At 52.8% G+C, this 57,671-nt stretch carries 51 protein-coding genes (1 of these 51 only partly in view); 46 read left to right on the forward strand and 5 right to left on the reverse strand.

From position 1 onward, the window contains the following. The 15 genes from spoIVA to MUB23_RS13530 form a co-directional block, all read left to right on the forward strand. Positions 1-938: the 3' portion of a stage IV sporulation protein A gene (gene spoIVA, locus MUB23_RS13465; RefSeq protein WP_244801112.1), read on the forward strand. The gene continues 538 nt to the left of window position 1, outside the view; 938 of the gene's 1,476 nt are visible here — the last part of the coding sequence; the start codon falls outside the window, past its left edge; it ends in the stop codon at positions 936-938. Between the two features lie 286 nt (positions 939-1,224). Then, on the forward strand, positions 1,225-2,103 hold the full coding sequence (locus MUB23_RS13470) for a YitT family protein (protein WP_244801113.1): 879 nt from the start codon (positions 1,225-1,227) through the stop codon (positions 2,101-2,103). A 62-nt stretch (positions 2,104-2,165) separates the two neighbouring features. Further along, complete coding sequence (gene deoD, locus MUB23_RS13475) at positions 2,166-2,873, forward strand: purine-nucleoside phosphorylase (protein WP_244801114.1); 708 nt, start codon at positions 2,166-2,168, stop codon at positions 2,871-2,873. Positions 2,874-2,885: 12 nt separating this feature from the next. After that, the gene (gene rnhA / locus MUB23_RS13480; RefSeq protein WP_244801115.1) at positions 2,886-3,362 is read left to right on the forward strand and encodes a ribonuclease HI; all 477 of its coding nucleotides are present in this window, start codon (positions 2,886-2,888) and stop codon (positions 3,360-3,362) included. Positions 3,363-3,378: 16 nt separating this feature from the next. Continuing rightward, entirely contained in the window at positions 3,379-4,047 is a 669-nt protein-coding gene (locus tag MUB23_RS13485; protein WP_244801116.1) for an HAD family hydrolase, read from the forward strand. Between the two features lie 25 nt (positions 4,048-4,072). After that, positions 4,073-4,648, forward strand: a complete 576-nt coding sequence (locus MUB23_RS13490) for a hydrolase (protein WP_244801117.1) — start codon at positions 4,073-4,075, stop codon at positions 4,646-4,648. Positions 4,649-4,899: 251 nt separating this feature from the next. Next, positions 4,900-4,980: a VOC family protein gene (locus tag MUB23_RS20145; protein ID WP_442874115.1), complete on the forward strand. Its 81-nt coding sequence runs from the start codon at positions 4,900-4,902 to the stop codon at positions 4,978-4,980. Beyond that, the gene (locus MUB23_RS13495; protein ID WP_244801118.1) at positions 4,977-5,945 is read left to right on the forward strand and encodes a helix-turn-helix transcriptional regulator; all 969 of its coding nucleotides are present in this window, start codon (positions 4,977-4,979) and stop codon (positions 5,943-5,945) included. The genes MUB23_RS20145 and MUB23_RS13495 overlap by 4 nt, the downstream gene beginning before the upstream one ends. Continuing rightward, positions 5,946-6,611 (forward strand): GyrI-like domain-containing protein, encoded by a 666-nt coding sequence (locus MUB23_RS13500; protein ID WP_244801119.1) that lies wholly within the window; start codon positions 5,946-5,948, stop codon positions 6,609-6,611. It begins immediately after the preceding gene. 205 nt (positions 6,612-6,816) lie between these two features. Beyond that, positions 6,817-7,584 (forward strand): MmcQ/YjbR family DNA-binding protein, encoded by a 768-nt coding sequence (locus MUB23_RS13505; protein ID WP_244801120.1) that lies wholly within the window; start codon positions 6,817-6,819, stop codon positions 7,582-7,584. A 216-nt stretch (positions 7,585-7,800) separates the two neighbouring features. Then, positions 7,801-8,286, forward strand: a complete 486-nt coding sequence (locus tag MUB23_RS13510) for a MarR family winged helix-turn-helix transcriptional regulator (RefSeq protein WP_244801121.1) — start codon at positions 7,801-7,803, stop codon at positions 8,284-8,286. 131 nt (positions 8,287-8,417) lie between these two features. Then, positions 8,418-9,593 carry an ArsA family ATPase gene (locus MUB23_RS13515; protein WP_244801122.1) on the forward strand — a complete coding sequence of 392 codons (1,176 nt, stop codon included), beginning with the start codon at positions 8,418-8,420 and terminating at the stop codon, positions 9,591-9,593. Then, positions 9,583-9,795, forward strand: a complete 213-nt coding sequence (locus MUB23_RS13520) for a hypothetical protein (RefSeq protein WP_244801123.1) — start codon at positions 9,583-9,585, stop codon at positions 9,793-9,795. The genes MUB23_RS13515 and MUB23_RS13520 overlap by 11 nt, the downstream gene beginning before the upstream one ends. 9 nt (positions 9,796-9,804) lie before the next feature. Further along, on the forward strand, positions 9,805-10,965 hold the full coding sequence (locus MUB23_RS13525; RefSeq protein ID WP_244801124.1) for an ArsA family ATPase: 1,161 nt from the start codon (positions 9,805-9,807) through the stop codon (positions 10,963-10,965). A gap of 130 nt (positions 10,966-11,095) precedes the next feature. Continuing rightward, complete coding sequence (locus MUB23_RS13530; protein ID WP_244801125.1) at positions 11,096-12,481, forward strand: MATE family efflux transporter; 1,386 nt, start codon at positions 11,096-11,098, stop codon at positions 12,479-12,481. A gap of 93 nt (positions 12,482-12,574) precedes the next feature. Here MUB23_RS13530 and MUB23_RS13535 read toward each other — a convergent pair whose 3' ends face one another. From MUB23_RS13535 to MUB23_RS13550, 4 genes are all read right to left on the reverse strand, one after another. After that, positions 12,575-14,065 carry a carboxylesterase family protein gene (locus MUB23_RS13535; protein ID WP_244801126.1) on the reverse strand — a complete coding sequence of 497 codons (1,491 nt, stop codon included), beginning with the start codon at positions 14,063-14,065 and terminating at the stop codon, positions 12,575-12,577. An 84-nt stretch (positions 14,066-14,149) separates the two neighbouring features. After that, the gene (locus tag MUB23_RS13540; RefSeq protein WP_244801127.1) at positions 14,150-15,460 is read right to left on the reverse strand and encodes an SLC13 family permease; all 1,311 of its coding nucleotides are present in this window, start codon (positions 15,458-15,460) and stop codon (positions 14,150-14,152) included. Between the two features lie 154 nt (positions 15,461-15,614). Beyond that, entirely contained in the window at positions 15,615-17,453 is a 1,839-nt protein-coding gene (locus tag MUB23_RS13545; protein WP_244801128.1) for a CocE/NonD family hydrolase, read from the reverse strand. Between the two features lie 238 nt (positions 17,454-17,691). Continuing rightward, positions 17,692-19,227: a PucR family transcriptional regulator gene (locus MUB23_RS13550; RefSeq protein WP_244801129.1), complete on the reverse strand. Its 1,536-nt coding sequence runs from the start codon at positions 19,225-19,227 to the stop codon at positions 17,692-17,694. Positions 19,228-19,446: 219 nt separating this feature from the next. On the opposite strand from MUB23_RS13550, the gene MUB23_RS13555 reads away from it, so the two are divergent. The 30 genes from MUB23_RS13555 (at position 19,447) to MUB23_RS13705 (ending at position 55,872) form a co-directional block, all read left to right on the forward strand. Continuing rightward, positions 19,447-20,301: an alpha/beta fold hydrolase gene (locus MUB23_RS13555; protein WP_244801130.1), complete on the forward strand. Its 855-nt coding sequence runs from the start codon at positions 19,447-19,449 to the stop codon at positions 20,299-20,301. A gap of 156 nt (positions 20,302-20,457) precedes the next feature. Further along, positions 20,458-21,759: an SLC13 family permease gene (locus tag MUB23_RS13560; protein ID WP_244801131.1), complete on the forward strand. Its 1,302-nt coding sequence runs from the start codon at positions 20,458-20,460 to the stop codon at positions 21,757-21,759. A gap of 255 nt (positions 21,760-22,014) precedes the next feature. Then, positions 22,015-24,633 (forward strand): alanine--tRNA ligase, encoded by a 2,619-nt coding sequence (alaS, locus tag MUB23_RS13565; RefSeq protein WP_244801196.1) that lies wholly within the window; start codon positions 22,015-22,017, stop codon positions 24,631-24,633. Between the two features lie 192 nt (positions 24,634-24,825). After that, positions 24,826-25,002 (forward strand): 30S ribosomal protein S21, encoded by a 177-nt coding sequence (gene rpsU / locus MUB23_RS13570; RefSeq protein WP_244801132.1) that lies wholly within the window; start codon positions 24,826-24,828, stop codon positions 25,000-25,002. A 117-nt stretch (positions 25,003-25,119) separates the two neighbouring features. After that, entirely contained in the window at positions 25,120-25,368 is a 249-nt protein-coding gene (locus MUB23_RS13575; RefSeq protein ID WP_244801133.1) for a YabP/YqfC family sporulation protein, read from the forward strand. Positions 25,369-25,373: 5 nt separating this feature from the next. Then, the gene (locus MUB23_RS13580) at positions 25,374-26,621 is read left to right on the forward strand and encodes a sporulation protein YqfD (protein WP_244801134.1); all 1,248 of its coding nucleotides are present in this window, start codon (positions 25,374-25,376) and stop codon (positions 26,619-26,621) included. Between the two features lie 138 nt (positions 26,622-26,759). Further along, a complete protein-coding gene (locus MUB23_RS13585; RefSeq protein ID WP_244801135.1) occupies positions 26,760-27,119 on the forward strand; it encodes a YccF domain-containing protein in 360 nt (119 codons plus the stop codon). A 158-nt stretch (positions 27,120-27,277) separates the two neighbouring features. After that, positions 27,278-29,170, forward strand: coding sequence for an EAL domain-containing protein (locus tag MUB23_RS13590; protein ID WP_244801136.1), 1,893 nt, complete (start codon positions 27,278-27,280; stop codon positions 29,168-29,170). A gap of 154 nt (positions 29,171-29,324) precedes the next feature. After that, positions 29,325-29,831, forward strand: a complete 507-nt coding sequence (locus MUB23_RS13595) for a MarR family winged helix-turn-helix transcriptional regulator (RefSeq protein WP_244801137.1) — start codon at positions 29,325-29,327, stop codon at positions 29,829-29,831. 4 nt (positions 29,832-29,835) lie between these two features. After that, positions 29,836-31,194, forward strand: coding sequence for an MATE family efflux transporter (locus tag MUB23_RS13600; protein ID WP_244801138.1), 1,359 nt, complete (start codon positions 29,836-29,838; stop codon positions 31,192-31,194). 123 nt (positions 31,195-31,317) lie between these two features. Beyond that, complete coding sequence (locus tag MUB23_RS13605; protein WP_330641892.1) at positions 31,318-32,337, forward strand: PhoH family protein; 1,020 nt, start codon at positions 31,318-31,320, stop codon at positions 32,335-32,337. Between the two features lie 24 nt (positions 32,338-32,361). Next, on the forward strand, positions 32,362-32,862 hold the full coding sequence (gene ybeY / locus MUB23_RS13610; RefSeq protein WP_244801140.1) for an rRNA maturation RNase YbeY: 501 nt from the start codon (positions 32,362-32,364) through the stop codon (positions 32,860-32,862). A 52-nt stretch (positions 32,863-32,914) separates the two neighbouring features. After that, entirely contained in the window at positions 32,915-34,027 is a 1,113-nt protein-coding gene (locus MUB23_RS13615; protein ID WP_244801141.1) for a DUF3048 domain-containing protein, read from the forward strand. 1 nt (position 34,028) lies between these two features. Next, positions 34,029-35,669 carry a putative polysaccharide biosynthesis protein gene (locus MUB23_RS13620; RefSeq protein WP_244801142.1) on the forward strand — a complete coding sequence of 547 codons (1,641 nt, stop codon included), beginning with the start codon at positions 34,029-34,031 and terminating at the stop codon, positions 35,667-35,669. A gap of 51 nt (positions 35,670-35,720) precedes the next feature. Then, the gene (locus tag MUB23_RS13625; protein ID WP_244801143.1) at positions 35,721-36,128 is read left to right on the forward strand and encodes a hypothetical protein; all 408 of its coding nucleotides are present in this window, start codon (positions 35,721-35,723) and stop codon (positions 36,126-36,128) included. Between the two features lie 50 nt (positions 36,129-36,178). Beyond that, positions 36,179-37,414, forward strand: coding sequence for an NAD(P)/FAD-dependent oxidoreductase (locus MUB23_RS13630; protein ID WP_244801144.1), 1,236 nt, complete (start codon positions 36,179-36,181; stop codon positions 37,412-37,414). Further along, positions 37,411-39,021, forward strand: a complete 1,611-nt coding sequence (locus MUB23_RS13635; protein WP_244801145.1) for an NAD(P)/FAD-dependent oxidoreductase — start codon at positions 37,411-37,413, stop codon at positions 39,019-39,021. Before MUB23_RS13630 ends, MUB23_RS13635 begins: the two co-directional genes overlap by 4 nt. Further along, positions 39,012-39,227: a DUF896 domain-containing protein gene (locus MUB23_RS13640; protein WP_244801146.1), complete on the forward strand. Its 216-nt coding sequence runs from the start codon at positions 39,012-39,014 to the stop codon at positions 39,225-39,227. The genes MUB23_RS13635 and MUB23_RS13640 overlap by 10 nt, the downstream gene beginning before the upstream one ends. Before the next feature lie 8 nt (positions 39,228-39,235). Next, positions 39,236-41,188 carry a tRNA (N6-isopentenyl adenosine(37)-C2)-methylthiotransferase MiaB gene (gene miaB / locus MUB23_RS13650; protein ID WP_330641883.1) on the forward strand — a complete coding sequence of 651 codons (1,953 nt, stop codon included), beginning with the start codon at positions 39,236-39,238 and terminating at the stop codon, positions 41,186-41,188. Continuing rightward, positions 41,189-43,837, forward strand: a complete 2,649-nt coding sequence (mutS, locus tag MUB23_RS13655; RefSeq protein ID WP_244801147.1) for a DNA mismatch repair protein MutS — start codon at positions 41,189-41,191, stop codon at positions 43,835-43,837. It abuts the gene before it with no gap. Positions 43,838-44,018: 181 nt separating this feature from the next. Further along, positions 44,019-46,049, forward strand: coding sequence for a DNA mismatch repair endonuclease MutL (gene mutL / locus MUB23_RS13660; protein WP_244801148.1), 2,031 nt, complete (start codon positions 44,019-44,021; stop codon positions 46,047-46,049). Continuing rightward, positions 46,046-47,005: a tRNA (adenosine(37)-N6)-dimethylallyltransferase MiaA gene (miaA, locus tag MUB23_RS13665; protein WP_244801149.1), complete on the forward strand. Its 960-nt coding sequence runs from the start codon at positions 46,046-46,048 to the stop codon at positions 47,003-47,005. Before mutL ends, miaA begins: the two co-directional genes overlap by 4 nt. Then, positions 46,989-48,281: a methionine gamma-lyase family protein gene (locus MUB23_RS13670; RefSeq protein WP_244801150.1), complete on the forward strand. Its 1,293-nt coding sequence runs from the start codon at positions 46,989-46,991 to the stop codon at positions 48,279-48,281. The genes miaA and MUB23_RS13670 overlap by 17 nt, the downstream gene beginning before the upstream one ends. Before the next feature lie 64 nt (positions 48,282-48,345). After that, positions 48,346-49,053 (forward strand): RadC family protein, encoded by a 708-nt coding sequence (gene radC / locus MUB23_RS13675; RefSeq protein WP_244801151.1) that lies wholly within the window; start codon positions 48,346-48,348, stop codon positions 49,051-49,053. Continuing rightward, positions 49,053-49,907, forward strand: coding sequence for a rod shape-determining protein MreC (gene mreC / locus MUB23_RS13680; protein ID WP_280515743.1), 855 nt, complete (start codon positions 49,053-49,055; stop codon positions 49,905-49,907). Before radC ends, mreC begins: the two co-directional genes overlap by 1 nt. Next, positions 49,904-50,428 carry a rod shape-determining protein MreD gene (mreD, locus tag MUB23_RS13685; protein WP_244801153.1) on the forward strand — a complete coding sequence of 175 codons (525 nt, stop codon included), beginning with the start codon at positions 49,904-49,906 and terminating at the stop codon, positions 50,426-50,428. The genes mreC and mreD overlap by 4 nt, the downstream gene beginning before the upstream one ends. Beyond that, a complete protein-coding gene (locus tag MUB23_RS13690; RefSeq protein WP_244801154.1) occupies positions 50,421-53,342 on the forward strand; it encodes a penicillin-binding transpeptidase domain-containing protein in 2,922 nt (973 codons plus the stop codon). The genes mreD and MUB23_RS13690 overlap by 8 nt, the downstream gene beginning before the upstream one ends. A gap of 51 nt (positions 53,343-53,393) precedes the next feature. Next, positions 53,394-54,179: a septum site-determining protein MinD gene (gene minD / locus MUB23_RS13695; RefSeq protein ID WP_244801155.1), complete on the forward strand. Its 786-nt coding sequence runs from the start codon at positions 53,394-53,396 to the stop codon at positions 54,177-54,179. A 14-nt stretch (positions 54,180-54,193) separates the two neighbouring features. Further along, on the forward strand, positions 54,194-55,345 hold the full coding sequence (locus tag MUB23_RS13700; RefSeq protein WP_244801156.1) for an FtsW/RodA/SpoVE family cell cycle protein: 1,152 nt from the start codon (positions 54,194-54,196) through the stop codon (positions 55,343-55,345). Between the two features lie 107 nt (positions 55,346-55,452). Next, positions 55,453-55,872, forward strand: coding sequence for a twitching motility protein PilT (locus MUB23_RS13705; RefSeq protein WP_244801157.1), 420 nt, complete (start codon positions 55,453-55,455; stop codon positions 55,870-55,872). A gap of 117 nt (positions 55,873-55,989) precedes the next feature. Here the strand turns inward: MUB23_RS13705 and MUB23_RS13710 are convergent, their stop codons facing one another. Beyond that, positions 55,990-56,199, reverse strand: a complete 210-nt coding sequence (locus MUB23_RS13710; protein WP_244801158.1) for a DUF378 domain-containing protein — start codon at positions 56,197-56,199, stop codon at positions 55,990-55,992. A 91-nt stretch (positions 56,200-56,290) separates the two neighbouring features. Between MUB23_RS13710 and MUB23_RS13715 the strand changes: the two genes are divergently transcribed. After that, on the forward strand, positions 56,291-57,670 hold the full coding sequence (locus MUB23_RS13715) for an HlyD family efflux transporter periplasmic adaptor subunit (protein ID WP_244801159.1): 1,380 nt from the start codon (positions 56,291-56,293) through the stop codon (positions 57,668-57,670). Position 57,671: the final 1 nt, after the last annotated feature.

The raw sequence follows: 57,671 nt of genomic DNA on the forward strand, positions 1-57,671 counted from the left end.
GGAAGCCTTTCGTGGTGCTGCTCAATTCCTCCAAACCGTTCTCGGAGGAGACCGCCACCATGGCGTCCGCCATGGAAGGAAAATACGGGGTTCCGGTACTTCCGGTCAGCTGTGAACAGCTGAAGGCCGAGGATGTGAAAAAAATCCTGGAAGCCGTCCTCTTAGAGTTCCCGGTGGCCATGCTGGCGTTTCATATCCCGAAATGGATGGAGCTGCTGCCGATTTCCCATTCCCTTAAACAGAAGGTGACCGGCTACTGCCGTCAGATTCTGGATCAGGTGACGGAGATGCGGGATGTGGCCGGATCCTGCCCGGAATTATCCGACGAGGATATCCTCGGCATTTCCGTGAAGGACGTATCCATGGCAGACGGCAGCGTACACTATGAAGTGAAGGCCGAGGAAGGCTGTTATTACCGGATCTTAAGCGAATTTGCCGGTATTCCCATCGATGGGGAGCAGCAGTTGATCCGCACCTTAAAGGATCTTTCCGGAAAGCGGGAAGAATTCGACCGGCTCCAGGGCGCGATGGAAGAGGTACGCTATAAAGGCTATGGAATTGTGATTCCAGGGCGCAGCGAGATCAAGCTGGAGGAACCGGAGATCGTCAAGCAGGGCAATAAATTCGGCGTGCGGATGCGGGCGTCCGCGCCGTCCATCCATATGATCCAGGCGGAGATCCAGACGGAGATTTCTCCTCTCGTCGGAAGCGAGGAACAGGCGGGCGATCTGGTCCAGTACATAAAAGATGCGGAAAATCAGAGTGAAGAGGGGATTTGGGATACCAATATCTTCGGAAAGTCCATCGGGCAGATCGTCGGTGACGGAATTCAGTCAAAGACCTCCGGCATGAGCGAAGACTGCCAGCAAAAATTGCAAAAAGCGCTCCAAAAGATTGTCAATACCAACAGCAACGGTATGATCTGCATTGTGCTGTGATAAGTGGCAGTCCAGGCGAATCATTTGCCGGAAAAAGAAGCCGCGGTCAGGATTCAAACTGTCCGCAGCTTCTTTTTGCCGCCTGCCGGCAATCCCCGGCGCAGGTGATCCGCTTAAGAGGATTTTTAGCCGCGAATCTTTTTTACGCCGGGTTGACATCGGAGCAAGGCATACCTATAATGAAGACAGGCCGCCGAAACGGATGGCGGCAAGGTTCGAAGGATGGGTTGCCGGCGTTAGCTGAGACCGGAATTCTTTCCAAAAAAGACGAAGGAGAGAAAGAAACATGAAGCTGATGAGCACGAAAAACTGGGCCTGGATGGTGATCGGGACCTTGCTCTATGTCGGGGGAATTAACCTGTTCATTGTGCCTTATGGATTTTACACCGGAGGCCTGATGGGCGTCAGCCAGTTGATTCGTACCTTGGTGATCGACGTGTTCCATATTCCCTTTGGCAGCTTTGACTTTGCTGGTATTATTCTTTATTTATTCAATATTCCGATCTATGTTCTGGCCTATCGAAGCATCGGCCGGCGTTTCTTTTTCAGCAGCCTGATCTGTACGACGCTGATGACCGTGCTGTTCTCCGTGGTGCCGATTCCAACCGCTTCGCTCTTTGGCGAGGACGCTTTGGCTTCCTGTATCATCGGAGGATACCTTTCCGGCTACGGCGTCGGCCTGGTGCTCCGCGCCGGCACGTCGGCAGGCGGCTCTGAAATGATCGGTCTGATGGTGATCCGGAAGAAGACGGATTTCAGCGTTGGGCAGATTAATCTGGGGATCAATCTGATTGTATATCTGTGCTGCCTGTTCTTCTTTGATATTAAGGTCGTGCTCTACTCCATTATCGCAGCTGTCGCCAGTTCCCTTGCGATCGATAAGATCCACACGCAGAACATCGATGTGGAAGTGCATGTGATCACGAAGAGCTTCAAAAAGGAAATGAAGGACGAAATCATGCGGACCATGGGCCGCGGCATCACGGTGATGCCGGCGGAGGGTGCTTACACCGGAAAGAAAGCCGAAGTGCTCTATATTTTAATCTCCAAATATGAAGTCAATCAGCTCCACCAGATCGTGTCCCGCTACGATCCGGAGGCCTTTTTCGTGGTCAACGAGCGGGTACAAATTCATGGGAATTACAGAAAAAAGCTGGACGGCTGAATGTTGTTGAACCTGCCGTCCGCTTATGGTAAACTGGTTAGGATAAGCAAAGGAGGATATCAATGGCTACACCAACCCCTCATAATGCTGCCTCTTCCGGCAGCATTGCAAAAACCGTGCTGATGCCGGGCGATCCGCTCCGGGCAAAGTTTATTGCAGAGACTTACCTGGAAAATCCCGTGCAGTTCAACACGGTCCGCAACATGTTCGGCTATACCGGCACATATCAGGGAACGCCGGTCTCCGTCATGGGAAGCGGCATGGGAATGCCGTCCATCGGCATTTATTCTTACGAACTCTATCATTTTTACGGCGTTGACAATATCATCCGCATCGGCTCCGCCGGAGGGCTCTCAGATACCGTCAAGCTGCGGGATGTGGTGATCGGCATGGGCGCCTGCACCAATTCCAACTATGCGGCCCAGTACCATCTGCCGGGGACATTCGCCCCGATTGCCGACTACGGTCTTCTTAGGAAAGCTGTGGATGCGGCCGAGGCCCAGGGCACCCATGTGGTGGTGGGAAATATCCTTTCCTCCGACACCTTTTACACGGCGGACGATGGCTTCAATGATGCGTGGAAGCGGATGGGCGTCACCTGCATTGAGATGGAAGCCGCCGCGCTCTACATGAATGCGGCCTACGCTGGAAAAAAAGCTCTCTGTATCCTGACAATCTCCGATCACCTCTACACCGGGGAGTCCTTATCCGCCGAGGAGCGTCAGACCACGTTCCGGGAGATGATGGAAATTGCCCTGGCCCTGGCTTAAGGAGAAACATTGATGTATGTAAAAATATTTACCGACGGGGCTGCCAGGGGAAATCCTGACGGCCCCGGCGGTTATGGCGCGGTCATTCAGTACACCAATGCGGCCGGTCAGATGTTTGAAAGAGAGCTCTCCGGAGGATATGTCCGGACCACCAATAACCGGATGGAGCTGATGGCTGCAATCGCAGCCCTGGAGGCCCTGAACCGTCCCTGCTCCATCGACTTGTACTCCGATTCTTCGTATCTTGTCAATGCGTTTAACAAGCACTGGATCGATGGCTGGAAAAAAGCCAACTGGAGAAGGGGCCGGAACAATGAAGTAAAAAATATTGATCTCTGGGAACGGCTTTTAGCCGCGGCGGCCCCTCACCGGATTACCTGGAACTGGGTGAAGGGACACGCGGGACATCCGGAGAATGAACGGTGCGACCGATTGGCCACCGGAGCCGCCGACCATGGGCCGCTTCAGGTGGATCCCGGCGTATTATGACAGGAGGATTCATTCGATGAAACGAGCCGTAATCTTTGATTTGGACGGGACGCTTTTAAACTCTCTGGAAGATCTGGCCGCCGCAGCCAATTTTGCGCTGAGGAACCGGAATTTTCCAGAACGCACAGTGGAAGAGGTGCGGCGTTTTATCGGAAACGGCGTGCCGCTTTTGATTAAGCGGGCGGTTCCCGCCGGTACGCCTGCGGAAGTGGAGGCCGCCTGCCTGGCGGACTTCCGGGCCTATTATTCCGCGCATATGCTGGATCGGACGGTCCCTTATCCCGGCATCCCCGCTCTGCTGGAACATCTGAAGGAGCAGGGATATCGCCTGGCCGTAGTCTCCAATAAATTTGAGACGGCGGTTCAGGCCTTGTGCCGCCATGCGTTCGGCACGCTTTTCCATGAGGCAATCGGAGACCGGGAAGGCTATCGGAAAAAGCCGGCCCCGGACAATCTGCTGCGCTGTATGGAGCGGTTAGGGGTAAGCCGGGAAGAAGTTCTCTATATCGGGGATTCCCCCACCGACATCGAAACGGCCGGGAATGCGGGGGTAGACTTTATCGGCGTCCTCTGGGGATTCCGCGACGAGGCCGAGATGCGCGGGCACACAAAGGCGCCGCTGGCCCGGACGGCGGAGGAGCTGGAATCTTTGATTCAGGCAGCCGATCAAAATAAAAAAAGCTAAAAAAGAAAAAAATACAGGAGGAACCATGAAGACAAGCATGACCAGGGAGCAGGCATGGGATCTGCTCACGAAATACAACAAGGATGAATTTCATTTAAAGCACGCCCAGGTAGTGGAAGCCGTGATGCGTTACTGGGCGGAGGATATGGGATATGACGAGGCTGAGGTGGATTTCTGGGGTATCGTCGGCCTGCTCCATGACCTGGATTTTGAGATGTATCCGGACGAGCACTGCGTAAAGTCCCAGGAAATCATGAGAGAAGCAGGCGTGGACGAAGAGATCATCCACGCGACCGCCTGCCACGGCTATGGCCTGACCGTGGACATCAAGCCGGAACATCCGATGGAGAAAGTGCTTTTCGCCGTGGACGAGCTGACCGGCCTGATCGGGGCTGTGGCCATCATGCGGCCTTCCAAGAGCATGATGGATCTGGAGGTAAAATCCGTCAAGAAGAAATTCAAGACGCCCAGTTTTGCGGCCGGCTGTTCCCGTGAGGTGATCACCAAGGGGGTAGAGATGATGGGAGCCACGCTGGAGGATGTGATCCAGAAAACCATCCTGGCGCTCAGGCAGCTGGAGCAGGAAAAGGGAATCGTATAAAAATGCGGAAACAAGTGGTGCAGGAAGGCCTGGAAATCAGGAAATACTTTCCTGCGCCTTTTTATTTCAACCATGACAGACTAGTGTCGTGTTCCCTGTGATACAAATAGATTACCGCGGTAACCGGAACGGCTGAATCAAATAAAACACCAGAATCCGGATAGCCCGTCCTGATCACAGCGGCATAGACAGGTTGAATACGCAGGCAAACCGAATGCAATCCCGCCTGATAGGAAAAATGGAGGTAAGACATGAAAACGAAGAATCCACTCTTTGTAGTGAGGGACATGGAGAAGGCGAAAACCTTTTACCGGGAAGTGCTGGGCCAATGAAAATTGACCGTCTGATCGGGATCTTATCGATCCTGCTCCAGAAAGAGAAAGTGACCGCCCCCTATCTGGCAGATAAGTTTGAGGTATCCCGGCGGACCATCAATCGGGATATCGAGGCTCTCTGTAAGGCCGGGATTCCGATTGTCACCTCCCAGGGGCAAAACGGAGGGATCTGGATTATGGAAGGCTACCGGGTCGACCGGACCTTGCTAACGTCCTCGGAGTTACAGGCAATCCTGGCCGGACTGAAAAGCCTGGACAGCGTCAGCGGGACCAACCGGTACCAGCAGCTGATGGAAAAACTGTCGGCCGGAACCTCCTCAACGCTCTCCCCCGGCGGGCATATTTTGATCGACCTGTCTTCCTGGTATAAAGATTCCCTGGCCCCTAAAATCGCACAGATTCAAGAAGCCATCGAAGCGCGCAGGAAAATCCGGTTTTTTTATGTCTCCCCCCAGGGCCAGGGCGAACGGCAGATCGAGCCTTATCTGCTGGTTTTCCAGTGGACCTCCTGGTATGTCTGGGGCTACTGCGACGCCAGGCAGGACTACCGGCTGTTTAAGCTAAACCGGATTTTAGACCTGGAAAAAACCAGTGAAACCTATGAGATGCGGGAGGTTCCGGTTCCGGATTTTACAAGCGAGAGGATTTTCCCCACCAATCTGGACGTTACGATCTTGTTTGAATCACAGGCAAAATGGCGGCTGATCGAAGAATTCGGCGTCGACAGCTTTAAAGAGCAGCCAGATGGAAAATTGCTGTTCCATTTTGGTTTTACGGACCGGGAAAATCTGTTTAGCTGGCTTCTTGGCTTTGGCAATCAGGCGGAACTCCTGGAACCTAGCTGCCTGAGAGCGGAATTGAAAGCCCTTGTGGAGCAGGTTGGGGCGAAGTACCGGGAGGATGGAAGCGAAGAAGACAAAGAAGAGCAGGAGAGGAACGAATACGGAGAGAGGGGAGAATAAATGGAAGAAAAAAAGTGTGTGAAGCGGGATTTTAAGAAAGAAGACCGGGCGCTCTATCAGCCGGGGACGGAACCTAGGATCCTGGATGTTCCGGATCTGCTGTTTTTGATGGTGGATGGAACCGGGGATCCCAACACCAGCGCTGCCTACCAGGAGGCGATTGAAATGCTCTACGGCCTGTCTTATGAAATCAAGATGAGTCCGAAAAAAGGGGCTGCGCCCCAAGGATACTATGACTACGTCGTCCCTCCTTTGGAAGGCCTGTGGACAACAGAAGAAGCACCCCAGGATGACCATATTTTGAATAAAAGCCAGTTTTCCTGGACCTCCCTGATCCGGCAGCCGGAATTTGTGACGCGAAAGGTACTGGATGCGGCCAAGGAGAGATTGGACAAGAAAAAGCCGGAGCTGGATCTGTCAAAAGTCCGCCTGGAGCAGTATCGGGAGGGCCTCTGCTGCCAGGCTCTGCATATCGGCTCCTTTGACAGCGAGTCGGACACCATCCGGCAAATCGACCGGTATCTGACGGAGGCTGGGTATGAAGCCGACATCAAAGGGGAACGCCGTCACCATGAAATCTATTTGACGGATGCCAGAAAGACGGAACCGGCCAAGAAGAAAACCGTGATCCGAATCCCGATCCGCCGATCCGCCGGATCCCGGTAATCCGTGGATCCCTTCTGGATCCTTCCCGCCTAATCTTCCAGCCGGAAGCAGAGTAATTGACTTTTTTCCTTATCTTTACTATACTGACACCAGAATGCCATCCCAGTCAAACGCGGCCGTGCCAGATTTTTACCTTAAAGGTCCGGCGCGGATGTACAGGGGACGAAAGCGTCAGGAAGAAAAAGAAAGGAAGGAAACGTCCGACATGATTTCATTTCGCAGCGACGTATTAGAGCAAGCGCATAAACAATATAAAACCGAGCCGGAATACCTTTGGATGAAATATCCCGGCTATGCGATTCTCCGCCACGCGGATAATCAAAAATGGTACGGTATCCTGATGGATATTCCAAGGGACCGTCTGGGTTTGCCTGGGGACGGTTATGTGGATATTCTCGACATAAAAGTGGATCCGGATCTGGCCGGTTCCCTGTTGCTGGAGGAAGGTATTTTCCCTGGCTATCATATGAATAAGGGACACTGGATCACAGTGCTCTTGGATGGAACCGTAGATCTGGAACTGATCTTTTCCCTGCTTGACATGAGCTTTCAGCTGACTGGAAGAAAAGTCAAAGGAAAACAAACCGGTCCCCGCAATACCAAGTGGATTGTTCCGGCAAATCCCAGCTACTTTGACATTGAGGCTGTGATCGCAAAAGGCGCCGGCACACAATTCCTCTGGAAACAGAGCAATCATATCGCGGTGGGCGACACGGTTTATCTCTATGTCGCTGCGCCGGTTTCCGCTATCCGCTGCAAGTGCAAGGCCGTGGAAGTGGACATTCCCCATACGTCCAAGAACCCGAATGTCAGGATGAGCCGTGCCATGCGTTTGCAGTTGGCGGAACGGTATGATCAAACACCGGTCGGACTGGATGTGCTGAAAAGGCACGGCGTCTCCTCCGTTCGCGGTCCCCGCAGTATTCCCGCCGGTTTAATCCGGGAAATCGAGTCCCTGTATCCGGAGCAGTAACACGCTTCGTGATATGCAGAAGCGATAAAAAGCATCGTTTCGCGTCCTCTGACTCCGGATTTTCGTGCAAGATCCGTACGAAAACACCGCGCAAAACTGCGGCTGTGGATCGGGACGGCAAGATTCGTTGCAAAAAGACTTGACAAAAGAATAGTTCGGAAGTAGAATAAAATTACTTCGAGAAGAGAACTATTTGTTTGACTGACAGGTGGCGCCATGAAACTTACGGAAAACCAATGGGAACAACAGATTTATCAATTTGTCGATCAAATCAAAGATCTGCTCTCCCCGCAGATTTGGGAGAATATTCTCTTTGACTGCTCGAAAAATGAGCTCTTTACCCTCTGGCTGCTGTACCGCCGCGGGGAAAGCACCATGACGCAGGTGGCGGATTATCTCCATGTTCCTCTGAACACGGCCACCGGCATCATCGCCCGAATGGAAAAGCGGCGGCTTGTGATCCGGGAGCGGAGCGCCGAGGATAAGAGAGTGGTGACAATCCGCATGGGTGATCTGGGGGAGGATCAAATCCAGGCGATATTGAAAGAATTTCTCCACTACAGCGGCAAAGTACTGAAAGCGTTCTCCCCGGAAGAGATGGACCTGCTGCTTCGGATGATGAATCAGGTGCTCGATATTTTGCAGGAAGAACAAGGCGCAGGCGCAAAGAAGAAAAAAGTCAAAAAAATTGAAATCCAGTGACAGGAACGGACATCACCGCGTCCGCGGATGGTTCCGTTCCTATTTTACAGATAAATACTTCGAAGAAAGAACTATTCATATCAAGAACTAACATCTTTTATCTGGAAATCCAAGAAAACGGAGGCCAACCAATGAGCAGAATCTATATTTTTACCGGAAAGGGCGGAGTGGGGAAAAGCAGCGTTGCCGCCGCCCATGCGATCAAAAGTGCCGAGGAAGGAAAAAGGACCTTGCTGGTCAGCACCGACATGGCCCACAATCTGGGAGATATTTTCGAAGTATCCCTCGGCAAGGAACCGGTGACAGTGGAAGAAAATCTGGATCTCTATGAAATCGATCCCGATTACGTGATGGAGCAGGATTTCTCCGAAATCACGGCCTGCCTGGCGAAATTATTGTCCTCGGAGGCGGACGGAGAGGAACTGGGCATGCTGCCTGGGATGGATGAGCTGTTTTCTCTCCTTAAAATCGCGGACCTGTACCGGGAGGGACGGTACGATCGAATTTTCGTGGACTGTGCTCCCACCGGAGAAACGCTGTCCCTGCTGAAATTTCCGGAGCTGATGTCCTGGTATATGGAAAAATTCTTTCCGATTGGGAAGGTGGCGGTCCGCCTGCTCTCGCCGGTATCAAAGCACTTTTTCCAGGTGGAATTGCCGAACCGGACGGCAATGAATGATATCGAGCGGCTGTACCTGAAATTGGCGGAACTCCAGGAACTTCTGAAGAACCGGGAAGTCACCAGCGTCCGACTGGTGACTATGCCGGAAAAAATGGTGGTGGAGGAGACCAAGCGGAACTATATGTACATGAATCTCTACAATTTCAATGTGGACGGTTTGTATATCAACCGGATTTTGCCGGCGGATTTGAACAATGATTTCTTTGAAGAATGGATCCCGATCCAGAAACGGTATCTTGGTCAGCTGGAAGAATGCTTCCAGGCCCTGCCTATTGTCCGGATCCCCTGGTACGACGAGGAGCTGAAAGGAAGAAAAGCCGTCAACCGGATCTGCACGGACGCGCTGGCAGAATCTGCGGTATTTGAATCCCGGCCGGTGACCGGACGGGAAGTATTTGAACAAAACGCCTCCGGCTATCTTTTGACCGTGGATCTGCCTTATGTCAAAAAAGGGGAGCTGGATCTGTACCAGGCCAACACCGACGTGGTAATCCGGGTGGGAAATTTCAAGCGGAATATTCCGCTGCCCAACGTGCTGCGAAGCTATGGGATCACATCGGCAAAACTTGCGGACGGCAAGCTGCGGATTCAATTCGAAAAGGAGGGGACGGAAGATGAAGTCTGAAACGATACAAAGACTCATTCAGGCAAAAAAATACCAGAAAATGGCGCTGCGGGCCCTGCTCCCGGAAAAAGCCGCCGGACATCTGGATATCATCGAGCGGGAGTGCCGGGCATTGCTTTTGGACTGCCTAAAGGAGATGGGAACGGAGAAACAGCCGGAAGAAAAAACGGGCGGTGAAGTCAAAAAGGTGACGATTGATTAGGAGGGCGGCATGAGAATTATATTATATACGGGAAAAGGCGGGGTGGGAAAGACCAGCGTGGCGGCGGCCAGCGCCTGCCGGATCGCAGAATCCGGAAAGAATGTGCTGATCATGAGTACGGATCCGGCCCACAGCCTGGGGGATTCCCTGGAACAAAAACTGGGCAACGAACCGGTTCCCGTGGCGGACCGCCTCTTTGCCATGGAGATCGACACGGTCCGCGAAAGCGAAAAAAGCTGGGGAAACCTCAAGGGATATTTCAAGGAACTTTTGACCTCCCATGGCCAAGGCGGAATCGAAGTGGAGGAGCTTTTGGTATTTCCCGGACTGGAGGAACTGTTCTCCTTGTTCCGGATCCTGGACTTCTATGAGGAAAATGCGTTTGACGTGCTGATCGTGGACTGCGCGCCTACCGGGGAGACACTTTCTCTCTTAAAGTATCCAGAAAAGCTGTCCGGATTCATGAGGAAGGTCCTGCCGGCCAAGCGCAAAGGCGTCCAGATCGCAGGGCCTCTGGTAGAAAAACTGACAAAGATACCCATGCCGGAGGATTCGGTCTTCGACGACCTGGAGCGCGTGATGGACAAAATGGAACGGCTTCAAAAATTGCTCTTGGACCGGGAAACGGTCAGCCTGCGGATCGTAACTACACCGGAGAAAATCGTGATCCGCGAGGCAAAACGGAATTTCACCTGCCTCCATCTTTTCAATTACAATGTGGATGCCGTGATTGTAAACCGGATTTATCCGGATCGCGCGATGGAAGGGTATTTCAGTAAATGGAAAATCATGCAGCGGGAAGGATTGGCGGAGATCGAAGAGAGTTTTTCTGAGGTTCCGCGTTTTAATCTGGAACTGCAAAAGGAAGAGGTTCGAACCCTTCCGGTTCTGCGGCGGATTGGAGAAGTGCTGTTTTCCGGCGCAGACGCGTCCGAAGTTTTATTCTGTGAGGAAATCTACTCGGTAAACCGGGAGGCGGGCCAGGTGGTGTTACGCGTTCTCCTCCCCTTTGCGAGAAAGGAGGAGCTGGATCTCCGCCAGTACGAAGGGGAACTGATCTTGGGCGTGCAAAATCAAACCAGGCGCTTTCCGCTGCCGGAGGAGGCAAAGGGAAGGGAGCTCATAGGCGCAAAATGGGCGGATGGCTACTTGAACATTCGTTTTTCTTAATACGGACTTCCTTTTCACCCACATAAATCCTGATCAAGCAAAAAAGGTAAAGAAACAGTGGAAAATTGAGGGAAAAGCTGTTAGGATAGGATACAATGAGTTTTTTTGCTTTTCAGGAGGAGTAATAGGTATGTGGAAGAAACTGAAGATTCTATTTGCGCCGACCGATATGACGGAAGGGACGCCCTGGAAGAAAATCGTGGCGTTCATGATTCCCATGCTTTTGGGAAATATCGCGCAGCAATTGTACAATACCGTGGACAGCATCGTGGTCGGCCAATACGTGGGTGACAACGCGCTGGCCGCCGTGGGAAGCGCCGGACCGATTCTGAATCTTTTGCTGGTGCTCTTCATCGGGATTTCCGTGGGAGCCGGGATCATGGTTTCCCAGTATTTCGGCGCCAGAAACCGGGAAGAACTATCCAGCACCATCGGCTGCTGCATCACGCTGACGGCGATCTCGTCTGTGATTTTGATGGTGGTGGCTCCGCTGGTATCCCGCCCGCTCTTAAAACTGCTGCACACGCCGGACACAATCATCGACTGGTGCGTTTCCTATCTGGTCATTATCTTTGTGGGAATCGCCGGCATGGCCTACTATAATATTTTGAGCGGAATCCTGCGCGGACTGGGAGACTCCGTCTCAGCGCTGATCTATCTGCTGATCGCCACAGTGCTGAACATCATCCTGGACATCCTGTTTGTCACGCAGTTTCACATGGAGGTGGCGGGCGTGGCGCTGGCCACCATCATTGCCCAGGCGGTCTCTTCTGTGCTCTGTATTTTAAAATTGGCGCGCATGACCGATATTTTTGATCTGAAACTGCGGTATTTGCGCCCGAAGCGCAAGCACACGGCCAATATCATCCGCTTGGGCCTGCCTTCCGGCTTCACCCAAATGATTCTATCCATGGCCATGATTCTGGTCCAGTCGCTTTCGAACCGGTTCGGCGAAATGTTCATTGCCGCAAACGTTATTGTAATGCGCGTGGACGGCTTCGCCATGATGCCGAACTTTTCCTTCGGCACGGCCATGACCACCTTTGCCGGGCAGAACGTAGGCGCGCAGAAATATGACCGAGTTCAGCAGGGCGCGAAACAAGGAACCCTGATCGCCATGGGCGTGTCCACTGTGATCACATCCTTGATCCTGATCTTTGGAAAGGGATTGATGGGGATTTTCACCGAAACCGCGGAGCTGGTGGAACTGAGCCGGTATATGATGGGGATTCTGGCTGTCGGCTATATTGCCATGGCAGTGACCCAGAGCCTGTCCGGCGTGATGCGGGGCGCGGGAGACTCCATGACGCCGATGTGGATTTCGCTGGTGACCACGGTGCTGATCCGGATCCCCATCGCCTACGGCATCTCCTGGCTGACCCGGACGGAAGAACTGCCCTTCGGACGGAGCGAATGCGTCTTTGTATCCCTTTTGATCTCCTGGGTTCTGGGAGCTGTGATCACTGCGTTTTTCTACCGCAGAGGAAAGTGGAAGACCAAAGCGCTGAGGGATTGACGGACGAAAAAAAGGAAGAGGAGAATGGGAATCCTCTTCCTTTTTTCTATTCATCAGATGTTCTTACACCGGATTTCTCCAAAGGAGATTCCTTTACGGCATCCACTTCTTCTCCGCAAAGCGGTCCTTCCAGAAAGCAAAGTCTTTCTTCCAGTACCCTCGATCCAGCTCCCACTGTTCCCCGATGGCCATCACCGCGCCGTCCGGCTCGTACTTCGGCCATTCCGGAATCGCGGGAGTATTGGGATCTCCGGATTTTGCGAACGCGGCCCATACATCCATCATCTGGAAGGAGAGCTGTTCCGGCGCGCCTTCCGGGATCAGATTGCCGAATACATAGTTGCAGGGGGCGCCGTGGAGGGCGCGCCAGCCTTCCTTCGGATCCCGGAGGCGGAACGTAAACTCGTAAACCGGGATATGAGAGCAGCAGGCGCGTCCGATCCATTCGCCGCCCAGCCGTAGCCCAAGATCATTGTGCACGGACATGTAAGCTTCCTTCTCCGTCATCTCCGGATGGAGCAGGCGGAACGCCTCCATGTCAGCCTCAGTGACCACTTTATCGCTGTTTCTTTGAATCACGGAAGCCTTGGTTTCCTCCGTGTTCATTTTCAGGAACATCTGATCGTATTCCCCTTCACTGCCCCCGATCATCAGTGCCTTCGCCTTGAAATCCCCCTCTGTCAGACGGCGGAAAGCCTCGCTGCTGACAGTCAGTTCATCTTGAACCGGAGAGAAGAGTTTGCTGGCCTTGCTGCCGCCGTAGCGGAAACCAAAAAGTTTTTTCTGTGCCTCCAAAATTTGCTCCGCGGACAAAGCCAATGCTTCCTCAAGGCTCGATACCCCGGCCAGCTCCAAAAACTTGCGGCCGATCTCCTCACTGGTATCCATTGCGACGGTGCCCAGATCCGTCATATAGGAGCTTTGGATGATGGCTTTCTGGAAAAATTCTTCCGCTTCCGGTATCACCAGCAGATGGCTGATGGCGTTGGAGCCGGCGGAATGACCGTACATGGTAACATTTTCCGGATCGCCGCCGAAAGCCTCAATGTTTTGATTCGTCCATCTCAGCGCGGCGATCAGATCGAGGAGCGCCAGGTTGTTGCTGAAACGGTAAGCTCCGTCCGGATCCACACTGCTGAGGTTTAAGCTGCCCAGCACGCCGACCCGGTAATTGGGGGCTACCACCAGAAGATCCGGATGAACTTTCACCAGCTTCTCCGGCAGATTCAAGCGTTTATAATTGTACCCCATGATATAGGAGCCGCCGTACACCCAGAACAGGACGGCTTTTTTCGGCGTTTTCAGGTCAGCGGCCCAAATATTCAGGTTCAGGCAGTCCTCCGAAGTGGGAACATCGAGAAAATCTCCGTTTCTTTTGGCAAAAAAAGGATCAGGCTCCGCCTGAATCGGGGCAGGGCCATAGGCCTTGGCTTCCAGTACTCCGGAGAAGGGGGGAATGGCCTTTGGAGCCTGCCAGCGCCCGGCCTTGGCGAAAGGGATATTCAGGAAGGTATACACGCCTTCCTCCCCCTGAAATCCTTCGATGGTTCCGCAAGGCGTGGTTACGGTTGCAATATTACTCATAAAAATCTCATTCCTTTCTTTATTAGCGGCTGAAAAAAATCCTCCTCCCAAAAGGAAGGAGGATTTAAAATTTTACCGTATGATTTAGATCGGAAGCATTCCGGTTACGACCATGAAGGCAAGCATCAGAAGGCTGAATCCATAGATCGGTACGAGAGAATACTTCAGGTGATCCTTCATCTCCACGCCTCCGGCCAGGCTTAATGCCAGGTAGGGCGCGGCATTAAAGAGATTTACATTGGCGCTGATTACACCGGTGGCAAACACCGCCCCCAGCACCTGCTCTGCGGTAAAACCAAGTCCCAGGCTGGTAACAATAGGAATCAGGGCAGGCAGGATCACCGAGTTTTTCGTGCCGCCGATCGTGATCGAGAGCGGCAGGCTCAGCAGACAAAGAATAAACGGCAGGTGAGTCAGGAATCCGGAATTTACGTTGGCTGCAATGTAGTTGGCCAGATCATTGAGGGCTCCGGTTCCGCCGTTGATTCCAACCAGGACACCGACGCCGAGCATCGTGAAGGCCATGTTCAGTGCGACCGGCGAGTGACGTTTCATATACTCACCGCGCTCTTTAGCCGAGTGAAAATTGACCATCAGAAGCAGCACGTAGCCAAAACCAAAGCCAACGTTGGTGCTGATCTTTCCGGACAGCAGCGCGATCAAGAGCACAATCGTGACGACTCCGTCAAAGATCGCAACACCTTTTCCGTAAGGCAGCTCCACCGGCTTGCTGATCTCTGCCTTCATCACATCAAATTCTTCCTTTGTCATTCCTGCGCCGTGACGCTTTTCGAGGATGGAAATTGGAATACACATCAGGAGCAGAGCAACGATACAGAAAATAATCAGAGGACGCAGGAACAGATATACATTATAGACGTCCACGCCCACATAGGAAGCAGCCTCATTGATGCCAGGGGCCCAGGGCAGCAGGATGATAATACCGGAGCCAAGGCTCTCCACAAGGAGAAGCGCGGTGGCACGGATCTTCTGTTTTTCAAATACCGGGCGCATCGTCGGGATGGTGCAGAGCGCCGTGGTAGCGCCGGAAGCACTGAGGGCGCTGGCCATGGAAAGTACCGCCGCCACCAAAACACTGCCAAGTACACTGTTTCCCAGGAAGCGCATGATGAACTTGACCAGGGCGTTAAACACGCCGGCTTCTGTCAGGATGTTAAAGTACAGTACGGCAAAAACCATCAGGAATAGAGTACCAGATACGGATTTCAGACCGTTTCCGATGAAGCCGTTGATCTCCGCTAGGGAAAATCCCATAAAGAGTGCTGCGATGATCGGGACGCCGGTAAAGATGACGCCCGGGCTGGCGGGTGCTTTAAAGACAAGCACAATGATCGCCAGCAGCATAATGAGTGTGATAATGACATTAACTGACATAGTTTCCTCCTCCGTCTCTGACGCCGTTCCAGCCGGTCCGGCGCCGTTTTTTTCTTAGTATCTGTATCATAATGATTTCTGTGTGATTCGACAATGGACACTGTGCACAGAAACCAAAATCCGATTTTAGGCAAGTCTCATGCAAATACTATCTCTAGTTTGCATAGATATCGGGAATTTCCAGATAAGTGCCAGCCTTTCCGCCTAGATAGAGACGAACACTCGGCGTCTCACCATTCGGATCCGCCTCAAACTCACTCCGGCCCAGATAATACATCCGATCCATCGAGTGGGAGATGGTCATGCGCAGGCAGTGTCCAGCCGGAAGCTCATAGGAGACCGGCATCAGATCAATCCAAAGCTCATATTGCTTCCCCTGTTCCAAAAGCTGGACTGAGTCTGATGTACAAGGGTGCCAGGGAAGGCCCAGAAAATCATAGGGAGGCGCAGCCGTTTTCCGCAGAGACGCACGGAGATGGCCGTCGCTAAACGGAAACGCCAGGCCGCTTTCCGGATCATAGTCGCTGAGAGTCAGAAAAAAGTCCAGATCCGATACGGTTTTTCCGGAGGCGTTCGGTTCCAATGAAAATACAATATGGCCCATGGGATGACCAATCACCGGAAGCCGGTCCGTGAGAGGCGCTGTCGTAAAGACGATTCCTTTCTGGTCCACGCCCAACCCATCTTCCCTGGTTGTAATCTGCGTCTCTACATCACTGCGAATTCCATAGACCGCCGGATAGCGCAGGTTTGCTTCTGGAATCGGAGTGTGGGAGAGGAGTCCATGGTCCTGGGAAGGGCCGGATGGATGTTTTTCGGTCGTTGGATAAAAAAGAGTTCGTTTTCCCTCTTGCGCCGGCCAGCACCCGACGGGCTGGTAGGTGCCGGTCCCTTCTTTGCAGAATGTCCTTTTTTCAAAATTGTAGTGTGCGAGCCTCAGATAGATCGGAGGTTCCTCCATCACTCCGTTTTCAATTCCTTTCATCCAGTAATCAAACCATCGGAGAATCTCCGGCTGCCAGGTCGGGTCCTCCCTTTTTCCTACGTGATACCAGGGACCAAACGCCAGCTTTTTCGGCAGATTCAGATTTTGGTACATCACAAAGGTATCCCGGCGGAACACGTCAAAGCAGCCTCCGGCCAGATAGACAGGCACGCCAGAAGCATTGATGGCGTCGAGATAGGTGCTGGCGCTGAGATATTTCCAAACCTCCCCTCCAAAGCGTTCATCGAAGCTGTCCCGATAAATCAGATCTCTCTGGATGGTCAGCTGTAATCCATTTTTGACATGATCCCGGAGCGCCTGCTTTAACAATACCTTATCCGGATCTTCGTCCACTGGAACGGTTTCAGCCGCCACCTCCTCAATCTGCTTTTCCAAGGCTTTTTCGTCCGATTCCCAGATAAAATCCGGGTTTCTCCCATAGGCCCGCGGAATTCCTCCCCGCACCCAGCCATCATAACGGTTGAAGTCGGTTTGGCCGATAAAGGCGGCTGCCAGATGCTTCGGGCATTGGGAAAGAATCCCCAGTTGGGTCTGACCGTGATAGGAAAGCCCGACGGTAGCTACCTTCCCATCACAAAAAGGCTGAGCCGCCAGCCATTCCACAAGCTCCGCTCCATCCTTCGCTTCTGTTCTGGAATTCACCACCTGGCGCACACCGAAAGACGCGCCGGTTCCGCGCGGCTCTGCAATCACCAGGACATAACCATAAGTGGTCAAGGGCAAAAGGCCGATGCTTTCCGTTGTTGTGGTCTCCGGCACGCCATCTATCACCTTGCCAGTATATTTCCGTCGGGCATAGGGCGTATAGTGCAAAATGACAGGAAGGGGACCGGCCTTACGGCCATTTTTTAAGGGGAAATAGAAATCGGCTGCCAGTCGGGTTCCATCCGAGAGCTGTACATAACGGCTGATGCGCTCCCGGGATTCATAGACTGGTCCGGAGTAACCTTCGTATCGTCCGAACTCTGAAATCTTTTTTGTTTCCATAATTCCTCCTGGTGATCTATTTTATATTTGAATAAATAGAACTTATCTCGAAGGGATGGGGAATACAATGGACGTTTTGCCCAAAAAGAAAATCCTGCGAATGGGCAGGATTCATAAATCGAATGGGATCAGATAAAAACTTGTGAAAATCGCTTGTTTTTTTAGAAAAATGCCGATAGAATAGGAAAACAGATCCCCCTGGTACAGGCGCCCAAAATCTCGAATCATCTGGAGCGGTTTACGATCCTGGCGAATATTTTTTTACTGGATGAAGCAGATCCTCCTTCCGGTATTTTTCTGCGTAATTCATCACCATGGCGGAGAGCATAAGCATCATTTGCAGATTCCAGTCGTCCAGACTGCGGCCGATGATCTCCTCAATCCGGCTGATTTTATTGATCACTGTGTTTCGATGAAGATACAGGTCCTTGGCCGTCTTGGTTGTGTTGCAGTTGTTTTTGATGTACGCTTCCAATATTTCGCAAAGGTTATCATGTTCTTCGATATCATGCCGCTTTAGGATTGTATATTTGGGCGTGCAGAGATAGATCAGGTTGTTTTCATGAAAATCATAGCCGAACCGTTGACACAGGTCGATCAGGTGGTAAGTCGTGTAATCGTCATAGTAAAATAAACGCTGGTTCGGATCGCTGTTGAGCGCCTTGCCAAGGGCGATTGCCGCCTTTGTTTGAAGGTAGATCGGGCGGATGGAGGAGATAAAAGAAGACTTGTTCCCGATCGAGGCATACGCATGATAGCGTTCCAATAGTTTTTGCAGCCGTTCTTTGTCAAACGGAATCTCCCAAACGCCCTTTGGGGTTTTTGCCAAAAGGATCAGATCCCCCTGGTAGACCGCGGTGTGGCTAAAGGGAAAAATTTCCGAAAGCGCATGCAGAATCAGCCCGGTAGGCAAAGACTTTTGGTCTGTCTCAAAACTCACGACAATACAGGTATAGTATTTCGGGGGAAGCACCGGCAGCCGGAACAGACGGCTGGCAAGCTCCTCCTCGCCGGAAATTTTTCGCTCGATCAGATCTCCGATCAGGGAAGAAAACTCCGTATCCGATTCAAACTGTTCCCGGTTATTGATCAAGGAGTGCTCCCGTATGAGGGATACCAAAATCTTAACATAGTCAAAAAGCGCTGCATCCCTTCGGTTTGTTTCAGTGAAAACCAGCAGGCGTCCAAAAGTGTTGGTCCGATATTTTAACTGCGCGAGTACGCCGTAGCTGTTTGGCTCCAGCAGCGCCTCATAGAGATCCGGCGGCACGGATGCCGTTTTCCGGCTAGGAGGCGGAGACTGCAAAAAGGTATCAATGCTGTCGGCGGACAGATAACCGCAGGAGAGCAGCTGCTGAATATAGGCGTTCTCAAAGGCATAATCCACGTTGGACGCAATCAAACGGTACCCGCTGTTTAAAAGAAAAAGCGGAATATGGAGCCGGGCCGCCGCCTCATCTAAAAGCGGCTGGGCATCTTTGCTGCGGCAGGCGGAAAGGTAAAGACGGTTGATCCATTGGGAAAAATCAAAAAAGCAGCTGTTTGCCCGGTTTAAAATTTCCTGTGTGGACAGACGGCAGAATAAGCAGGCGATATCCTTCCGCCAAAAGGCTTCTTCCAGCGAGGCATCCTCACCAGATAACAAAAGCATGGTTTGGGAAGTCAAAGATCCCTGGTGGAGCAGCCGCGCCGCTGTCTCGACGGAACCAATATAGACCGTATCCTCGTTTGCAGGAGACGGTTCTTCGGATAAGATTTGTATGTTTTTGACCAAAAGGCTGTTTTCCGAAGGGAAAACCATTTTTAGCTGGCAGTCGGAAAAACTTTGAATTAAAATAGAAAATGTAAACAGGAAGAAAACCCCCTTTCTTCGGTGTAGCATAAGAATATCAGATTTTTTGTCAGATTTCAACGAAAATGTGCAGATTGTCTTGCCTAAAGCAAAGAGCGATTCGGCATCGTTATGGGGCAGAACTTCAGAGGAGGAATGAAAATGCACTTAGAATTAAAAGACACCACCCTATATTATGAGGAATTTGGCCAAGGAAACCGGTATATCCTGTCTGCGATGCAGCAGCTGGATCCAGACCGAAAAGGCTGGCCCTATGATCTGGCGGAGGAAGGGTATCATGTTTATGCCATTCAGATGCGCGGATATGGGCAGTCTGCTCATGTAGAGGAGGGCTATGGAGAAAGCTGGTATGATGTCTGGGCCGATGACGTCGCAGACTTTGCCACAGCCAAGGGAATCCACCGCTTTCTTTATACGGGAGCCTCTGATGGAGGCGGGGTCGGCTGGCATCTTTGCCTGCGCCACCCGGAACGTTTGGTTGCCTTCGCAGGGCTGGCTGCCGGCCCTCATTCCCGCAGTATCGGAAAAATTTCGCCGAGCCGAAAGTATACGATCGACGCAGCCGGCAGCAAGGCCGCGGTAGACCAGCTGGCAAAGTATCACCGCCAACGGATATTATACTTTGCCAAAAAGTTTGCTTCGGATCCGGAGCTGAAAGAAGAATTTTTACAGAAGGCAGAAAAGATTTACGAGCTGAAGATCAACATGAAACCGGAAGAAATGAAAATTCAGCCCGGGATCACGCTGCCTTGGCTCAAAACCGACGAGGAGGTGTTGGAGGCTCTTTCTTCGATTCCATTTCCGGTGCTTCTTTTAATCGGAATGAAAGATGCGATGGTGCCAATCAGCAAGACCATCCAGCCCCTCTCTGCAATTGAAAACGCCAAGGCCGTCTTTTACCAGGAGGCGAATCATCTCCTGTACTATGGAAGACGTGAGGATGTACGGCGGGAGATCGCCTCTTTTGCGGCCGAAGCTTTTGCGAAGGAAGAATAACACGAATTGCCCATTCCACCGGCATCGTTCTTGTGCAAACTATCCATTGTAGAAAAACTAAATAGATTTTATGATATTTTAAGAAATATAAAGTCATCAGCCGTCAATCCAATTCAGGATTCCGGAGAAGTACGGCGGTAAGGGAAGGTGCAAAAGATGTCGTGGAATAGTATTGTTACTTTAATTATGATGGCCGCCATCATCGTACTGTTGTTTCGGGGAGTCAGCAGCCCGGGCGTGATTTTCAGTGTGATTCCCATTATTGCCTGCCTGATCATGGGATTTGGTCCGACACAGATCAACGGTTTCATTGGAGACGGTTTGAAATCGATCTCCGGTACGTTATTCCTGATGGTCTTCGCTGTGCTCTACTTCGGCATGCTCCACGAGGCAGGCGTTTTTCAGGCCCTGATCCGGCTGGTCATCCGTTTTTTAGGCAACAGCGTCGTTGGCACGATGTGGGCCACCGCGATGATCGGTGTGTTAACCCAGCTAGATGGTTCCGGGGCCACCACAGCACTCTGTACGATCCCGACCATGCGGCCGATCTACGAAAAACAAAAAATCCGTCCGGAAGCATTGCTATTGGTGGAAAGTCTGGCTTCCGGAGTCCTTTGCCTGCTTCCTTGGGCGCCCGGCCTGTGTGAAGCCGCCGCCTATGTGGGAGTAGAGGTTTATGATGTCTTTCTCTGGCTTGTCCCGCTTTTCATCTTTTCCATTGCCGCGCTGTTTGTGCTGTGTATTCCCCTGGCCATGTTTGAAAAACGCCGCGGAGCCGGTATGAGCCCAGAAGAATTTGAACAGATGAAACTGGAACTCCACAAACCGCTTGCTTTTCCTTTGGGAAAAGGCGTCGCGATATTCGATGGAATTGTGACATTGGTTTTAATGGCTTCCCTTCTTGGGGGCTGGGTGAAGACGAATTTTGCCTTCGGACTCGCCTATGGCATCCTTTTGATCGCCAATTTCCGCGACATCAAAAAGCAGCGGGATTACGTAAAAAAACAGGCTCCGATGGCCCTTGAGCTGGCATTTACCATGCTAGGGGTCGGTGTTCTGGTCGGTGTAAATCAGGGAACCGGCGCCATGGGAGAGCTGGCCAGCTGGATCGTAGCCAATACGTCTTCGGGATTCTTGGCTCATCTTCCTGTCATCCTCTGCCTGTTCAGCATGCCGCTTTCCATCACGATTGGCGGTTCGAAAAATTCGGTCGTCCTGCCGGCCATCATTCCCATGGTAGCAAGTTTCGGCTTCGCACCGGTTCAGGTACTGGGAGCAGTCTTTGCAACCGGCGTCATCAGCGCGAACCTCAGTCTTTTTAATGCAGCGCCGTATCTGGCCTTAGGCCTGGCCGGTGTGGAGATGAAAGATCATCTGAAATATTCTCTGCTTCCGGTTTACGGCTTTAGCCTGCTGATGATTCTTTTCTTGGTAGTCACAGGAATGCTGCCGCTTTAATCATTTCTGCATTCCTTTTTTTGCCCGCATCGCCCTGAGCTGTGAGAATCCATCCGGTTCCGGGCGTTTGCTTTTTCGCGCGGGCAGAGCGGCAAATTTTTTTCTTGCGAAATAAGAACACTTATGATAACATAAAAGTTAGCTGTTATGCCGGGATTCCGTAGGTTTCCCGGCATTCGAGCGGACATAGAAAACAATACGAAACCACTTGGAGGCAAAATCGTGAAAAAATACGGCGTAAACGAACTCCGAAAGATGTTCCTGGACTTTTTCGCCAGCAAAGGGCATCTGTGTAAGAGCAGTTATTCCCTGATCCCCCATAATGACAACAGCGTTCTGCTGATTCCGGCCGGTATGGCCCCCTTAAAACCCTATTTCACCGGTCAGGAAGTCCCCCCCTGCACCAGAATGGCCACCTGTCAGAAGTGCATCCGCACCGGCGACATTGAAAATGTCGGAAAAACGGCGCGGCACGGCACGTTTTTTGAAATGCTCGGAAACTTTTCCTTTGGCGACTACTTTAAAAAGGAAGCGCTGGCTTGGTCCTGGGAATTCCTGACCGAAGTGGTGGGCCTTGATCCGGACCGCCTGTACCCGTCCGTCTATGAGGACGACGACGAGGCGTTTGAGATCTGGAATCAGGAGATCGGAATCCCGGCGGAGCGGATTTTCCGTTTCGGCAAGGAGGACAACTTCTGGGAGCACGGCGCCGGTCCCTGCGGCCCCTGCTCGGAGATCTACTATGACCGCGGCGAGAAGTACGGCTGCGGAAAGCCCGGCTGCACCGTCGGCTGCGACTGCGACCGCTATATGGAAGTCTGGAATGATGTATTCACCCAGTTCAACGGAGACGGAAAAGGAAATTACGTAGAGCTGGAGAAGAAAAACATTGACACCGGCATGGGCCTAGAGCGCCTGGCTGTTGTGGTGCAGGACGTGGATTCGATCTTTAATGTTGATACGATCCGCGCTCTGTTGGACGAGGTCTGCAAGCTGGCCCATGTCACCTACAATAAAGACCATGAGACGGACATTTCCCTGCGCCTGATCACGGATCACATCCGCTCGGTGACCTTCATGGTTTCCGACGGCATTCTTCCCTCCAACGAGGGACGCGGCTATGTCCTGCGCCGTCTGCTGCGCCGGGCCGCCCGCCACGGCCGTCTGCTGGGCATCGAAGGGAAGTTCCTGACCACCCTCAGCAAAAAGGTGATCGAGGTTTCAAAAGACGGCTACCCGGAGCTGGCGGATAAAGAAACCTTTATCTTCAACGTGATCAATGAAGAAGAAGACAAATTCAATAAGACCATCGACCAGGGCCTCAGCATCCTATCCGAGATGGAGGCGGCGATGGTTAAAGATGGAGAGAAGGTCTTAAACGGCGCCGATGCCTTTAAGCTCTATGACACCTATGGATTCCCTCTGGATCTGACCAAGGAAATCCTGGAAGAAAAAGGCTTCGGTGTGGATGAGGACGGATTTGCCGCCTCCATGAAAGAGCAGAAGGAAAAGGCCAGAAAGGCCCGCAAGACCACAAACTATATGGGTGCAGATGTGACGGTCTATCAGTCCATCGACCCCAATCTGACTTCTGTGTTCACCGGATATGATAAGTTGGAAGGAGATTCCAAGATTGCGGTGCTGACCACGGAAGAGGAGCTGGTACAAGCCTTAACCGACGGCCAGACCGGAACGATCCTGACAGAGGAAACCCCGTTTTATGCGACCAGCGGCGGACAGCAGGCGGACACCGGCGTGATCACACTTCCGGACGGCAGCCAGTTTTCCGTGGAAGATACGATCAAGCTTCCGGGCGGAAAGATCGGCCATGTGGGCAAAGTGACCTCTGGGATGTTCAAGACGGGTGATCTGGTTCACCTGACGGTGGATGCAGCAAAGCGCCAGGCAGCCGCCAAAAACCACAGCGCGACCCATCTGCTGCAAAAAGCGCTCCGCTTAACGCTGGGAAGCCACGTGGAACAGGCCGGTTCCTATGTCGACGCGGAACGGCTGCGCTTTGACTTTACCCATTTTTCCGCCATGACGCCGGAGGAGCTGGCGAAAGTGGAGGAGATCGTTAACAAAGAAATCCTCGCGGATTTGAACGTGAATACCCAGATCATGAGTCTGGAAGAGGCGAAGAAAACCGGAGCCATGGCCCTCTTCGGCGAGAAGTACGGCGATGAAGTGCGTGTGGTCTCCATGGGAGACTTCTCCACCGAGCTCTGCGGCGGCACCCATGTGAAAAATACCGGCGACATCAACTGCTTTAAGATTATCTCCGAGTCCGGCGTGGCGGCCGGCGTGCGCCGGATCGAGGCATTAACCTCCACCGGTCTCCTGAACTATTATGCGGAGATCGAAGAGCGGCTGAATCAGGCGGCTCAGGCGGCGAAATCCACGCCCACGAACCTGGAAGCCCGGATCCACCAGATGAACGAAGAAATCAAGGCCCTCCAGTCGGAGAATGAAAAGCTGAAAAATCAGATGGCCAAGGAGGCCCTGGGCGATGTGATGAATCAGGTTCAGGAAGTAGCTGGGGTAAAGGTGCTTGCCTCCAAGCTGGAAGGCGTGGACATGAATGAGCTCCGCAATCTCGGCGACCAGCTGAAAGAAAAGCTGGGAGAAGGCGTCGTGGTATTGGCGTCGTCCAAAGACGGAAAGGTCAACCTGATCACCATGGCGACCGACGGCGCTCAGAAAAAAGGCGCTCACGCGGGGAACCTGATCAAAGCCATTGCCTCCGAAGTCGGCGGCGGCGGCGGCGGGCGGCCGGGCATGGCTCAAGCCGGAGGAAAGAATCCGGCCGGAATTGACAAGGCGCTGTCAAAGGCGCTGGAGACCGTTGCCGTTCAGGTAGAATCGACACGCTAAAAGCAAGAGAAACCAGAAGAGTAGGGCTTTCTCCTTTGAAACCCCTCCTCCGGTCAAAAACAAGCAAGAAATTTTGAATTCTGCGTATTTTTTTGTTGACGAATTGAAATAATATGATATAATTTAGAGTGTGCTAAAAAGTACCCAAACAGTTGCACAATTTTACAACTGGAGGGAGGTTAGGTGTGAGTCATGGCAAACGTAATCGTGAAAGAAAATGAAACGTTGGACAGCGCTCTCCGCAGATTCAAGAGAAACTGTGCGAAGGATGGCATCCAGCAGGAGATTCGGAAAAGAGAACATTACGAGAAACCCAGCGTCAGACGCAAAAAGAAGTCTGAAGCTGCGAGAAAGCGTAAGTACAACTAAAACGATTCTTATTGGAGGACGGTCTGAAAGACCGTCCTTTTTTCGTCTTTTTTCTACTGTTCTTTCCCCCGTCCCCGCCGCATACACTGTTAGAAACAAAGGGAAAAGGAGCCGCCTGTGAACCGAGAGAATACCATCGGAGATAAGCTCCTGATGCAGTCCGCCGTTTTGACCTGCACGGGCAGCCGCGAGGCGATTATAGAAAATTACCGGAGCGTGCGCAGCCTGACCGATAAACGGATCGAAGTTCTGACCAGGACGTGCCTGGTCATTGTCGAGGGCGAAGAGCTGAAAGCAGCCTATTACACCAAAGAGGAGATGAAGATCACCGGAAAAATCTGTTCGATTCAATATGCAGAAAGGTAACGTCTATGTTCCGAAAATTTATGGATTGGTTCCGGGGACGGGTGTTGGTGCATGTCAGCGGCTTGTCGCCGGAACGATTTTTAAATCTGTGCGCGGGAAACGGCTTTGTGCTGCGGGATCTGAAAAGAACCGGGGGCGGTTACGAATGTATCATGAGCCTTCCGGAATACCGCGAAGCCAGGCGTCTGGCCAAGAAAGCGAAGGCAACCCTCCGGATACAGAGGAAAATGGGCCTTCCTTTCTTTTTGTTTCAGCAGAGAAAGCGGAAAGCATGGGCGGCCGGTTTTCTCCTGGCGCTGGGGCTGCTCTACGCGGCCTCTCTGTTCCTTTGGGACATTCAGTTGGAGGGAAACACACGCTACACCGACGATATTATCCGCAGCTACCTAAAAGCAAACGGAATTACATACGGAATGCCCATGGACTCGATTGTCTGCGAGGAAATCGAGAAGGCCCTCCGAAATGAGTACACGAATATCACCTGGGTTTCCGCTCAAATTTCAGGCGTCAAGTTAAAGATTCAGATCAAAGAAAACTTTGGCCTCCTGGAAGCGCCCCAAAAGGATCTGACGCCGAAAGACGTGGTGGCGGACAAGGACGGGGTGATCACGGAGATCGTAACCCGCTCCGGCATTCCGCAGGCGGCGGCCGGCGACGCCGTCACCCAGGGGCAGGTGCTGATATCGGGGCGGATTCCTCTGATCGACGACAGCGGAGAGACGGTCAGCTATGAGGAGGTTCCTGCGGACGGCACCATCATCGCCCGGACGGAAATTCCCTACGCCTGGCAGCGCTCCATCTTTGAGGAAACCCGCCGTGTGACAAAAACAAGGCTGAAAGGCCTGGCGTTGGTTTTCGGGGATAACCGGGCCGCCATCGGCGGCGGGGCGCAGCCCGGAGAAATGAAATACCGGATGACCGAATATTACACGCCCTGCCTTTTCGATAACTTTGTGCTGCCAATCACCCTGGAGACCACGCTGGAATACACCTATGAGACCGAGGTCCGAAAGCTGACCGAAGAGGAGCAGAAAGAAAAAATGGAAGCTGCTTTCCTGGAAAAAGAGGCGGAGTGGAAAGAAGAAGGTTATACGGTAGTGGAAAAAAATCTCAACCTGTCTGAGGGACCGTTTTTGCTGACGGTAAACGGTACCGTGGTTTTGGAAGGGCCGATGGGGAAGGAAAGCCCTCTGGCGGAAACTCCGGAAGGAGAGACCGCGCCGGAGCCGTCCGGAGAGGATACCGAGGAGTGAATTAAGGAATCCTTTTGAAAAGAAACGGAAATACTTCATTTGACAAGGAAGCCTAACTGTGCAAAACTAAAATCAGGTTGGTTCCCGCAAGAAAAAGTCATTCGGAACCACGCTATTATTATACTAGGAGGATATGAGATGGGATGTCTCGGAAATACGTTATGGTTTGTGTTCGGCGGCTGTATCAGCGGCCTTAGCTGGTGCCTGGCCGGGTGTCTTTGGTGCATCACGATTCTCGGAATTCCGATCGGCCTGCAATGCTTTAAATTCGCCTCCCTTTGCTTCTTTCCGTTTGGGAAAGAGGTACGGTACGGAGGAGGGGCTGGTTCTTTTTTACTAAATTTACTCTGGCTGATTTTTTCCGGCCTGATCCTGGCGATCGAATCGGCTGTTTTAGGTCTGATTTGGTGCATTACCATCGTCGGAATTCCGTTTGGGCTCCAGCATTTCAAACTGGCAAAACTGGCGCTGATGCCTTTTGGATCGGAAGTAATCTAGGAAGATTCCCATGGCGCTTCTTCCGTTTCTGTGTTAGAATATGGTTACGGATAGTTTCCTCTTTCAACCCACGGTCAAATCCTGATCCGCCGGATCGGGGAGCTGTCTGAAAAACACCGGCTTATGGAGCGGCGGATATCACGGGAAGGAACGTCAAGATGGGGGAACATCGGAAACAGAACACTTCGGTCGGACCTAAGAGAGATGGGCGAAAATCTCCTTTGTCCGAAGAAAATAAAAGAAAAGGCCGAACGGAACCGGAGACAGAAATTTGGCCGGATATCAATCTGTCGGAGGGCAAGGGCTCCGGCGGGCCGGACTTTAGTGAGGCTTCGCCGTTTCAGTATTTTATCCGTCACAATTATTTCGACGCAGAAGCCCTGATCCAATCCGTGGCGACTCCGGAAGCGCCATACTATCTCTACTTTGGAGATCTTCAGAGCAATCTTTACTACATATCCGACAACATGCGGGATGATTTTGGCTTTCCGGGGAATTTGGTCCACGATTTAATTGAAAAATGGGGGGTGCGGATCAGCGACCCCCAGGACCGGGCGCTCTATCATCAAGATCTAAAACAGATCATGGAACAAAAGAAAGACGTACACAGCCTGCGCTACCGTATCACAGACCGGACGGGGAATTCCACCTGGGTCCACTGCCGGGGAATCGTGAAATGGTCGGAGGATAAATCCATGCCGCTGTTTTTTTCCGGCTGCGTCTCCCGTCTGGAAAGTGACTTTTCCCTGGACTCGGTGACAGGCTTTCTCCGGGAACAGGCTGCGCTGAACGAGCTGGCCATGCTAAATGAGAAAGGGACGTCTGCTTTGATTATCGGGTTTGCCTTGAATCGGTTCACCCATATCAATGAGTCCAAAGGCCGGACGGCCGGAGACCAGCTTCTCAAAAGAATTGCAAAAGGACTTTTGGAAGATTTGGGAGAGGACTACGTCTTTTACCGTCTGGACGGCGTGCGTTTCATGGCAGTCAGAAAAAGCGGGGGCTGTGAAGATGCCGAAGCCGTGCGCGACATCCGAAAGAAAATTGAAGCCGGTTATTGTAAGCAGAAGCTAAGCGTCAAGCAGGCTGCTTCTTTTGGCGTGCTGCATTTTCCAAAAGATGGGAAAACGCCTCAGGATATCATGGAAAATACGTTGACATTGATCAACATTGCCAAACTGAACCCCGATCTGGAATACAGTGAATTTTCCAGGGACATTATCGCAAAACAGAAAGATAAATCCAATATGGTGATCTGTCTGAGTGAGGATATCGCCAAGGGGTTTGAACATTTCCGGATTGTGGTGCAGCCCATCGTGGCCCGCAATACCGGCCGGATCCTTGGAGGCGAAGCTCTGCTGCGCTGGAAATACCAGAGAGAGGATATCCCTCCGGTTGTTTTTATCCCTCTCCTGGAGGAATCGCGGATGATCCTGCCTGTGGGGAAATGGGTGTTTTATCAGGTTGTCTCCCTGTGTGCAAAGCTGATTTCCAACAATCCGGATTTTTTCCTTTCCTTTAACGTCAGCTATCTTCAAGTATTGGACAACACCTTCCTACCGTTTATGAAAGAGACCCTGGAAGCCTTCCATGTTTCCGGGGAGCATCTTATGCTGGAATTGACGGAATCCCATTTCGACGAGATGCCGAAATGCCTCCATGAGTTTGTGAGGGAGTGCCTAGATATGGGAATGCGCTTTGCCCTCGATGATTTCGGAAACGGCTTTTCTTCGCTTCAAATGCTGCTGAAATACCCGGTCAATGTGGTAAAATTGGACCGCACTTTGATGAACGAGCTGACGCATTCCACGGAGAATCTGAACTTTATCATGAGCATCGTCTATGCCTGTCACCGGTCCAAGAAACAAGTCTGCGTCGAAGGGGTGGAAAACAGCGCGGAACTAGACGTGGTGCGCCAGACAGACTGCGATATGATACAAGGGTATTATTTTCACAGGCCCTTGGAATTAAATGACTTGTATCTCCGGCTGGAACCGATAGAAGCGTGCGGGGATGCCACTGGGAATGCAGGCAAATCACAGGGATCATGAGCGGGAGCGCTTGCCGCAAGGCAGGCGTTTTTTGCGTTTGCATCCTTTCGCGGAATCAGAGGATTGACAAAAACAGAAAAGCACATATAATTATGATTAGTAATTACTATTAGTAAATATTATTAATAATTATTATTAGGAATGAGGAGGTCCTATGGATACCGCCCATCTCAAACAGCTCTTAGACGCTTGTTTTTTAGCCAAACGTGTCGTTGAAACCATGCCGGAGCTGCCGGAAGGCATGAAACCCCGCCATATTCACGTTCTGGAGGTCATACACGAAAAAGAAGAGTGGGGAGAGGAATGCCGGGTCAGCGACATCAGCGCCAGGCTCGGCACCACCACTCCCAGTATCACCAAATTGGTACAAGAACTGGAATCCATGAAAATGTTGGTAAAACGCGCCGGTTTGACGGATCGAAGAGTCACGGTGCTGCGCCTGACGGAAAAAGGAAAGCGGTGCGTCCGCCTGTATGTCCTAGACCTTCACCGGGTGTGGGCTGAAGCGCTGTGGGATATCCCGGACAGCCAGGCGGAACAGACGGCCGGGCTCATGGAACGGCTCTATGATTCTATGCCGGGAAGAGAAGCGCCTCTTTCATACTCCAAAAAGATTTTGGGGTATGGAAAGCAGAAAAATACAGATACTGGAAAGGAATAGGAGCATGGGGACGAAAACACAGGGTAACATCACGTTTACGGAAGGGTCGATCTTTCGTTCTATCTTTCAATTCACTGTCCCGGTTCTAGGTGCACTGATCCTGCAGGCAGCCTACGGAGCCGTAGACCTGCTCGTCGTCGGCTGGTTCGGAGATGCGGCCAGTATCTCGGCCGTAGGGTCCGGCAGCGCCTTCATGCAGATGGTTACCTTTGTCATTACCAGCCTTGCGATGGGGTCCACCGTGGTAATTGGGCGTCACATCGGAGAAAAACGCCCGAAGGAGGCCGGGGACACGGTGGGAACCACCGTCGTCCTGTTTGCCGGGATCGGCATCGCGCTGACCATCCTCTTAGAAGTTTTTGCCGGGAACATAGCCGGGCTGCTCCAGGTTCCGGCGGAGTCCTTCGACAAGACCGTGACCTACATCCGGATCTGTTCCGCCGGTATACTCGTCATTATTGCCTACAATGTGATCAGCGGAATTCTGCGCGGCGTGGGCAATGCCAACCTGCCATTCCTTTTTGTCGGAATCGCCTGCATCATCAATATCATTGGGGATTTCGTGCTGGTGGGGCTTTGCGGGATGGACGTGGCCGGCGCCGCTCTGGCGACCATCGGAGCCCAGGCTGTCTCCGTGGTGATTTCCGCAGCAGTGCTGAAAAAACAAAAACTGCCGGTCTCCTTTACCTACAAGCAGTGCCGGATTCACCAAGGCGAGCTGCGATTGATCTTAAAAATCGGCGTGCCGATTGCGCTGCAGGAAGCCATGGTACAGGTCTCTTTCCTGGTGCTCAACTCCATCATCAATCATCTGGGCCTTTTGCCGTCGGCCGGATACGGCGTCGCTCAGAAGATCGTCTCTTTCATCATGTTGGTACCGTCCTCCATCATGCAGAGCGTTTCCGCATTTGTAGCCCAAAACATGGGGGCGGAACAAAAAGACCGCGCCAAAAGGGGATTTTTCACCGCCATGCTGACCGGATGCGCCGCCGGCGCCGTCATCTTTTGCGCCGGATTTTTCGGAGGAGCGCAGCTTTCCTCCCTTTTCACCGGCGACGGGGAAGTCATTGTCCAGAGCGCAGGCTATCTGAAAGGGTTTTCAATCGACTGTGTCCTGACCTGCATATTGTTCAGCAGTATCGGATATTTTAACGGCTGCGGCCGGAGCCTGCCGGTTATGATCCAGGGAATCACCTCCGCCTTTTTCGTCCGGATCCCAGTCTCCCTTTTGATGTCCCGGCTGCCCAATCCGTCCCTGACGCTTCTCGGCCTGGCGACACCGATCACCACAGTGTACGGAATTTTCTTTTTTATGATATGTTTCTGGCGTCTCAAACGAGAAAAAATAAAATCACAACCTTGAAGCCGCTTTTTTCCAGAGGTTTTCCATTTTCTTTTAATTTCAGAAAAAAGGGGGTTCAAAAACTTTAAAAAAATGGTAAAATAGCAAATAGTGAATAGAAGGAGTCAATGCGATTTGAGTATTATGGAAAAGACGATAGGCATTCCGGTGGAACATATGCAGACGGTCTGCGGCCAGTTGGATGTCTATTTAAAAAAGATGGAGCGCACGCTGCGGGTATCCCTGGTACCGCGGGACGATTCGATGAAGATCATCGGGCCGGAGCCCATGGTGAACAAGGCGGAAAGCGTGCTGAAAAACCTCCTTGAGCTGGCCCGGCGGGGCAATACGATCACCGAACAGAATGTGGATTACGCCCTTTCGCTCTCCTTTGAGGAGAAAGAGGACCAGATCCTGACCATCGACCGGGACATCATCTGCCGCACCATTGCCGGAAAACCGATCAAGCCGAAAACGCTGGGTCAAAAGCAGTATGTGGACGCGATCCGCGAGAAGATGATCTGCTTCGGGCTGGGACCGGCCGGTACCGGAAAGACTTACCTGGCCATGGCCATGGCGATCCAGGCATTTAAAAATAATGAAGTCAACCGGATGATTTTAACCCGTCCGGCCATTGAAGCCGGAGAGAAGCTGGGCTTTCTGCCCGGAGATCTGCAAAGTAAGATCGATCCCTATCTGCGGCCGCTTTATGATGCCCTTTACCAGATTATGGGCGCAGAGTCCTACCAGCACAACTACGAGAAAGGGCTGATCGAGGTGGCGCCTCTTGCCTACATGCGCGGGCGCACGCTGGACAATGCCTATATCATCCTGGATGAAGCCCAGAACACGACGCCGGCTCAGATGAAGATGTTTCTGACCCGGATCGGATTTGGTTCCAAGGTTGTGATCACCGGAGATATCACCCAGAAGGATCTGCCGGCCGGCTCGGTTTCCGGCCTGGACGTGGCGATGCGGGTGCTGAAAGACGTGGACGATATCGCCATGATTCATCTCACCAATAAGGACGTGGTCCGCCATCCGTTGGTGCAAAAGATCGTCGAGGCATATGAAAACTATGAAAAGAAAGAACAATACCGGGAGAAGCGGACGGAACAGCACGCCCACCGGCGGCGGGTTCAAAGCCGGCAGCCGCGCCGTTAGCCGAAGGAAGCAGGGAGGGATCACATGACAATCGATGTGGAATATGAATCCGAGGACAAGCTTGCGCTTCCCTTTGAGGAGATTATCGAGAAGGTGGTCTGCGAGGCGCTTACCTTTGAAAAGTGTCCGTATGAAGCCGAAGTCAATGTGCTCTTGACGGACGATGAGGAGATCCGAAAAATCAATTCTCAATTCCGTTTTATCGATAACGCCACCGACGTACTGTCGTTTCCCATGGTAGAGTATGAGCGCCCCGGCGACTTTTCCGGCCTGGAGACGCCGGAAGCGGATTTTTGTTTTAATCCGGAGAGCGGAGAGCTATTGTTGGGGGACATCGCAGTGTCCGTCCAGAAAGTACGAAGCCAAGCCGAGGCCTACGGCCACAGCGAGGAGCGGGAGCTGGCGTTTTTGATTGCGCACAGTATGTTTCACCTGATGGGATACGACCATGAGACCGAGGAGGAGCGGGAACAGATGGAGCAGAAGCAAAGAGAGGTATTGGACCGGCTGGGGATCACCCGGTAAGAAACACATCCGAGGCGGGCTTGCCCGCAAAGAGTAAATGGGGGAATTCATCATGAAAAAACGAAACATGAAATTATTCAGTCTGACATTGGCGGCCGCCATGGCCTTCACGATGCTCGGCGGCTGCTCCAAAAAGCAGGACGAGATCACGACCGAAGCGCCCACATCCACGGAGGCCGGTACCATGGCGTCCGTGACCATGCCCGCGCCGCCGGAGACCACGGCCAGCGAGCTGCCGGAGGGCATGATGTACAGTTACCTGACCGGCCTTCCGGTCACCACGGAAGTCGGCACCAAGCGGCCTCTTGCGGTCATGATCGACAATGAAAAGAAAGCCATGCCTCAAAACGGCGTATCTTCCGCGGATGTGGTTTACGAGACTCCAATCGAAGCAAATGAAGTCCGCCTGGAGATGATTATTCAGGACTACAGCGAGCTTTCCCGGTTCGGCGGCCTTCGGAGCGCCAGACGGTATCATCCCGGCATCGCCTATGAGTTCGACGCCATTTTCTTCCATCACGGACACAGTGACATTGCGCTGCCGTATCTGGAAGACACGGAGCACTGCGACGACATCGATGGTGTGACCGACCGGGGCTATGCCGCTACCTACGAGGTGGATGACCACGCTCAGGGACACCGCACCTTCTCCAACCCGGAAAAAATCAATACCCGGATCGAGAAGCTGGGCGTCCGCACCGAAGTCCGCAGTGATTTCGACTATAAATTCAAATTTGCCAAAGAGAGCGCGCCGAACACGCTTCCGAACGGGACTGCGGCCAATAAGGTCTCCATCGGCTACAAGCAGAATCAGCCTTGGTTTGAATACCACAGCGATGATCAGCTTTATTACCGCTATGCCTACGGCGAAGCTCATATCGATCAGGAAAACAACCAGCAGGTCGCAGTGAAAAATATTATTGTCCAGTACTGTGACTTTGAGCTGGAGTGGGATAAGGATACAAAGAATATCTACACGACCGGCGAGGGAAGCGGCGTCTTCATCACGGGTGGTAAATCCGAGCCGATCACCTGGTCCAAAGCAGAGTATTGGGGCAACACCCATTACTTTGACGCGAACGGCCAGGAAATCGAATTAAATCCCGGAAAGACTTGGGTCTGCATTGTTCTGCCAAAAATGACCGGAGAAATCACAGTGGAGTAACATGAACAATCAAAAGAAAAAAAGCAAAGCCACTAGCTTCCTGATACAGGGGAGTATTCTGGCGGTCGCCGGGATCCTGGTGCGCATCATCGGGATGGTCTACCGGATCCCGCTGACCAACACCATCGGAGAAAAGGGAATGGGCGTTTACTCGACCGCCTTTTCCATCTACAACATCTTGCTGATGATTTCCTCGTACAGCCTGCCTCTGGCGGTTTCCCGCCTGGTGGCTGCAAGGCTCAGCGTCGGCCAGTACCGCAACGCCCGCAGGGTTTTCCTGGGGGCGATTGGCTTTGCCACAATTTCCGGAATCGCCGGATGCGCCATCACGTTTTTCGGAGCGGATTTTTTTGCCGGAACCCTGATGGGGATGCCGGAGGCGGCCTTTGCCATCAAGACTCTGGCCCCGACCATCCTGATCATGGCTTTCCTTGGCGTGTTCCGGGGCTATTTTCAGGGCCATGGCACCATGATTCCGACCGCGATTTCCCAGGTGGCCGAACAGGTCATCAACGCGGTAATCAGTGTTCTGGCCGGCTGGCTTTTATTTCGGATGGGAACCGCGAAAGATGTCGGCGGAAGCGAATTCTTCGGCCCTTCCTATGGCGCGGCCGGCGGCACTATCGGTACCGGAGCGGGCGCGCTGACAGCGCTGCTGTTCTGTATTCTGGTCTTCCTGCTGTTCCGGCGGGTAGAGCGGATGCAGTGCCGCAGAGACCGGAACAAAGTGCAGGAAACCTACTCCCATGTGGCCAAGGTCCTGGTCTTGACCATCGTGCCGGTTTTGGTCAGCACCACGGTCTACCAAATCAGCACCCTGGTGGATCAGGCCATCTATGCGGCCTATCTGGACGCCGACTACACGGCGGTCTGGGGCGTGTATAGCAGCAAATATAACCTTCTGGTCCATGTGCCTGTAGCCATCGCCTCGTCCCTGGCTTCCTCGATCATCCCGGCGCTCTCCGGTGCCGTAGCGAAAAAGAACCGGACAGAGGTGGTCTATAAAACCGGGACGGCGATCCGTTTTAACATGGTCATCGCTTTTCCTGCCACCGTTGGACTGACCGTTCTGGCGACTCCGATCATGAATCTGTTGTTTTCCGGGGATAATCAGGTGGCGGCGCAAATGATGATGGTAGGTTCCACGGCGGTGCTGTTTTATTCCCTCTCCACGATCACCAACTCGATCCTCCAGGGGATCGGCAGCATCTGGATCCCGGTGAAGAACGCCTTGATTTCCCTGGCGCTCCACCTGATTTTGCTGGCCGTTTTGCTCTGGGGCTTCAAACTGGACATATACGGCGTTGTCTACGCCAATATCTTCTTTGCGCTCTGCATGTGCATCCTGAACAACCTGAGTATCAAGCGGATTCTCCATTACCGTCAGGAGATGTTGAAAACCTTTGCGGCTCCGCTGTTTTCCTCTGTGGTGATGGGTGTCTTTACTTATCTTTCTTACCGGCTGGTCTATCAGTTGGCCGGACACAACTGGCTGGCGGTCCTGGCCGCCGTGGTGGTCGCCGTCGCCGTCTACGTCGTGCTGCTGCTTTTGACCAAGGGGCTTGACGAAGTGGATCTGATGAGCATGCCCAAAGGCCGGACGATGATCGCGGTCTTCAAAAAACTGCATTTGCTCCGTTAATGGTTAAAATTTGAAAATATGACAGATACTATACGAGGAGGAATTTTGCCGATGAAAAAGTATAGTATCTGTTTTCTTCTTATTTTAGTGTTTTGTTTTACCTTGATCGCCTTTGAGTATCAGTCTCCCCAGACGCCGGAGGAGACGGTCCTTTTCCACGACTGGACGGCGCCGGAAACCCATGCCTGGGTGAAAGCCAGCGTACCCAACGAGCCGATGGCGGCCGAGGCCACAGTGCCTACTACCGAGGAGGAGACTTCCACTTCCGCGCCGATGTTTCGGATTTACCTGACGGACGAGGGGATTCTGGTCTATTACCCGGATGAGCGGACGGTCTATAAAAAGATTCCCATTCTGCCGGAGGACTTGTCAGAATCCGACCGGGAAGAGCTGGCGGACGGGATTGCAGTGCCGGACGAGGAGGAATTGTATCACTATTTAGAGTCGATAACGAGTTGACGAATCCGGTTGTAAAATGGTAAAATAATGAGTTGCAGGAGGTGACGGCCATGAAACGAGTGCTGGTTATCGGCGGAGGAGCCGCGGGTCTGATGTCCGCCATTTCCGCTTCGGAGGCCGGAGCGTCGGTGACGGTTCTGGAAGCCGGAGAGCAGGCGGGAAAGAAGGTTCTCGCCACTGGCAACGGAAAATGCAACTTTACAAACCGTAATATGGCGGAAGAGTGTTTCCGGTCAAAGAATCCGGAGAAGGCGAGACAAATTCTTTCCCGGTTCGGCGCGGAGGAAACCATCGTTTTTTTTCGGGAACTGGGAATCGCGGTCCGGGACCGGAACGGATACCTTTATCCCAGGAGTGAGCAGGCCGCTTCGGTGCGGGCTGCTTTGATCTCCCGTGCGGAGGAACTTGGCGTCCGCTTTTTGTACAATCAAAAAGTGAAGGAACTTTGTTTGGGAAAAAAGGGGATTCAGGCAGTCACGGCAAACGGCAGGCATCTCACTGATGCAGCGATCCTTGCCACCGGCGGAAAAGCCGCCCCGAAAACCGGCTCCGACGGAAGCGGGCTGATGATGGCGGAAGCCCTCGGCCACCTCGTAATTCCCCCGGTACCTGCGCTGGTGCAGCTTACAGCCTCCGGATTTCCTTTTTCCAAAGTGTCCGGCGTACGGGCGCAGGCCCGTGTAACAATCAAAACCGGCAGAGAAGTTCTGGCGGGAGATACCGGGGAAGTTCAGCTGACCGATTACGGCCTGTCCGGTATACCGGTCTTTCAGGTCAGCCGCTTTGCCGCCGAGGCTTTGGCGGACCGGCGGGATGTGGAAGCCGCGCTTGACTTCTTCCCGGAAATGACAAAAGAGGAGTTGGCCCTGGAATACAGGCTTCGCAGGGAGCGCCACCCCGGCTGGAACAGCGCGTCCTTTCTGAACGGTCTTCTGCCGGATAAACTGGCGGCGGCTCTGCTGTCCGGGGCCGGGATCTCAAAAAAGGATACCTGGGAGGAAATCCCGGATAAAAAGCTGCAAAGGCTGGCGGATGAAAGCAAAGAACTGACGGTCAAAATCACCGGGACCAAAGGCTTTGACGCGGCCCAGGTCACGGCCGGCGGCGTTGCCCTTGACGAAATCGACGAGAAAACCTGCGGGTCACGGATCCTGCCTGGTCTGTATTTTGCCGGAGAGATTCTGGATGTGGACGGGATCTGCGGCGGTTATAATTTGCAATGGGCCTGGACCACCGGTTATTTGGCCGGAAGGGCGGCAGCAGGGGAAATGGAAATACATCAATGATACAGATTGCGAACATAAAAATGCCCCTTAAGCACCGGGAAGAAGATCTTGTGCGGGCGGTCCAAAAAGAAGGCGTTCCCTGCCGGAGAGAAGATCTTTTCATCCGGAAGCTCTCCCTGGACGCCAGGCGAAAAGAAGACCTTCACTATGTCTACACCGTGGATGCGGTTCTCCCAGGCGAGGGGAAAATCTTAAAAAAGTGCCGTAGTAAAAAAGTAAGCGAAGGAATGCCCCGGTTTTATCAGGCTCCGGAACCGGGATCTTTGCCCCTGCGGCACCGCCCCGTTGTGATCGGAGCCGGTCCGGCCGGGCTTTTTGCAGCCTTGCTTCTCGCGGAGAACGGTTACCGCCCGATTCTGATCGAACGCGGAGCGCCGGTGGAGGAGAGGACGAAAGACGTGGAAGGGTTCTGGCGGGGAGACGCCTTAAAGCCCGAATCCAACGTCCAGTTCGGGGAGGGCGGAGCCGGAACCTTCTCGGACGGAAAACTGAATACCCAGGTCAAGGATGCCGGCGGAAGAATCTTTCATGTACTTTCCACTTTCGTGGAGGCGGGAGCGGATCCTTCCATCCTGTACTGGAACAAGCCCCACATCGGAACCGACGTGCTGAGAGATGTGGTCCGCAATTTAAGAAATCACATCCTGGAGGCCGGAGGAGAAATCTGGTTCCACACAAAAGTGACGGACTTCCTGATTGAGGAGGGGGAGCTGAGGGAACTTTCGCTGATACGAGAAAACGATGATACAGAAAGGACGGAGTGGAACATCCCCGTCCAAAATGTGATCCTTGCCATCGGCCACTCGGCGAGAGATACGTTCTCTGTTTTACAGGAGCGTTCGATCCCCATGCGGGCCAAGGATTTTGCCGTGGGGCTTCGGATCGAGCACCCGCAGGATCTGATCCAGATGGCCCAGTACGGGACCTTGGACCGGGAGGGGCTTCCGGCCGCTGATTACAAGCTGACCGCCCAGACGGCGGCGGGCCGCGGCGTGTATTCCTTCTGCATGTGCCCCGGCGGCCAGGTGGTAAACGCTTCCTCGGAATGCGGACGCTTGGCGGTCAATGGCATGAGCCGGGCGGCGCGGGACGGAAGAAACGCCAATTCCGCTCTGATCGTCACGGTGACGAAGAGCGACTATCCGGGCGAGGATGCCCTGGCGGGCGTCCGGTTTCAGCGGCAGCTGGAAGAAGCCGCCTTTCAAGCAGGCGGCGGCAGGATTCCTCTTCAGCTTTTCTCCGATTTCCGTCAGGGGCGGATCGGGGATTCCCTGGGGGACGTCCGGCCGGACCTTTGCGGCGGCTGGGCTTTTGCCAACCTTCGCCAGGTCTTGCCGGAAGAATTGTCGCAAAGTTTCCTTCAGGCCATGGAGGCCTTCGGGCGCAAAATAAAAGGCTTTGACCGGCCCGACGCGGTTCTTTCCGGCGTGGAAAGCCGGACATCATCGCCGGTTCGGATTGAGCGGAACGAGCAGCTGGAAAGCGCCGTCAAGGGCCTGTTTCCCTGCGGGGAAGGGGCCGGATACGCCGGAGGGATCACTTCGGCGGCGGCCGACGGCATAAAGATTGCAGAAGAAATCATCAGGAGGTACCGTCCATGGACATGAAAGATATTGAGAGAATCAATGAATTGTATCGGAAAAAGAAGGCGGGAACGCTGACCCCAGAGGAACAGAAAGAGCAGGAGCGCCTGCGGGCGGAGTACATTCATGCGGTCCGGGAAAACCTGCGGGGAACCCTGAATCACACGAAGGTTCAGTATCCGGACGGAAGCGTTGTAGATCTGGGAAAAAAATACGGCCACAAAGAATAGGATGCCTTATGAAGACAAAACAAGAACTGAGAAGGGAATGCAGAGCGCGCCGGATGGCTCTCGGAGAAGCGGAGCGGGGGAGTGCTTCCCACCGCATGGCAGGCTTTATCCTGTCCAGCCCCGAATACAAAAACACCCGGACGCTTTTTGCCTACATAGACGCAAAAAATGAAATCTCCACCGAGGAGCTGCTTGCGGACGCCTGGAAGCAGGGCAAAACCGTGGCAGTCCCTCGCGTAAACGGGAATTCCATGGAATTTTACGTGATCCGCTCGCGGGAAGATTTGGAGCCGGGCGGTTTCGGAATCCTGGAGCCAAAGGCAGACTGCCCCCAGGCGGACGACGAGACCGGTCTGCTCTTAGCTCCCGGCGTCGCCTTTGACTATGGCGGGCGCAGAGTCGGCTACGGCGGAGGTTACTACGACCGGTATCTCGCCGCCCATCCGGATCATCCGGTATGGGGGATCGCCTACGAATGCCAGCTTTTTGAAGAAGTTCCGGCCGAGGAGACCGACCGTTCCATGGATCAGATTGTGACGGAAAAGGGCTTCCGGAAAAAAACCGAAGAAACCCTGCGCCAGCAATACTATATGGATCAGGTGAAAAGCCTGCTTTTGGAACAGGCGCAGGAGCTGGGCCGGCCTTTAACCGCCTGTATCTGCACCTTCGGCTGCCAGATGAACGCCAGGGATTCCGAGAAGCTGATGGGTATCCTGCGGGAGATCGGATTTCTGGAGAGTGGGAGCGAGGAAGCCGACTTTGTCCTCTACAATACCTGTACGGTCCGGGAAAACGCAAATCTGCGGGTTTACGGGCGTCTCGGCCACTTAAATAGTCTGAAAAAGAAAAATCCAAAAAAAATCATTGCTCTTTGCGGCTGCATGATGCAGGAAAAAGAAGTGGTGGAGAAGATCCGAACCAGCTACCGGTTCGTGGATCTGGTGTTCGGCACCCACAATATTTTCCGCCTGGCAGAACTTTTGTACCGCCGTCTGACCGAAGGAAAACCGGTCTATGAAATATGGGAAGGCACGGACCGGATCGTCGAGGATCTGCCGGTGGAACGGAAATACCCGTTTAAATCCGGCGTCAATATTATGTTCGGCTGCAACAATTTTTGCAGCTACTGCATCGTCCCCTATGTCAGAGGACGGGAGAGAAGCCGAGAGCCGGAGGATATTTTAAGAGAAATCCGCAGTCTAGTTGCAGACGGCGTCATCGAAGTTATGCTGCTGGGACAGAACGTCAACTCCTATGGAAAAAACCTGGCGCATCCCGTCACCTTTGCGGAGCTTTTGGAACAGGTGGAGCAGATTGAGGGCTTACAGCGGATCCGCTTTATGACTTCTCACCCGAAGGATCTCTCCGACGAGCTGATTGCCGTCATGGCAAAGTCCAAAAAAATCTGCCGTCATCTTCATCTACCGCTCCAGTCGGGCAGCACCAGGATTTTGCAGAAGATGAACCGGAAATATACCAAGGAGCAGTATCTGGCCCTGGCCGCTAAAATCAAGAAAGCCATCCCCGATATCTCCCTGACCACCGACATCATCGTTGGTTTCCCCGGCGAGACGGAGGAGGATTTTGAGGAAACCATGGACGTGGTGAGACAAGTCCGCTACGACAGTGCCTTCACCTTCATTTACTCCAAACGGACCGGCACGCCGGCCGCCGCCATGGAAGACCAGGTTTCTTCGGACGTCGTGCAGCCCCGGTTCGACCGCTTGCTTGCGGAAGTGCAAAAAATTGCAGGCGAACTTTGCGGAAGAGACGCAGGGACCGTACAGCGCGCGCTGGTGGAAGGAATCGATACCCATGACGCCTCCCTGGTGACCGGACGCCTCAGCAATAATCTGATGGTTCATTTCCCAGGCGACGCCTCTTTGATCGGAAAACTGGTACCCGTGCGGCTGACTGAGGCCAAGGGTTTTTACTATATGGGAAGGATGGAAGAAGAATAAATGCTTTCACCAATGATGCAGCACTATTTGGAGACCAAGGAGCAGCATCCAGACTGCATTCTGTTTTACCGGCTCGGAGACTTCTATGAGATGTTCTTCGACGACGCGAAGACGGTGTCCAAGGAGTTGGAATTAACCTTAACGGGAAAAGACTGCGGCTTAGAAGAGCGGGCGCCCATGTGCGGCGTTCCCCATCACGCCGTGGAAACTTACTTAAACCGCCTGGTGGAAAAAGGCTATAAAGTCGCCATCGCCGAACAGATGGAGGACCCGAAGTTTGCCAAGGGCCTCGTCAAGCGGGAGGTGGTCCGGATCGTCACCCCCGGCACCAACATGAGCGCCCAGGCGCTGGACGAATCCCGGAACAATTATCTGATGTGCATCGTCTATCTGGACAAGGTATTCGGCGTAGCCACCTCCGATGTCAGCACCGGAGAATTCTTTGTGACTGAGGTAGACTCGGTGCGGGCCATGCTGGATGAGATCAACAAGTTTATGCCCGCGGAAATTATCTGCAACGAGCCTTTTTACATGAGCGGCGTGGACACCGACGATTTAAAAGGACGGCTTGGCATCGCCATGTCGGCTTTAGATAATTCCCAGTTTCACGATGAGCTCTGCCGTCAGGCGTTAAAAGACCATTTTGCGGTCTCCACCCTGGACGGACTGGGCATCCGGGATTATGAGGTGGGGACCGTGGCCGCAGGCGCTCTGCTCCGCTATCTCCTGGACACCCAGAAAAACGACCTCAGCCACCTGACCCGGATTCAGCCGTACCAGCCGGGCCGGTACATGATGATCGACACTTCCACCAGAAGAAACCTGGAACTGACCGAAACCCTCCGGGAGAAGCAAAAACGCGGCTCCCTGCTCTGGGTCCTTGATAAGACCAAGACCGCCATGGGCGCGCGGATGCTCCGGAACTATCTGGAACAGCCGCTGATCGACAAAAAAGAAATCCTGCGGCGGCAGGATGCCATTGAGGAGCTAAATGCCGATCTGATCTTGCGGGAGGAGCTGCGGGAATACCTGAATCCGATTTACGACCTGGAACGTCTCCTGGGCCGGATTTCCTACCGCACCGCGAATCCACGGGACATGGTGGCCTTCAAGCATTCCCTGCAAATGCTGCCCCATATCAAGAACCTATTAAAGGATATCAAAACGCCGCTGTTAAAAGAGCTCTGCGACAAGCTGGACTCTCTGGAAGATATCGCGGATTTGATCGAGCAGGCGATCTTAGAGGAGCCTCCCATCACGATCCGGGAAGGCGGCATCATCAAGGACGGCTATTCCGAGGAAGCCGACAAGCTCCGCCAGGCAAAAACCGACGGCAAAAATTGGCTGGCCCAGCTGGAGCTGGATGAGAAGGAGCGGACCGGAATCAAAAATCTGCGCATCCGCTACAATAAAGTGTTCGGCTATTACCTGGAAGTCACCAATTCCTTTAAAAACATGGTGCCGTCCGACTATATCCGCAAGCAGACCCTGACCAATGCGGAGCGCTATACCACCCAGAAACTAAAGGAATTGGAAGACGTGATCCTGGGAGCGGAAGATAAGCTTTTTGTGATGGAATACGACCTGTTCTGCGAGGTCAGGGACAAGGTGGCCGCCGAGGTGGTCCGGATCCAGGACAGCGCCAAGGCTGTGGCGGAGATCGACGTGCTGGCTTCCCTGGCCCTGGTGGCTTACCGGCATCAATACGTGCGCCCGTCCATCAATGAGAAAGGCGTCATTGACATCAAAAACGGCCGTCATCCCGTGGTGGAACAGATGCTGCGGGACGATATGTTCATCGCCAACGACGTTTATCTGGACAACCACTCCAACCGGATTTCCATCATCACCGGCCCCAACATGGCCGGAAAGTCTACCTACATGCGGCAGGTGGCCCTGATCGTGCTGATGGCTCAGATCGGTTCTTTCGTACCCGCGGACTCCGCCAATGTGGGAATCTGCGACCGGATCTTTACGCGGGTCGGAGCTTCCGACGATCTGGCTTCCGGCCAGAGCACCTTTATGGTGGAGATGACGGAGGTCGCCAATATCCTGCGAAATGCCACCAAAAACAGCCTGCTGATCCTGGATGAGATCGGCCGGGGAACCAGCACCTTCGACGGCCTTTCCATCGCCTGGGCTGTGGTGGAGTACATCAGCAACCCGAAAGTCCTTGGCGCGAAAACGCTGTTTGCCACCCACTATCATGAGCTGACCGAGCTGGAGGGGTGTCTCTCCGGCGTCAACAACTATTGTATCGCGGTGAAAGAGCAGGGGGATACCATTGTATTCCTCCGGAAAATCGTCAAAGGCGGCGCAGACAAGAGCTATGGGATCCAGGTGGCGAAGCTTGCCGGCGTGCCGGATCCGGTGATCGACCGGGCGAAAGAGCTGGTGCAGGAGCTTTTGGACGCGGATATCACGGTAAAGACCAGAGAGATCGCGGCCCATACCAAGAATACAGCGGTAAAACCGGTGCCGAAGCCGGACGAAGTGGATATGTACCAGATGACCCTGTTCGATGCGGTGAAGGAAGACGATATTTTAAATGAGCTCGAACAGCTAGAGCTGGGAAACATGACGCCCATCGACGCGTTAAATACGCTGTATCGGATGCAGAACCGGCTGAAAAACCGTTGGCATAACTGATTTACGAGGGGGCCCAGCTCAGAGTTGCAAAGCCCGGCCCCCTCGCGCTCCCCCCGCTTGGGCATGCTTTGGCGGGGACAAAGGGAGGCTATCAGCAAAAAAAGAAGGATTTGAGAAAACTTATCTGTTGGAGTTTGTTTTGGGGCCGGTTTTGTTGGGGACTGATTGGAAAGGATGAGATATGGCTCATATTACGTTGTTGGATTCCTCTACGGTAAATCAGATTGCGGCGGGGGAGGTGATTGAGAGGCCTTCCTCGGTGGTGAAGGAATTGCTGGAAAATGCCATTGACGCGGGGGCCACGGCGATCACGGTGGAAATAAAAGAAGGGGGAATCTCCTTTATTCGGGTCACGGACAATGGAAGCGGAATTCCAAAGGAGGAGATCCCCCTTGCTTTCCTGCGCCATTCCACCAGTAAAATCCGGCGGGTGGAGGATCTTTTGACGGTTTCCTCCCTGGGGTTCCGGGGAGAGGCCCTTTCCAGCATTGCGGCGGTGGCTCAGGTGGAGCTGATCACCAAGACAGAGGATCAGCTGACCGGAAGCCGGTACGTGATCGAGGGCGGGGAAGAAAAGACATTGGAAGAGATCGGCGCGCCGGGGGGCACCACGATTGTGGTACGGAACCTGTTCTTTAACACCCCGGCCAGGCGGAAGTTTTTAAAAAGCGCCCAGACCGAAGGCGGATATATCAGCAGCCTGGCGGAGCGGATCGCGCTGTCCCACCCGGAGATCTCGTTCCGGTTTTTGATGAACGGCCAGAACCGGCTTCACACGGCGGGAAACCATAAGCTGAAGGATATCGTCTATACGGTTTATGGGCGGGAAATCACATCCCAGTTAATTACGGCGGAAGCCTGGACGGAGGACGGCTGTATCGGAATCCACGGTTTCCTCGGAAAACCACTGATTTCCAGAGGAAACCGTTCCTACGAAAATTATTTTATCAACGGGCGGTATATCAAAAGCGGGCTGATCACCAAGGCGATTGAAAACGCCTATGCCGGATTCGTGATGCAGCACAAATATCCCTTTACGGTGCTCCACTTCACCATCGAATCTTCCTGGCTGGACGTAAACGTCCATCCGACCAAAATGGAACTGCGGTTCCGCAATGAGGAGCTGGTCTACCGGACGGTTTATGAGGCGGTCCGGAACGCGCTGGAGGGAAAAGAACTGATCCCCCAGGTAACGCTGGATGTAGGGAAAGAAGAGAAGAACCGAAAAAACGAAAAGCCGGATCAGATGAAGCTGTCCCGTGAGCGGGGACCGGAACCATTTGAAGTCCACCGTCAGGCGGTTGGGAATGAAGAAAAGGCCGAGAATGAGGCGGAAGTAGCCGGGATAAATGCAAAAGCAGCCGAAAGCATGCCGTCCGGCGAGAGGCTGGGGGCGGCCGGCGAAGAACCGCGGCAGCCGGCAATGTTCCGAGAGAAAACAGACTACGGCACGCTTCCTCCGGGAAGAACGAGCGGCAAGGATACGGTTCCCTGGGAACCATCCACAATCGAACTGATGCAGCGTGACATGCGGGAAGAAGGAGAGGGCCGTGACGCTTCCCCGGTTCCGGTTGCCGAAGCACCGAAGCAGATGGAACTTTTCGAGGAAAAGATCCTGACCAGAAAAGTCCGGGATGAATATCACGTGATCGGCCAGCTCTTTGACACCTACTGGCTCATCCAGTACCGGGATCAATTTTTGATGATCGATCAACACGCGGCCCACGAAAAAGTCCTCTTTGAGCGGACCATGCGCTCTCTGGCCAACAAGGAATATACGATTCAGCAGATGAACCCTCCAATCGTGCTGAGCTTAAGCGCCAGGGAGGAGGCCGTTCTCTCCGAATACAAAGACCAGTTCCAGTCCCTGGGATTTGAGATCGAGCCCTTTGGCGGCAAAGAGTATGCGGTTTACGGCGTGCCCGGAAATCTGTTCGGCCTGGCCAGGGAGGATCTTTTGATGGAAATGCTGGACAGCCTGGCCGACGAGGCGGGACACCGACGCCTGAACCTGGTGGAGGAAAAAGTAGCGCTGATGTCCTGTAAGGCGGCTGTAAAAGGAAACAACCGGCTTTCCTTTGCAGAAGCGGAAGCTCTGATCGACGAGCTGATGGAGCTGGATCACCCGTACACCTGCCCCCACGGCCGCCCCACTATCATTTCCATGACCAAGCACGAGCTGGAGAAAAAGTTTAAGAGGGTGGTATCATGAAAAAATCCATGATTATTTTGACCGGCCCTACGGCGGTGGGAAAAACCGAGCTCTCCTTAAAACTGGCCCAGGCAGTGGGCGGGGAAATCATCAGCGCCGATTCCATGCAGGTCTACCGGCACATGGATATTGGATCTGCCAAAATCCGGCCGGAGGAGATGCGGGGCGTGCGCCATCATCTGATCGACTGTTTTGAGCCATGGGAAGAATTCCATGTGGTGGAATTTCAGCGGGCCGCAAAAGCAGCGATGGAGGACGTCTGGTCGCGGGGCCGTCTGCCGGTCCTGACCGGCGGCACCGGCTTTTATATTCAGGCCTTGGTGCGGGATATTGATTTTACGGAAACCGGCGGGGATCCTGCCTACCGGGCCGGGCTGGAACGGCTGGCCGAAGAGCGGGGAGCGGACTATCTCCACGGGGAGTTGATGCGCGTGGATCCCGCCGCGGCAGAGGAGATCCACGCCCACAATGTCAAACGGACGATCCGGGCACTGGAATATTTCCACTATACCGGGGAGCCGATTTCCTCTCACAACGAGAGGGAAAGGAAAAAAGAATCGCCCTACCGTTTTGCCTATTTTGTGCTGAACCGGGAGAGAAGCGAACTCTACCGCCGGATCGACCGCCGGGTGGATCAGATGATAGAAGCAGGACTGTTGGAGGAAGTAAAGAGGCTGAAAGAGATGGGCTGCACCCGCGGCATGGTCTCTATGCAGGGACTTGGCTATAAAGAGCTTTTGGAATATCTGGACGGGGAGCTTTCCCTTCCGGAGGCCGTGGAGAAAATCAAGCGGGATACCCGTCATTTTGCCAAACGGCAGTTAACCTGGTTTAAGCGGGAGCAGGATGTCATCTGGCTGAACCGGGAAGAATATGAAAATGAGGATGCGCTCCTTGCGGCCATCCTGCAAATATGCAGAAACCGAGGAATTATAACCGATGAAACAATTAGATGAAAGAACCAGACAGATGTATGAGGACTGCGGAATCTCGCCGCAGGTGCTGGCGCTGGGAGAGGAGGTGCTGGCGGAGCTTTCGCCCCGCTTTGCCCGGATCGATGAGATTGCCGAATACAACCAGTTGAAAGTATTGGCTTCCATGCGGAAAAACCGGGTCAGTGAGACCCACTTTGCCGCGACCACCGGATACGGCTACAACGACGACGGCCGGGATACCTTAGAAAAAGTATACGCCGATACGTTCCACACCGAAGACGCCCTGGTGCGCTCCCAGATCACCTGCGGGACCCACGCCTTAAATCTGGCCCTTTCTTCCAACCTCCGGCCCGGCGATGAGCTGCTTTCTCCGGTGGGCCGCCCCTACGATACCCTGGAGGAGGTCATCGGAATCCGGGAATCCATGGGATCGCTGAAGGAGTATGGCATTTCCTACCGCCAGGTGGACCTTCTGCCGGACGGGAGTTTTGATTACGAGAACATTGCAAAGGCCATTACCCCACGGACCAAGCTTGCCACCATCCAGCGCTCCAAGGGCTATGCGTCCCGCCCCACCTTGTCGGTGGAGCAGATCGGGGAGCTGATCGCTTTCCTGAAAAAGTGCAAGCCGGATCTCATCTGTATGGTGGACAACTGCTACGGAGAATTCGTCCAGACGAAAGAGCCCTCCGATGTGGGAGCCGATATGATCGTCGGCTCTCTGATCAAGAATCCGGGGGGCGGGCTGGCTCCGGCCGGGGGGTACATCTGTGGCCGCAGGACTTGCGTGGAGCAGGCGGCAAGACGCCTGACTTCGCCGGGACTGGGCCGTGAGGTAGGCGCAAGCCTGGGAACCAATCCTGCTTTTTATCAGGGATTTTTCCTGGCGCCCACCGTGACGGCAGGCGCGGAAAAAGGTGCGATCTTTGCCGCCAGCCTTTATGAGCGCCTCGGTTTCTCCGTGCATCCCTCGGCGGCCACGCCCCGGTACGACATCATCCAGGCCATCAACCTGGACACTCCGGAGCGACTGAAAGCCTTTTGCCTCGGCATTCAGTCGGCCGCTCCGGTGGACAGCTACGTGACGCCGGAACCCTGGGCAATGCCTGGCTACGACGACGAAGTGATCATGGCTGCCGGAGCCTTTGTGCAGGGTTCTTCCATCGAACTTTCCGCCGACGGACCGCTGCGGCCGCCCTACACGGTCTTTTTCCAGGGGGGCATTACCTGGTACCATGCAAAATATGGAATTTTAATGTCTTTACAGAAACTGGTGGACGCCGGGTTTAAACTGTGATAGAATCTTAGGTAATCATAAACGGCAGAAACGGATGGGGAATCTGGCGTGAGTGAATACGCCTATGACAGAGATTAAGAGAGAAACCATTACGATGAAAGATTTGCCGGACAGCGACCGCCCTTACGAAAAATGCAGGGCATCCGGTCCGGAAAGTTTGAGCGACGCGGAGCTCTTAGCCGTGGTGCTGCGCAGCGGCACAAAGGGGCGGACAGCCCTGGAACTGGCACAGAAGCTATTGGGGAGAAAGGGAGAGGAAAACGGTCTTACGGCCGTGGTGCGTCTCCCTTTTCCGGAGCTTATAAGGACTCCGGGGATCGGTCCGGTCAAGGCCGTACAGCTCCAGTGTATCGGAGAGCTGGCCCGCCGGATCGCCAAGGCATCGGCAAAAAAGGGATTGGAGCTTTCCACTCCCGGAGCCATCGCCCAATATTTTATGGAAGATTTGCGCCACCTGAAGCAGGAAGAGATGGTGGTCGCCATGTTTGACACCAAAAGCCATCTGATCCGTGAGACCGTGATTTCGCGGGGAACCGTGAACGCGTCCCTGGTTACGCCGCGGGAGGTGTTTCTCGAAGCCATGCGGCAGGAGGCGGTCTACGTGGTCCTGCTTCACAATCATCCGAGCGGAGATCCGATGCCAAGCAGGGAAGATATCCGGCTGACCAAGCGAATGCAGGAGGCCGGGGATCTCCTGGAAATTCCGATGCTGGATCACATTATTATCGGAGATAATTGTTATCTCAGCTTTAAAGAACGGGGTTATATTTAATGAAAAAAAAGTCTCATTTTCATATAGAACCAAAACATATCTTTTTTTTCCTGACGGCTGTCTGTTTGATTTTAATCATCGTCAGCTCTGTCAGCAATTCTGTCAACAACGCCCTGAGAAATGGAATTAATACGGTACTGATGCCGATGCAGAGAGGCTTAAATCAAGTGGGCAGCTTTGTGTTCGGCGAAGCGGAAAACCTGGCCGAGCTAAAAAGGGTCCAGGATGAAAATGCCCAGCTCTCCGAGGAAGTAGCCCAGCTGCGGGAGGACAATACCCGCTATCAGCTGCAGCTTGCCGAACTGGACAAGTATAAGGAACTGCTGGACATGAAAGAGCAGTATCCGGATTTCGAGACCACCGGCGCCCATATCATCAGCAAAAACTCCGGCAACTGGTACCGGACCGTAAAGATCGATAAGGGAAGCGCCGACGGCATACAGGTTTCCATGAATGTGATCGCCGACGGCGGCTTGGTCGGCATCGTGACTTCCGTGGAAACCCATACCGCTACGATCAGCACCATCATCGACGACGGCCGGAGCGTCGGCGCGATGGCCCAGCTGTCCCAGGACCCCTGTATTGTGACCGGAGATCTGCTTCTCTATGATGAAGGCCGCCTCTTGCTGCAGCACATCAACAAGGATGACGATGTGGAAAACGGCTATAAGATCGTGACCTCCAACACCAGCAGCGAGTATCTTCCCGGTATCTTGATCGGCTATGCCGAAGGGCTGGAGATCGAATCCAACAACCTGACCAAATCCGGCTATCTGATCCCGGTCGTAGACTTTGCTCATCTGGATTCGGTATTGGTGATCACGACCCTGAAAGAAACGGGGGCTGCTAATTGACCTGGAAACGCATACTTTTTTATGTTGTCACCATTGTTGCTTCCTTTATGGTGCAGAACAACCTATTTGCCGCATCCAACCTGATCGACACGGTGCCGAATCTGCTTTTGATCGTCACGTTCACCTTCGGTTTTCTTAGGGGGAAGACGGACGGCATGCTGATCGGCTTTTTGAGCGGCCTGCTGCTGGATTCCTTTTTCGGGGAGACCCTTGGGTTTTATGCTCTGGTCTACATGGTGATCGGCTACGGAAACGGCCTGTTGGGACAAGTTTTCTATACCGAGTTTATTAACATGCCGGTGGTATTATGTATCCTGAGCGATTTTCTTTTTAACTTGATCATTTATTTCTTTGATTTCCTGATGCGCGGGAAGCTGGATATTCTCAGCTACATGCGCCAGGTGGTCCTGCCGGAAATCGTGTATACGGTGCTTTTAACCTTGGTGCTTTACAAATTCCTGCGGTTTTTGAACACCAAATTCGCCCAGTTTGAAAAGAGGAGTGCGAAAAAGTTTGTTTAGAGATTTATTGGAATACCTAGGCTATAAGATAAAAAAAATAGCCACATCCCGTTTGTTTCCGCTCTGTATCCTGTTTATCTTGATGTTTGGAGCGCTGGTTTACAAATTGTTCCAACTGCAGATTATTGAAGGAGCGGACAAGCAGGAAGAGTACATCAGCCAGAAAACCCAAAGAACCATCAGCCTGCCCAGCACACGGGGGAATATTTACGACCGGAATGGGAACCTCCTGGCATATAACCAGTTGGTTTACACGGTGACCTTGACGGACACCGGTGATTACAGCGACGGATATGCAAAGAATCTGATGCTGCTGGACTTAATCGGAATCTTGGATAAATATGGGGAGACGATTTTAACAGAAGTCCCGATTGTGATTGACAGCAATGGGGAGTTTCAGTTTACCGCCTCCGATTCGGCGCGCCTGCGTTTCCTGCGAGATATGTACGGCAAAAAATCCGTGGAAGAGCTTCAGTCGGATACGTCGGGAAAAGTAGATGTCAATATTTCTGCCCGCGGCGTGTTTGATTATCTCTATGAAAAGTACGGCATCGGATATAAGAATGCCAAAAAAAAGCCCGAAGAGATGTACATGCTGGACAATGAGACGGCCCTAAAGCTGATCAATATCCGTTACTCCCTTGCCGCCAACGCGTTCCAGCGCTACCGGTCCATCACCATTGCCTCCGACATCCAGATGACCACCATGTCCGATATCTTAGAGCATTCCGACAGCTTGAAGGGCGTGGCCATTGAAGAAGAATATGTGCGTCTTTACAACGACAGCGAATACTTTGCCCAGGTGCTGGGCTATACCGGAAAAGCCAACACGGAACAGATCACAAGTCTGAACGAGGAAGCCGGAAGCGAACGCTATTCCCTTGGGGACGTGGTGGGGCAGAGCGGCATCGAGGAGACCATGGAACAGGAGCTGCAGGGAACCAAAGGCCAGCGCACCATGTATCTGGACAGCCTGGGCCACGTATTGGAAATCACCAGCGAGACCGAGCCGAAAACGGGAAATGACGTGCATCTGACGATCGACCGGGATTTGACCATTGGAATCTATCACATGATCGAGCAGCGGTTGGCCGGTATTCTGGAAGAGAAGCTGGTAAACGAAAAATTTCATGTGACGCCTAAGATGGGAAGCACCACGCGTAAGCAGTCCATCTATGACGTTTATTTTCAGCTTATCAATAATAACATCCTCGATACCAATCATTTTTCCGAGGACGACGCCAGCGCGGCGGAGCAGCGGATTTATCAGGCGTTTCAAAGCGGGCAGGCGAGGGTCCTGAGTGCTTTGAAGGCGGAGCTTTTAAGTGAAAGCCCTACCCCTTACAAGGATCTGGACGCAGATAAAGCAGACAGTGAAAAATTCATGCAGATCTATATGAGCTACGTCTATACCATACTGGATGACGCCGGTTATCTGCTGAAAGACAATATTGATACCGCGGATAAGACGTATATTGCTTATAAGACGGACGAGACGATCAGCCTGAAAGAATTTTTGCAGTATGCCTTGGCTCAAAACTGGATTGACGTATCCAAGCTGCCCTTGGACAGCAAATACACCAGCGCGGAGGAGACCTATCGGATTCTGGTGGACACGATCGAGGAGCTGGCGAAATCCAGCCCTAAATTCAGCAAAAAGATCTATCAGAATCTGATTATGGATGATGCCATTTCCGGCTGCGACCTTTGTCTGGCATTGATCGATCAGGGCGTTTTGGATAAAAATGAGGATGAGATTGCCAGTCTTGAGACACAGACGCCGTCCGCCTCCTTTGACTTTATCAAAGACAAAATCCATAATCTGGAGCTGACGCCGGCTCAGTTAGCCCTGGACCCCCATTCGGCTGCTGTCACAGTGACGGACGTCAATACCGGAGCGGTGCTCGCCGTGGTTTCCTACCCCAGTTATGACAACAATAAGCTGTCCGGCACAGTTGATTCCGATTATTATTACAAGCTGACGAACGACCTGTCTTCCCCGCTCTACAACGGCGCGACCCAGGCCCAGACGGCTCCCGGCTCTGTTTTTAAGCCGATTACGGCCGTCGCAGCTCTGGAGTCCGGTGTGATCAAAGCGGATGATATCATTGACACCAAAGGTGTATTTACCGAGGTCGGTCTGAATTTGTCCTGTTGGTATATGACCTCCACCGGAAACCCGCACGGTCCGCTGGATATGGTCGGGGCCATCCGCGGATCCTGTAACTATTATTTTTCCGAGCTGGGCTTCCTGCTTTCCAAAGATGAAAACGGGAATTACAACGAACCGCTGGGACTGTCCGCAATTCAGAAATTTGCATCCGCCTTTGGGCTGGACCGGAAATCCGGCATTGAAATCAAGGAGAAAGAGCCCCATATTTCGGATACGGCTCCTGTTCCTTCGGCGATCGGACAGGGTACTCATCTGTTCTCCAATGTCCAGCTGGCCCGCTACTTAAATGCTCTGGCCAACAGCGGAACCGTTTACAACCTGACTCTCCTAGATGAGATCACAGATACCGAAGGCAATATTGTCAAAGAGTACGAGCCGACCATTGCCAATACCACCGATTTTGCTGCTTCCACTTGGTCTACCGTACATCAGGGAATGTATGAAGTGCTGAACAGTGACGGTTCCTCGGCGCACCGTTCCTTTACCGCATCGGTGACAGCAGCCGGAAAAACCGGTACCGCCGAAGAAAACAAGCTCCGTCCCAACCACGCCAATTTTATCAGCTATGCCCCTTCCGACAATCCGGAAATCGGCGTGACAGTGACGATCCCTTATGGTTATACTTCCGCGCGGGCGGTGGAGCTGGCCAGCGATGTCTATAAATACTATTACAAAGAAATGACTCTGGACGAAATTAAAGAAAGAAAAGCAGAGTTGAGCTCAAACTATGTCGGCGATTAACACCGTCCGCGGTGATAATCATAGATGGGAAATGAATGTGGAGGTAAGTATATGGGTGAAGTAATCGTGATTACCTCAGGAAAAGGCGGTGTGGGGAAGACCACTTCCTCCGCCAGCATAGGTACCGGCTTAGCCAAAAGAGAAAAATCTGTAGTGATGATCGACACGGACATCGGGCTGCGGAACCTGGATGTGGTTTTAGGGCTCGAAAACCGGATTGTCTACAACCTGGTGGATGTGGTGGAAGGAAACTGCCGCCTGAATCAAGCTTTGATCAAAGACCGCCAGACTCCTGGTCTTTATCTGCTTCCGTCCGCCCAGACGAGAGACAAAACCGCGGTCACGCCGGAGCAGATGGTGAAGCTGGTCGACGACCTGAAACAAGATTACGATTATATTATCCTGGACTGCCCGGCCGGTATTGAGCGCGGTTTTCAAAACGCGATCGCCGCTGCGGACCGGGCCTTGATCGTAACCACGCCGGAGGTGTCAGCGATCCGGGATGCGGATCGGATCCTGGGGCTCTTGGAGGCCGGCGGGATTCACCGCAATCACCTGATCATCAACCGGCTCCGCCCGGATATGATCCGGCGGGGAGAAATGATGTCGGCGGACGATGTCGTGGATCTCTTAGGTGTTCCGCTGATCGGCGTGATCCCGGACGACGAACAGGTCATCCTGGCCACAAACCAGGGCGTTCCGCTTTTGGAGAGCGGGGGCGCGGCCGGACAAGCCTACGAGGACATTGTACGGCGGATTCTCGGAGAAGAGGTTCCTTTTCCGGACTTTAGTGAGACGAGAGGATTCTGGTCGAGGCTCTTCGGAAGAGGGAAATAGTACGAGGGATAAGAATGTTTCATCTGAGTGATTACAAGCTGAAAAAATTCAACTTCCGGATCGTGCTCATCATCATCGCGCTCTGTGCCATTGGCATTCTGGTACTGAACAGCGCGATGGTGAACGACGCGGACCGGACAGGAACCATTCAAAAACAGATACTCGGCTTTTGTGTCGGGGGAGCGGCAATGATATTTTTATCACTGCTGGATTACCATATCCTATTGCACCTTGCCCCGGTTGTTTATCTGGGGGTACTGGGTATTTTAGGCGTGATCCTGATTCCCGGCGTCGGTGTTTCCGCCAATAACGCCGTACGCTGGCTGTCCATCGGGGGGATTCAGATCCAGCCTTCCGAGTTTGCCAAGATTGGCCTGATTTTAGTGTTTTCCTGGTTCTTCTGGAAGAATCAGGAGCGGATCAGTCATCCGCTGGTCGTAGGCGGAAGCCTGGTTTTATTTGCTATCCCAGCTTTTCTGATTTACGAGGAACCGGATCTTTCGACCACCTTGGTGGTGGCGTTTATTTTTCTCGCCATGATTTACACGGCAAAAATCAGTTACAAATGGATTCTCGGAGCCATTGGAGTGGCCATACCGGCCGTTGGCGTCCTGCTCTATATTGCGATGCAGCCTGGCCAGACCTTGATCAATTCCTATCAGATCAACCGGGTATTGTCATGGCTCTATCCGGATAAATTTGAGTCCCTTGGTTTGACGACCCAGCAGGATAATTCCGTGCTGGCGATCGCATCCGGACAGCTGCACGGAAAGGGACTGAACACCACCAGCTTTGAATCAGTCAAAAACGGTAACTTTTTGTCAGAGGAAAACTGCGATTTTATTTTTGCAGTGATCGGGGAAGAGATGGGTTTTATCGGCAGTATTGTTTTGATTGCCCTGATGGCTCTTTTGGTCTTTGAATGCCTGCGCATGGCCAGCCGCGCCAAAGATTTGGCAGGACGGCTGATCTGTACCGGCATAGCCGCGCAGCTTGCTTTTCAAACTTTTGTCAATATCGGCGTCGCCACCGGGCTTTTGCCCAACACCGGGCTGCCGCTTCCTTTTATCAGCGCCGGAGTCAGCTCCCTTCTCAGTATATTTATGGGGATGGGAGTCGTGTTGAACGTTGGCCTTCAAAGAAGAGACGACGCTCCCGATTGGTAAACAGCTCGTCTTATTGTGCCGCGAAAATAAATCTCTACTTGTACTTTTTCGCAATATGTAATATAATAAAAAAAGAAATTCACATCACAACGCAAGGAGGAAACAGCATGGTTCAGATTATCGCAGGTAGGAAAGGAAAAGGAAAGACGAAATATCTTCTGGAAAAAGCGAATACGGCCATCAAAGATGCGCATGGCAGTATCGTTTACCTGGATAAGAATTCTCAGCACATGCATGAGCTGAATCGCAGAATTCGCCTCATTGATATGTCGGAGTATCCGATCCATTCGTATGAAGCATTTTTGGGATTCATCTGTGGGCTCATTTCTCAGGACTATGATTTAGAGCAAGTATATTTAGACGGTTTCTTAACATTATCCAATCTGAACGGTGACGAAATAGAAAAAGCGATTGACGAACTGGAAAAGATCTGCAAGAAGTATAAGATCACCTTTACGCTGAGCGTATCCGAGGATAAAGAAAATCTGCCTCCGAATGCCCAGGAGCGGACCATCATTGCTCTGTAATTCATACCATGAAACTCAGCTCTGCCGGAAATTTTGCAGCAGAGAAACTGAGCAGAGTCATTACATAAGAAAAGATCAGGGGCGCCTGCACGGGCGCCCCAATCTGTCGGGTTCTATTTAAGACTCAGATGAATTCTGACGAACCCTTCCGTACAGGCTGATAAGATAAAGGCCTGCCAAACCGACGAGAATGTAAACCAGCCGGCTCAGCCAGGACATGCTGCCAAACAAGGTGGCAACCAGATCGAAACGGAAAATCCCGATCAGTCCCCAGTTGATGGCTCCGATGATCGCAACTGTCAAGAGCGTGTAATCTAACCCTTTCATGAGCAATACCTCCTTCCATGCTTTGAAGTTAGGATTCCCGGTGGATAAAAATATATGAAGGAAATATTTTCCAGAACAGAAAGGAGAACGAATGGCGAAGAAAAATTCCAAAGTAATCCGATATCGGAAACCGAAATCCATCAACATCGGCTTTCTGATCTTCGCATTCATTTTCATCTATCTGGCGTACAGCGTTATTTCCTATGCCTTCCGGGATAAAATGCAAATCTATGAAGTCGGCCAAGAAGTTGCGCTGGTGAAGGACACGACTTACACCGGGCTGATTCTCCGCACAGAAGAAGTAACGAACACACAGGCTGCCGGATATGTCAATTTCTATATTCGGGAAGGAAATCGGGCATCCGTCAATTCGGTGGTATATTCTCTCGATGAGAACGGCCAGTTTACTGAGATGCTCACTTCCAACGCATCCGATAACAGTAAACTTTCCCATGATAACCTGTCGGATCTAAAACGCAGTCTTGCGAATTTTAATCTATCCTACAAAAGTGAACAGTTCCAGGATGTCTATGATCTGAAATATACCATCGATAATAAGCTGCTCAGCTTTGTCAGCACCAATTCCCTGGAGGATCTGGAGGCATTGGGGATCGACCCCAATTTTTTCCACACGATCCCGGCGGAAAAGAGCGGCGTTATTGAGTATTATACCGATGGCTTTGAGGGATTTGACGCCGGTTCGGTCGACGCAGATACCTTTGATAAAAGTAAATACGAAAGAAAGGACATCCGCAGCAGCGATCTGCTGGAAGGCGGTGCGCCTGTCTATAAAACGATCACCTCAGAAGCTTGGTCGATTGTGATTCCCCTCTCGGATGAGGAGGCTGCGGCTTATCAGGATATAAAGTCCGTCGACGTCACCTTCCCGGAAAAGGGATTATCCACAACGGTAAAATTTTCCGTATTCACCGGCGCCGACAGCGAGTCCTATGGAAAAATGGATTTAACCCGGTTTATGGTCCAGTTTGCCAACCAGCGCTTTCTGGAAGTGGAGATCAATAATTCCGAAGAAAAAGGATTAAAAATACCAAAGTCCGCTGTGCTGGACAAAGAATTCTACACGGTTCCGGTGGAGTACGGTACCAAGGGGGAGGATGGCATCACCTTTAACAAGGAAAATTATTCAGCCGGCGGCCCCACGGTGGAGGTGATTCAGCCGACGATCTATTATGAAGCGGACGGCCGGTATTACCTGGATCCCTCTGAGGTGGAAGGCGGTCTCACTCTGGCAAAGCCGGACAGCAGCGACCGTTATACAGTGGGGGAGAAGGCAACCTTAAAAGGCGTCTATAACGTAAACAAAGGATACGCCGTTTTCAAACAAATCGAAATCATCGATGAAAACGAAGAATACCTGATTGTAAAAAAAGGCATGGACTATGGAGTCGCAGTCTATGATCACATTTTGCTGGACAGCCGCCTGGCCGCAGAGGGAGAGATTTTATATTAGA

This window comes from Cuneatibacter sp. NSJ-177, assembly GCF_022867805.1.
In the GTDB taxonomy this organism is placed as follows: domain Bacteria; phylum Bacillota; class Clostridia; order Lachnospirales; family Lachnospiraceae; genus Pseudolachnospira.

What these genes read in the sequence shown, in the direction of transcription:
- MUB23_RS13470 (WP_244801113.1), top strand. Translation starts at nt 1,225, where the DNA reads ATGAAGCTGATGAGCACGAAAAACTGGGCCTGGATGGTGATCGGGACC.
- deoD (WP_244801114.1), top strand. Translation starts at nt 2,166, where the DNA reads ATGGCTACACCAACCCCTCATAATGCTGCCTCTTCCGGCAGCATTGCA.
- rnhA (WP_244801115.1), top strand. Translation starts at nt 2,886, where the DNA reads ATGTATGTAAAAATATTTACCGACGGGGCTGCCAGGGGAAATCCTGAC.
- MUB23_RS13485 (WP_244801116.1), top strand. Translation starts at nt 3,379, where the DNA reads ATGAAACGAGCCGTAATCTTTGATTTGGACGGGACGCTTTTAAACTCT.
- MUB23_RS13490 (WP_244801117.1), top strand. Translation starts at nt 4,073, where the DNA reads ATGAAGACAAGCATGACCAGGGAGCAGGCATGGGATCTGCTCACGAAA.
- MUB23_RS20145 (WP_442874115.1), top strand. Translation starts at nt 4,900, where the DNA reads ATGAAAACGAAGAATCCACTCTTTGTAGTGAGGGACATGGAGAAGGCG.
- MUB23_RS13495 (WP_244801118.1), top strand. Translation starts at nt 4,977, where the DNA reads ATGAAAATTGACCGTCTGATCGGGATCTTATCGATCCTGCTCCAGAAA.
- MUB23_RS13500 (WP_244801119.1), top strand. Translation starts at nt 5,946, where the DNA reads ATGGAAGAAAAAAAGTGTGTGAAGCGGGATTTTAAGAAAGAAGACCGG.
- MUB23_RS13505 (WP_244801120.1), top strand. Translation starts at nt 6,817, where the DNA reads ATGATTTCATTTCGCAGCGACGTATTAGAGCAAGCGCATAAACAATAT.
- MUB23_RS13510 (WP_244801121.1), top strand. Translation starts at nt 7,801, where the DNA reads ATGAAACTTACGGAAAACCAATGGGAACAACAGATTTATCAATTTGTC.
- MUB23_RS13515 (WP_244801122.1), top strand. Translation starts at nt 8,418, where the DNA reads ATGAGCAGAATCTATATTTTTACCGGAAAGGGCGGAGTGGGGAAAAGC.
- MUB23_RS13520 (WP_244801123.1), top strand. Translation starts at nt 9,583, where the DNA reads ATGAAGTCTGAAACGATACAAAGACTCATTCAGGCAAAAAAATACCAG.
- MUB23_RS13525 (WP_244801124.1), top strand. Translation starts at nt 9,805, where the DNA reads ATGAGAATTATATTATATACGGGAAAAGGCGGGGTGGGAAAGACCAGC.
- MUB23_RS13530 (WP_244801125.1), top strand. Translation starts at nt 11,096, where the DNA reads ATGTGGAAGAAACTGAAGATTCTATTTGCGCCGACCGATATGACGGAA.
- MUB23_RS13535 (WP_244801126.1), bottom strand. Translation starts at nt 14,065, where the DNA reads ATGAGTAATATTGCAACCGTAACCACGCCTTGCGGAACCATCGAAGGA.
- MUB23_RS13540 (WP_244801127.1), bottom strand. Translation starts at nt 15,460, where the DNA reads ATGTCAGTTAATGTCATTATCACACTCATTATGCTGCTGGCGATCATT.
- MUB23_RS13545 (WP_244801128.1), bottom strand. Translation starts at nt 17,453, where the DNA reads ATGGAAACAAAAAAGATTTCAGAGTTCGGACGATACGAAGGTTACTCC.
- MUB23_RS13555 (WP_244801130.1), top strand. Translation starts at nt 19,447, where the DNA reads ATGCACTTAGAATTAAAAGACACCACCCTATATTATGAGGAATTTGGC.
- MUB23_RS13560 (WP_244801131.1), top strand. Translation starts at nt 20,458, where the DNA reads ATGTCGTGGAATAGTATTGTTACTTTAATTATGATGGCCGCCATCATC.
- alaS (WP_244801196.1), top strand. Translation starts at nt 22,015, where the DNA reads ATGTTCCTGGACTTTTTCGCCAGCAAAGGGCATCTGTGTAAGAGCAGT.
- rpsU (WP_244801132.1), top strand. Translation starts at nt 24,826, where the DNA reads ATGGCAAACGTAATCGTGAAAGAAAATGAAACGTTGGACAGCGCTCTC.
- MUB23_RS13580 (WP_244801134.1), top strand. Translation starts at nt 25,374, where the DNA reads ATGTTCCGAAAATTTATGGATTGGTTCCGGGGACGGGTGTTGGTGCAT.
- MUB23_RS13585 (WP_244801135.1), top strand. Translation starts at nt 26,760, where the DNA reads ATGGGATGTCTCGGAAATACGTTATGGTTTGTGTTCGGCGGCTGTATC.
- MUB23_RS13590 (WP_244801136.1), top strand. Translation starts at nt 27,278, where the DNA reads ATGGGGGAACATCGGAAACAGAACACTTCGGTCGGACCTAAGAGAGAT.
- MUB23_RS13595 (WP_244801137.1), top strand. Translation starts at nt 29,325, where the DNA reads ATGGATACCGCCCATCTCAAACAGCTCTTAGACGCTTGTTTTTTAGCC.
- MUB23_RS13600 (WP_244801138.1), top strand. Translation starts at nt 29,836, where the DNA reads ATGGGGACGAAAACACAGGGTAACATCACGTTTACGGAAGGGTCGATC.
- MUB23_RS13605 (WP_330641892.1), top strand. Translation starts at nt 31,318, where the DNA reads ATGGAAAAGACGATAGGCATTCCGGTGGAACATATGCAGACGGTCTGC.
- ybeY (WP_244801140.1), top strand. Translation starts at nt 32,362, where the DNA reads ATGACAATCGATGTGGAATATGAATCCGAGGACAAGCTTGCGCTTCCC.
- MUB23_RS13615 (WP_244801141.1), top strand. Translation starts at nt 32,915, where the DNA reads ATGAAAAAACGAAACATGAAATTATTCAGTCTGACATTGGCGGCCGCC.
- MUB23_RS13620 (WP_244801142.1), top strand. Translation starts at nt 34,029, where the DNA reads ATGAACAATCAAAAGAAAAAAAGCAAAGCCACTAGCTTCCTGATACAG.
- MUB23_RS13625 (WP_244801143.1), top strand. Translation starts at nt 35,721, where the DNA reads ATGAAAAAGTATAGTATCTGTTTTCTTCTTATTTTAGTGTTTTGTTTT.
- MUB23_RS13630 (WP_244801144.1), top strand. Translation starts at nt 36,179, where the DNA reads ATGAAACGAGTGCTGGTTATCGGCGGAGGAGCCGCGGGTCTGATGTCC.
- MUB23_RS13635 (WP_244801145.1), top strand. Translation starts at nt 37,411, where the DNA reads ATGATACAGATTGCGAACATAAAAATGCCCCTTAAGCACCGGGAAGAA.
- MUB23_RS13640 (WP_244801146.1), top strand. Translation starts at nt 39,012, where the DNA reads ATGGACATGAAAGATATTGAGAGAATCAATGAATTGTATCGGAAAAAG.
- miaB (WP_330641883.1), top strand. Translation starts at nt 39,236, where the DNA reads ATGAAGACAAAACAAGAACTGAGAAGGGAATGCAGAGCGCGCCGGATG.
- mutS (WP_244801147.1), top strand. Translation starts at nt 41,189, where the DNA reads ATGCTTTCACCAATGATGCAGCACTATTTGGAGACCAAGGAGCAGCAT.
- mutL (WP_244801148.1), top strand. Translation starts at nt 44,019, where the DNA reads ATGGCTCATATTACGTTGTTGGATTCCTCTACGGTAAATCAGATTGCG.
- miaA (WP_244801149.1), top strand. Translation starts at nt 46,046, where the DNA reads ATGAAAAAATCCATGATTATTTTGACCGGCCCTACGGCGGTGGGAAAA.
- MUB23_RS13670 (WP_244801150.1), top strand. Translation starts at nt 46,989, where the DNA reads ATGAAACAATTAGATGAAAGAACCAGACAGATGTATGAGGACTGCGGA.
- radC (WP_244801151.1), top strand. Translation starts at nt 48,346, where the DNA reads ATGACAGAGATTAAGAGAGAAACCATTACGATGAAAGATTTGCCGGAC.
- mreC (WP_280515743.1), top strand. Translation starts at nt 49,053, where the DNA reads ATGAAAAAAAAGTCTCATTTTCATATAGAACCAAAACATATCTTTTTT.
- minD (WP_244801155.1), top strand. Translation starts at nt 53,394, where the DNA reads ATGGGTGAAGTAATCGTGATTACCTCAGGAAAAGGCGGTGTGGGGAAG.
- MUB23_RS13700 (WP_244801156.1), top strand. Translation starts at nt 54,194, where the DNA reads ATGTTTCATCTGAGTGATTACAAGCTGAAAAAATTCAACTTCCGGATC.
- MUB23_RS13705 (WP_244801157.1), top strand. Translation starts at nt 55,453, where the DNA reads ATGGTTCAGATTATCGCAGGTAGGAAAGGAAAAGGAAAGACGAAATAT.
- MUB23_RS13710 (WP_244801158.1), bottom strand. Translation starts at nt 56,199, where the DNA reads ATGAAAGGGTTAGATTACACGCTCTTGACAGTTGCGATCATCGGAGCC.
- MUB23_RS13715 (WP_244801159.1), top strand. Translation starts at nt 56,291, where the DNA reads ATGGCGAAGAAAAATTCCAAAGTAATCCGATATCGGAAACCGAAATCC.